The organism is Streptomyces olivochromogenes (genome assembly GCF_021538895.1).
Taxonomy (GTDB): domain Bacteria; phylum Actinomycetota; class Actinomycetes; order Streptomycetales; family Streptomycetaceae; genus Streptomyces; species Streptomyces olivochromogenes_A.
The window spans coordinates 115,344-173,014 of the sequence record NZ_JADDRL010000002.1; the positions used below are offsets into that span (position 1 = coordinate 115,344).

A 57,671-nucleotide genomic window follows, 5' to 3' on the forward strand; every position below is an offset into this window, starting at 1 on the left:
ACGGAACGGGCGGCATCGTGATCACGATGCCGCCCGTTCTGCTGTGTGTGGCCAGAAACACGTGGACCGCCGACGGCTGAGGCCGTCGGCGGTCCCGTTTTCGGGTGTGGATCTTCGGTTGCGTCGAGGGTGGGCTACTGGTGGCTTGTGAGGAAGGTCTCAGGGGTTAGGGCTCGTTGACGTAGCCCTTGGGAGTCCATGTGCCCAGTGGCTTGGTCTCGCGGCGGCGGGTGGGTCGGCGGCGCGGTCGGTCGTCGTGGAGGGCGATCGAGTCGGCCCAGGCCCTGAGCTTGCGGCGGTTGGCGTGTGCGAGCTGGAAGGCCAGCAGGAGGGTCTGGGCGGCGATGCCGCGGATCCGGCGGGTACCGGCGTCTTCGAGGCGCTCGTAGAGGGGGTCCTTGGCGTAGCCGTTGATGCCTTCGACGCTGTTGCGTAGCCGGAAGTACACCCGCTGCCAGGCTTCGGAGCCGTACTGGAGGGGCTGCCAGAGGCCGGCGCCTGCCTCCGGCGGGACGGTGACGGTCCTCTGGCTGCAGCACGGAGGTGAGCCCGCAGGGCTGGGAGCGGGGTCGACGAGGGGCAGGTGGATGCCGCGGCCGAGGGTGTAGGCCTTGAGGGGGCATTGGGTCCGGTTGGCCTCGGCGGGGCACATCACGCGCCGGTGGCCTTCGGCATCGGGGCGCTGCTTGGGCATGAAGACGTAGGCGGCTCGGGCGCGGATGCGGTTGATCCAGGTCTGCTTGTCGATCTTCTCGTTGATCAGGTCCTTGGTGGCTTCCTTGAGCTCCTGGGGCATGGACGGGCAGTACCAGTTGCCCTCGACGAGTTCGGCGCCGGCGAAGCCAGCCTGGAGGCCGAGCTGGTCCTTCGCGTAGTCGTAGACAGGCTCGTAGCCCATGGCGCGGATGGGGAGCTGGAAGTTCTCCGGCTTCTGGTCGTTGTAGGCGCGGTCGCCCGCCAGGTAGCCGCGCGGGAGGCTGTCGTCGATCTGCTGGAGAGCCTCGACGGCGACGTGGCCGGGGCGGTGGCTGGGCTTGTCGACGGAGAAGGCGATGACCAGGGCCGGGACGACGTCGGGGTCGGCGGAGCCGTCAGGCAGGGGGACGCCGTTGTGGCTGGGGTCGCGGGCGATGACGAGGGAGGCGTCGTAGCCGAACAGGCTCTTCTTGATGCGTTCCGCCTTCCTCTGGAGCCTGGCGCCCTTCTTGTCCTGCCGGTCGGGCGCGAGGTTGTCGAGGGCGAGGGGGTCCTTGTGCTTGGTGGTGCGCACGTACCAGGCGGCGTCGGGGTCGGTGGCGGTGACAGGGCTGTTCGGAGCGAGCCCCTTGGCGTAGGTGCCGATGACGGTGGCGTCGACGCAGACCGAGCCGTTCCAGCGGTCTTCCAGGAGCGGCATCGCCTCCCGCAGGGACATGGCCAGGATCAGGTTGGCCAGCTTGACCATGAGAGTGCGTTTCCGGGCGAGTTCGTCAGAGTTGGCTTTGGCCAGGAGTTTCTCGGCATGACGGCGGGCCAGGCGGTGGTTTTTGGGGAGGGGGGACGGATCGATCGCTCCGAGGATGCTGTGCAGGCGGCGGCGGACGGTGGCGTAGGCGGCTTCGAAGCCGCGGTCGTGGTCGGGGTAGCGGCGTAGGCCGAGCTGCTCGCGCATTGGCTCGGAGAGGGAGAAGAACAGCAGGTCGGTGACCGCAGTGAAGGTGACGACGCCGCCGTTGCGGGCGGAGGCCAGGCTCATGCCGACCAGCAGGGCCTCGACAGGGAGCTTGCAGGGGCAGCCGGTGCGGCGTGCAACGAGCGGCTCGATCTCCTCGATCAGGCCGGAGCCGGTCACTTCGTCGCGGATCTCGGCAGCTTCGAGGTCGGGAACGAGTGCGCGCTGGGAGCGCAGGCGAGCGATACGGGTGTGGCGTGCGAGGCGGCTGGTCATGGTCAGAACTCCTTGAGCGCGGCGGCGGCCTGGTCGGGCGAGAGGTTGCGGACGTGCGGCAGGACCCGGTCGATGGAGCGCAGGGTGGCCAGGCCTGCGGCGGCCATCAGGGTGGGCAGGTGCATGCGGGCCTCGATGGCGTCGACGAGCCAGGTGGCCCGGGCCCGGCCTATGACCAGGGGCGGCATTCCGGGCGGCTTCTTGGTGCGGGCGAGGAAGTTGGTGACGGTGTTGGTGCCGCGGGTGTGACTGCTCGGACGGAAGAGGTAGCGGGCCTGGCCGGGCCGGGAGGCCCAGGCGGTGGCCTCGGTGAGGACCGGGGCCCAGGCGGTACGGCACAGCACCACGCGGGCGCGCGGTCCGCGGACGGCGACGGCCACCGCTCCGTTGGGTGCCTCACGTACGTCGTGGGTGCGTAGCGGGATGATCTCGGGTGAGTCCAGGGCGCAGCCGAAGCCGAGGGCAAGCAATGTCAGCAGGCCGTACCGCAGCTCGTCGGTGGGCTGGGCGCGGGCTGAGGCGTACAACTGGGCCTGTTCCGGCTTCGGGTACGGGCGGGAGGCGTCCGAGCCGGAGTATGCGGCCGGGTTGCCGGTGATCAGGTCAGGGCCGAGCAGGGCGCGGCGGAGTTTGTTGAGGCGGCAGCGGCGGTTGGAGCGGGAGGATTCCTCCAGGTGCAGGCAGCCGGTGGCTAGGTACCACTCGATCGCCTCCGCGGTGAGCAGGTGCTCTGCCTTCGTGGGACGCCCGGAGGCGTCCGCGTGCGCGGCGGCGTGCGCGAGGGCACCGAGCCAGTCGCGGGCCTCCTTCGGCGTGGCCGGCTTGGCCTTGGCCACCGCGCGGCGGCAGTCGGGGCCGACGCGGTCCCAGATGGGGCCGGAAAACTGAGGCCGGTAGCGCTCGATCGCGTCCATCGTGACTCTCCACCAGGAAAAGACCCCGGGAGGGGTGCTATTCCAATAGCATGACGTGGAGGTGGCGGACACTGTCATGCCTGGAGGGCCGGATGGGCGACACTCTTCGACGTGCCCCAGGGAGACAAGCGACGACTCAAGCCCCTCACGTACGTGGTCGAGGGCATCTGGCCGCACGCTGTGCTCGGTGGCCACCATGGGGCCTGGGTGGCGCAGGAGGTGGCAGCCCGGCTGCGCCGGGTGATCGACGCCAACGGCTGGTCGGTCGCCGAGGTGTCCCGGCGCACCGGGGTGTCCCGGATGACGATCGTGCAGGTGCTCGACGGCGCGGTGTGGTGCGACCTTCTGACGATCGCGAACCTGGAGAAGGCGCTGGAGGTGGACCTCTGGCCCGGCCGCGAGCCGGGCAATCCTCCGCAGTGAATTCGCATGAGCATTCGGCTCCTCGGGAAAGAGGCAGGGGAATATGGCCGAATGCCGGACACCCCCAGGCGGAGCCGGGTAGTGTCGGAAACGGCCGTAGCTGGTCACGACCGTCGCCGCGGATCCAGGAGGCAACCTGGATCGCTTTATGCGGCGGCGGTCAATTCTGCAGTAGTGCTGCGTGGATGGCTTGTCGCGGGCGGAATGGCTTGAGCTATTCAAACTTCCAGTTCATACGCGGGCGGTAGTAGACGTGCCGATCGTCCTCGCGCGTGATGCGCTCCACGGCGCCGACCAGGGTCAGGGCCCGCAGGAAGTTGCGCAGGCGCTTGCGCCCTCGAGGGTCCTCTTTGGGGATGCCCAGGATTTTCGCGATGTCCTCACTGCCCCAGGCGATGTCGAGGCGGGAGGCGATGATGTTCAGGATTTCCTGCTGTTTCTTGCTGCGGATGATGATCTCGGCTGATGGCGGTCCCGCGTCCGCTGGCGTTGGAGCGGGTTCGGTAGGCGCGGGCGGCTTCCTGTCCGATACGGATGGTTCCCGGAGCTGCGGGTTCGGGACGATGCGCAGCGTCACTGAAGGGGCGGCCTGGGCGGTGCAGATACCGTGCTCTCTGGCGCGTTCGTGCATGGCCCACAAGCGCAACTGCATCCCCACCAGGCCTTGTGCCTCATCGCGGTGAGCGATCAGCGCCTCGCACTTCTCGGTTTCCTCGCGCAGCGCCGCGTTCAGCGTTTCGATGGCCGCTTGGGATTTCTCGATCAGGGCGTCGTACTGACGGACCGCACGCTCCGCTTCGTCCCCGAGGTCAGCCGGGGGACTTGGGAAAGTCTCCTGGTACGTCATGCGGACCACGGTAGAGGCAAAGCCACTTGGCTGTCTGGCCTTTAGGGGACCAGTTGGCTTTTTGGTGGCTGCAAGCCTTATAGAGCGCTTCTTTATCGTCTGCATGTTCATGATTCGCTTTTGTGTATGGATATTTGAGTCTCGGAGTAGGCTTTACTCGCGCCTGGGAAGGGGCAGCTCGCAAAGCAACGAAATTGTCAGCTGTTCGGTGCCTTCGTGAATGGCACGGACGGCTCCGGCGCGCAAGAGGAGAGCCAGTTGGCCCACGTTGCCGCCGGTGCGCTGGTGGAGAAGGCTCGCCTGGGCGGTCAGGGTGCCAGGCTCGTGTGCATGCAGACGCAGAGCGTGCTCGGCCCGGCTGATGACGTCCTGCCAGATCTCGCCTTCGGGGACGAGGTCCAGGCGTACCGACAGAAGCCGGCGGTGCGGCGTGTACGTCACCGTTGTGGCGAGAGATGTGGGGCTGCCGATCCCGGCGAAGACGAACGTCGCCGGGATGCGGTCGCACAGGTAGTCCAGAGTCTCGGCCACGGCCGTGTCCGACCAGCCTGGACTGCGAAGTTGCTGGATCTCGTCGATGAGGACAAGGCTTGTGTGCGCGGCTGCCATCGCCTCGCTCACCCGGACCGCCAGGTCGGCGGTCGTGGGTGAGCCGCGCAGCGGGATGCCGAGACTCCGCGCCAGTTCGGCCAGAAGCAGCCGCGGCGAGGTAGCAGGCGGCAGCCGGACATAGATCACCGGCATGCTGGAGTCGCCTGGTTCCTCCGAGGGGCTCCCAGGCAGTTGGGCGGTGTAGCGGCGGGCTGCTTCCAGCAGGGCCGTAGTCTTGCCGGTACCGGACACCCCGTGCAGCAGCACTCCGTGACGGGCGCCTGCCCCGTACCGGTTGAGGTCCAGCAACTCCTCGATCCGCTGAGCGGCGGACACGACGCCCGGCACGCGCAGCGGGAGCCTGGCGTGATAGGCCACGCGAACATGGTCCGGTACTGCGCGTGAGCAGGTCTCCAGGTCCGAAAATGGGGAGACCGCCCAGTCACGACAGGACGGCATAGCCCACGAGACGGGGCCGGGCGCGCTCTCGTCGGCGGCCGTGTCCGGCTGCCGCCGGGCGGTGGCGGCGTAGACCTCCGTGTGTTCGAGCGGCGCGTGATGCAGGATGGTCTGGATGGCGGGCCGGGCAGCAGGAGAGATGGCGGTAACCGTGATCCACTCGTCGTCCGCGGACCGCAGCCACACGCGGCGGAGGTCGTACGGGTCCCAGCGCACCTCGAAGGACCTGCGGCCTCCGCTGGGCGACACCGAGGAACGCAGTGGGTCCAGGGCCGGGGCGTTGTAGGTGTGCCCGCCGAGCCGCAACCCCTGGGGCCCGACCACTCTCCAGGACACGTTAAGAAGTGCCGGGAAAACCTGCGGGGGAAACGGCGTCGGTGTCCATCCCGCTGAAGCGGTCAGCGTCTCGTGACGGGTCCGTGGCGTGTGCGTTCCGCCTGCGGGTGAGGTGGGCACGGGGGCGTCCGGCCAAATACGGGTCACCCACGCGTCGAGCAGGTCTTGCACCATCTCGAGCGGCCATCCGGCCTCGTGCGCGGCCCGCCCGGAGGTGGACAGCAGATGGTCGGTGAACAAGGACGCGAAGTGGTCCAGTGTGCGCTCCACAGCTTGGCGGTCCGTCGGCCGCACACGCTGCGCGTACCGCACGTGGATGCCCAGTTGGGCGCAGGCTTCGCGCAGTGTCCGCAGGCCGGGAGCGTTGGACTCGTCGGCGACGAGGCTGGCCGGGCGGACGATCAGAGAGGACGTGTGTCGCCGCTCCGTGCCGTGGAGCCGTCCGGACAGGACGGCGCCCCAGTCGTCGTACACGTCCGGGGGCGAGCACATCCGGGCAAGCAGCGTCGTGTGCAGCGGCGGCCGGTGCCCGTTGTGGACGACGGCCGCCAGTACGAGCCTGGTCGCCTCGTCCAGAGCGACCAGCAGACGGAGACGTTCCTTTGGGTCTGCCCCGCCGGATGGCAGGGGCAGCTCGACCGTGTCCAGATGAACGCGCTCGCCCACGGCCACATCGTTCCCCCGGCGGAGCCGCGTCTTCCCTTCGCTGACAAGCATCTCGACGGCGAGCCGCCGGACGGCGGCCCGGGAAGGCCTGGGCAGCTCGCCCGCCGCGATGGGCCCGGCCAGCCGGGCCAGCACCTGATCGTGTAGATGCCTGGCCGTCGGGGGGTCTCCTGGCCGTTGCGTGGCGAGCACCTCCCAGACCGTCGTCCGTACCCGGGGATCCAGCTGGGCTTCGTCGGTCACGTACCGCCCGGCCCGGCCATCGGCGAGGCCTGCCAGTCCCTGCTGCTGATAACGCTGCCGCTTGCGCTGCACCGTCCGCGAGGAAGCCCCGCGCACGCCCAGGTCGGCCAACTCCCTTGCTTTGGCTTCTTCCCGCTCGGCCAGCGTGTGGCGTGACGGGTCGTAGGCCGGGAGCGGCTTGGTGCCGGGCGGGGCGTCGTGCGGCACACCGGTCATCACCTCGGTGACGTGCTGCCGCCACCAGTGGACCCGTTCCAGCGCCGCCTCCGGCAGGGGCGGCGCCGACTGCTCCGGAGGTCCTGTGCCCTGCCCCAGGAACGCGAAGTCCTCCGAGGCCAGCAGTGAGACAACGTCGACGTGCTCGGTGGCGCCGAGGTTGTCCAGCAGCGCGACGCGCCCGCCGCACACGCCGGTCACCGTGCACACCTGCCCGTCGAACCGGACCTGGTCTCCCAGGCTCAGCCGGTCGGGCCACAGCGCATCCATCCGCTCCTCGACATCCGCACAGGGCCGAGCCGAGCGGTCTCGGGCTGGCCCTGTGCGTTCACACCGCGCATGGGCCTGTCCGGCACCGCTCGGTCCGACCGGTCTCTATATCCAGTGAACTGGATGCGGAGGCGCTCCCGCACGCACATCGCATCTAATCCACTGGATGGCACAGGGCGGATCTTGCCCGCTGCACCCGAATGGAACACTTCAGGGTGCTATTCCAATGGCATGAATGCAGGGTGACATACGTGCCCCGTTCCATTCCTGCTCCTGCCGCAGTCGTCCGTCCCGTCGTCATCGACCGGGCGGAACACCGCTTCCTGCTGTCGCCCGCTCAACTCCACTGCGGGGACGCCTGGTCGGTGCCAGCCGTGCCCGTGCGTGCGGGCGAGCCCTACCGCCGGACCGCGGTGCGCTACCTGCGGTGGGAGACCGGCCTGCCCTGTCTGCGGATCGCACCGGTGGTCGGGGTCCTTCCGGCCGTCGGCGGGCGGCAACGCGTCGAGTACGTCGTACTGGCCGGACCTGCCTCCGAGGCCTGGTTGGAGGACGTGCGTGTCCTCTTCGGCGCGGATGCGCGCTGGTGGAGCACGGCCCAACTGCGGGACGCAGGAGTGCGGGTGGAGCCGGACACGCTGCCGCTGCTCATGGACGGCTATTGGGAGGGCTGGCTGCCCGACGGTGAGGTCTCGCTCGAATGAGACCCGTTGTCGTATCGAAGTGGATCTTCTCCACAGTAGGAGAGTGCTCAAGTGACCATGTATGCCGTTGAGATCACCCTGACCCGTGCGGTCGGGACCGTCGAGCTGAGAACCGCGCGGCAGGAGGGCCGTCTGCCCTTGGCGGCCTCCGGAGACCGCAAACGCCTCGCCGTGCTTGTGTCAGCGCAGAACGAACCCCGGGCCATGAAGAAGATCTGGCGGCGGCTACAGCACGCACTGCCTATCGATGTGCTGTGCAGCATGTTCCCTGGGCCCGACGGCAAATACCTCATGAGCATCCCCATGGCCGACGAGGTGTGGGAACGGGTCTGTGGACAGGCCGTCGTGGCCGGCAAGACTCCGGAGGACTTCCTGAGTGCGGCCGTCGCACAGGCCCTTGCCCGGGACTGGTCCGATCGCCGGGCAAGGCTGGACCGCTCGCTGGATGTCCTGCTGCGCGCCTACACCCCAGAGGAGGTCACCGAGGCGGCCGCCCGGCGAATCGACCGCCGATCCTGAGCAGCCCGCAACTTGATATGCCGTCCTCGCGGCCGCGAGCTGGGCACCTGCCGGCGGCGGCCGAACCTTTCAGGCGACGCCGAGAGCACTGAGACTGAACATGCTGACGAGGCGACCGCTGTCCTCCATCGCGGTCGTTTCGACGAGATTCAGGTGCCGTCCCTTCCTCCTCGACTTTCGATGTTCTGACAGGTCTGTGGTCTCACGCGCCGGCGTTGTTGCTGGCGGTGGCCCACGCCTGTTGGAGGGTGCGGCTTCCCGCTCGTGGGCTGACCTGGGCGGGTGGGCAGACACGATCACCTGCCTTGATCACTTTGACAGGTTCCCGCCCTCCCTCGGAGGGTCGAGCCTCCGGCGTGATTGCTCCAGACGGAGTGGTGTCCAGTCGATTTCGCTCACCTCGGACAGCGCAGCCTCGACTTTCGCGGGCAGTCGTCGAGCAGCGATCGGATTCCGCACACGATGCCACCATCGGAAGTCTGCGACCTGGCGGACTGCGGCATCAGCCTGCGCGATGAGCGGGTCGAGGGTTGCGGCCTGCTGGGCGATATCCGCCGCCAGCTTCTCCCGGTACGGCTCGAGCGTGGGATCGTCAACAATGGTCATCCGCCACAGTCGCAGGGCGGAGAACTGGGCCCAGGACCGCGACGAGTCCTCAAGCGCTGCGCGGGCGGCGAGGATCCCTTCAATAGCGCTGGTCAGTCTCCGTTCACGACCTCGTAGAGTTTGATCGCGCGCGACGTCCTCAAGCGTCGTGATTGCATCGCGGAGTTGTTCGATGTCGTGGAGCTGGTGTGTCTGGAGCAGAATCCCGCTCGACTCGATCTGTCGCCAGTTCGTCTCCGAGAGGGTCCCGGCGCTCCTCGCGGTTTGGTAGACCTCCGCGAGTTGGAGTTGCGTGGCGCGAGCTTCCGCATGCCACTCGCGGAGCTGTTTTCGCTGGACGCTTCCCACCTGTTCGGAAATGGTCGTGAGCTGTTTCTCGATCCGATCGAGCTGAGCCTGGAGCGCCATCGCGGAAAGAGCGTTCGTCATCGACGCTGCTGCGGCGAGCCCACCTACCCCCTTGAGGCGCGCAACATGCTGGAACCTGCCCTTGTTGCCTCGAACGAGGGCGAGGACCTCTCCCGCCTTGTCCTTCGCCGCACTGCCCGCGCGAATAGCGGCCGCCATCTCCGGGTCGACCAGCATGAGGCGTCCGACCATCTGCTGGTACGTCTGTACGCCGTCCACGGCAGCCTTGATCTGAGTGGCCCATGATCCGAGCTGCATTGGCGTCTGGACTACCGTTGTGCCGAACAAGTCCAGATTCTCGGGCGCGCCGAACACGTACACCTCATCGTCGCTGGTTCCTGGCACGACCAAAACCTGGGAGTCAACGACAGGTACGGGCGATGGTGGCGACATCATGCCGGTCATGCCCGAGGGCGCCTTTGATTGAAGGTTCTCGTTCGCGGGTGCCGTGACGATGTTGAGCCGACGCCGACGGAGGATCAGTAGTGTTGCCAACACGGCACAACCCGCAGTTGCTAGAGCAACCAGGGTGATTGCGACAGCGTCCCGCATGTGTCATTCCTAATCGTCATCCGATGCTTCTCTGCTGCCCAGCTCCGCGCGGCCAGGCCCCCTTCACCCATACGACGATCAACGAAAACGTGGAAAGTCGAGGCCCCCTCCGGGTGGGAAATTTTCCTTCTCCCGGGATGTGCTACGGCTGACCCGAGCCCAGGGCGATATCCGCGTTCAGGCCGCCCCAACTGTCGGGGGTGCGCCAGAGGACATGGACGCCGAAGACGCCATGCAAGGTGTCGGCCGACCAATCCTCGGCGGGCGGCTCGGACAGCACCAGGTGGAGGCGGTCGGCAGGAGCGGGCAGGGTGTGATTGATCTCCAGGAGGCGGGTGGCTCCCAAGCGGAGGTCGGCGTAGGTGGAGCGACCGGCTCCGAGAACCTCGTAGAGGAAGTGGCCGTCCTCAGCGATGCGGCTGACATCGATGACCGGAGACTCGGTTGGTTGCAGGTCCACCCAGAGCAAGGCCGACATCAGCGCGTGGCGCACCGCTTCGTGCTTCTTGCAGGTGCGGTCGGCGGCCGCAGCAGTCTCCAGGGTGTGCAGAAGACTCTGTGCGGGCGTTGACGGCGTGGCGGGAATGTCTGTGACGGGCGTCATGGGATCGGCTTTCTTCTGCTCGGGCTGCTGGACGGTGGAAGCGGGTGCAGTCTCGGTTTCCGGTTCGTCCGAGGAAGCCAGGCGGAGATGGAGCGCCTCCCGGGCCTCGGCCAGAGACTGGATCCAGCCCGCGCGTGCCAATTCCTCCCGGAGTCGGTTTACGTCCAGGTTGTTGTCCTTGAGCGCGCGGTTGGTGTTCGCCGCGAGGTCACGTAGGAGGCTCAGGCGGTGCTTGTCCGGGGATCCGAGCACACGCCGCACGTCCACCCAGTCCGCCTGGTCGCGGCGAAGGACGCGGTTGGCCATGCCCTTGAGCTCAGAGAGACGTTCGCGGGCGTTCTCCGGAACAGTACTGTCTCCGTTGGTCAGCTCGTCGAGAACGTCGAGCGCCGCCACGTAGCGTTCGGCCATTGTGGGCGAGATGGGCTGGCGCCCGCGCTGATCTGCGGTGAGCAGACAGTGGTTCTTCTCGTGGGCGAACACCCAGCAGTCCAGTTCCGCGCCGGGATGAGGGGGAACGGAGCCGTGGCGGACGGTCAGAATCAAAGAAATGTCAACCGCGGGAGCCAGGGCTTTGACCCTGTAGCGACCGCCGGGCGTCCGGCCGAGCACTCGGACACGGATGGTGGTACCGATTTCGGGGACGTCATCGTCTGTCATGCCCGGTCTGACTTCGGTGGGTGCTGGCTCGGTGGTGCCGTCGGTGTTCGTGAGAGCCTCCGGGAGCGGTGAGGTGTGGAAGACCGTCAGGCTCTGGGTGCTACGAGTGAGGGCCACATAGAGCTGGCGCAGGCCGGCAGGGCCGCGGGTGGCGATGGTGGTGGGTTCGATGACGAGGACGTGGTCGTATTCCATGCCCTTGGCCTGGGCGGCGGCCAGGACGGACACGGCCCCACGCCGTTGGTTGGTGATGCCGATGGCCTGATCCAGGTGGCGGCTGATTTCGTCGAGCCAGCCGGAGTCGTCGGGGACGATGACGGCGACGGAGCGCAGCGTGTGCCCGTCGCTGGTGCCGAGGAGACGGGTGGCTTCGGCGACAGTGTCGTCGAGTAGCTTCCACGGCTCGGTGGCCAACGTCCGGACAGCGTCCTCGCCGGATTCGCGCACGGCCTGCGGGTAGGGCAGTGCGGGGGCAACCGCGCGGGCCAGTGGCGCGACGAAGTCCATGATTTCTGCGGGTACGCGGTAGCTGGTGTTCAGTTCTGCGACGCGCCAGTCGCCGTGGTCGGAAAGGAGGGTGCCGAGGCGGTCCCAGTCGGTGTAGGTGTGGGGACCTGTGGCCTGGGCGAGGTCGCCGAGAACGGTCATGGAGCCGTTCACCCCGGAGCGTCGGCGCAGGGAGCGGGCCTGCATGGGTGTCAGGTCCTGGGCTTCGTCGACGACGATGTGCCCGTACCGTTGCGGGGTCTCCCCGGTGATGAGGTACCGCAGTTCTTCGAGGCAGACGTGGTCGTCGAGGGTCCAGGAGTCGGCGTCGGCCTTGTCGGCCCTGGGGCGGTGCAGGGCTGCCTCCTCCTCGGCGTCGAGGATGCCGTCGGCGCAGGTGCGCAAGAGGTCATGGGAGTCGTAGAGGGTCCGCAGAGTCTCCCTGGCACCCGGCGACTGCCAGACGCGTTCGATCAGGCGCTCCACTTGGCGGTTGCGTTCCAGGTCGCGGCGGATCGTGTCGCCGCGGCTGCGGCGTGGGGCGACTGCAATGAGTTCCTGTAGCAGGCGGTCGACGAGCAGGCTACGGAAGCGGTCGCGTCGCTCACGAAAGGAGCCGTCGCCGTCGCGTACTTCCTCCAAGAGGGCGAGGACCTCCGAGCGCGGGATGCGCAGGGTGGTGCTGCCAGCAGTGACGGTGAGCTCTGGTTTGGCGTCCTTGTAAGTGGGGGTGGTGGTGAACTCGTCGATTGCCTCGGGGCGGCACTCGTGCTCAACGCGCCGACGCAGGACGGCAGCCATGCGTTCGTCGGACTTGACGACCCGCCCCTGGGGTGTGTCAGTACCGAGGATCTCGCCGTCCCACAGGCGGGTCACCTGCACGGCGTTGACGTTTCGGGTGCCGAGGGTGGGCAGGACCTGCCCGACATAGTCGAGGAAACGCTGGTGAGGGCCGATGACGAGGATGTCCTGGGCCTTGAAGTGCTCGTTGTTGACCAGCCAGGTCACGCGGTGCAGACCGACCGCGGACTTGCCGGTGCCCGGGCCACCCTGCACGACGAGGATGTCGGAGGGCGAGCCGGTGACCAGATCCATCTGGTCGCGGCGGATGGTCTCGACGATGTCCCGCATGTTGCCGCTGCGCGAGCGCTGGAGCTCGCGCAGCAGGAACTCGTCGGGCTGCAGTGGCTTCTGGCGCTGGATGCGTGCGACGTCGGCGGGGGTGAGGACGGGGCTGGAAATGGGCGGGCGTGGTACTCCCCCCTTCTGGATGCCGGTGGCGGGGACCGCAGGCATCGTTTCCGGTTCTGCGTCGTCCGCCGCCGGCCGCGGTTGCGGAACGGTGGCTGCGGGGGCGATCTCGTCGAAGTAGTCCTCGACGACACGCTGGGCGCAGCGCAACTGCCTCCGCAGGAGAACCTCGCCCGGGGCGTCAGGCCGGACTTCGAACCACTTCTTGGCCATCGGGCTCGTCCACAGCAGGACCACACGGTCGCCAGTCGCGGGATCGCTGACGCCACGTCGTCCCACGTACCAGGGGTCGGGCTCGTCCTGTACGTCGACACGGCTGATGACCAGGGATTCGTTGCCGAGACTGCCGTACGACGCCGCCCGCTCTTCAGCTTCGATCCGGTTGGCGACGCTGTCCTTGCCGCTGGCGGAGGCCGAGGCGACCGAACCCCCGGTAAGTTCAGCCAGTCGCGCGGCATAGCAGTCATACGCGTGGTCCACCGCCTTCTGCTCGACGGCGATGATCTCGTCACGTGTGTTGGTGCTCATACGCATCCCTCCCTCGCGACGCCCCGAACGAAGGGCGCCGCTACGGGCCTGCGCCCGTACCCCGGCGAAAGAACTATCAGAGATCGGTTGATGACACCCAGTCAGGGACCCAATTCTCGGACCAGCTCGCCGACCTCCGTCCGCCAGGCGAGGACCTGGTCCTGCGTGGGGCCGATCTCGTACTGGTGGTAGTGGCACCCCAGACACAGGTGAGACCAGACGGCCTTGGCCCGGCGGGCGGTCTCCGCCGCGGTGTAGCAGCGCAGGCAGAGCATCCGGGCCCGCCCCGTTGTCCTGGACAGCCCCGGCACCGCAGCGTCCAGTATCTGGCCGACCGCGATCTCCAGGGCGGTCCGCAGTGCCAGAGCCGCTCCGCGGTGACGGCCGGAGGCCGTGGCGCCGAGGTTGCCGGCGAGGAGCCGGTCGGCCGTCAGCAGGAGGTCTTCGACGGAGGTGGCAGGACCGGTCATCACGCGGTCACCTCCGGCTTGCGCACCTTCTGCGCCAGGACCTCGATGTCCTTCACAAATCGGCGCGCGTCAGCGATCTGTGCGCCTCCGGAATGGGCACCCATCTGGCACTGCTTGATGAGGTACGCCGCCTGCGCTCCGTAGCGGGTGCGCAGCTCCTGGTCGACGTCGGCGGTCCGCACGATGTCGCCGAACAGGGCCAGCGCCGCGATCTTCCTGAACTTGTCGGCGTCGCTGACGGCAGCCTGCAGTGCGTGCTCGGAACCGCCGGAGCGGTGGTGCCGGATCCAGGCAGCGTCGAGAAGGGCGTTTTCCAGGGCGATACGGCACAGGCTGGGCAGCACGTGGGTCAGCGCCGCCGACGGAAGGCCTGGGGTGCTGACGATGGCCATGGCGTCGGCGAGCGCCTGCGCGACCGGATCGGTCACGGGCTTGACCGTCACCCTCGACGACGTACCCCGGTCGACCTCGAACACGGTCACCGGCAGTTCCTGGCTGGCGAAAGCCCGCTGGAGCCGGGTGTCGTGGGTGAACACGACGACTTGTCGGTGCTTGCCGAGTTCGGACAGGACCTGGGCGAGTCCGTGAACCTTGGCCGGGTCCATGGACTGCACGGGGTCGTCGATGATGACGAAGCCGAACGGGCTGTCGGCGGTGGCGGCCCGGGGCAGGAACAGGGACAGCGCGAGGGAGTGCTGCTCGCCCTGGCTCATGACGCTGAGCGCCGAGGCCTCCTGACCGTCGACGGAGACGTCCATGACGAGCTTGCGGACGGTGGCCTTCTCGCTGCCCTTCAGGCTCACGGCCTTGAGGTCGATGTTGCTCTCCTGGCGGAGCTTTTCCCAGATCCGCTGCGACTGGTCGGCGAAGCCCTCCATGCGCTGCTCCCGCAGCTCGGCGGCCAGGGCCTTGATCCAAGTGCTCGCCTTCTTGAGGTCACGCAGCCGACCCCTGTTCGCCTCTACGGTCCGAGCCTTTTCCGCCCAGCCCGCCAGGCGGGTGACGAGCCTGCGCCAGCGTTCGTCCCGCTTCTCCAGCTCCCTGCCAGCCCTCTCCTTGACCGCGGCGCAGGCATCGGCCAGGGGCGCGGCGGATTCGTGCGCACGCCGGGCGAGTTCGGCGGGATCGCTGATGTTGCGGCAGGCGGTCCAAGCGCCCCAGGGATCGGTCAAGGCGACGGGGATCCGCCCAGGCGTGTGGACGAGGTCCTGTACAGCCCGAGCGGCGGACCGGAGTTCGCTGCGCGCGTCCGAGGCGGCCGTCGCCTCCTGCCGCAGTGCGGCGATCTGGGCGGTGGCGTCCGTGGCCCACGTAGCGTCCAGCATCCCGTCGGTCCGGCACACCGGACATGAAGCCTCGTCGGGGTGGCGGTCGTTGTGTGCCACCGCCCGCTCGAGGAGTTCCGCACGCTGCAGAGCGTCTTCGGCGCCAGTACCGCGCAGGTCCTCGACGTCGGCGAGGGCCTTGCGCAGCCGGTCCACAGCCGCGCCGACCCGTGCCATGTCGGGTCCCTTTACGTCGGCCTCGGCGCGCAGCTCGGCGAGCAGGCCCTCGTCGGCGTTGGGCAGACCACTGACCAGTGCTTCAAGGGTCGCGAAGTCGGGAGCTCCCTTTGAGTCGATGGCCACGAGTGCCTCTACCGCGCGCTCGTCGTCCTGGAGCTCGTACAAGCCCTCCTTGAGGCTCGGCAGCTCCGCCTTCGCCACCTTCGCCGCGTCCTCGAGCGCCTTGGCCTCCTCGCGGAGCCGACTGTCGGCAGTGTTGAGCTGCCCCAGGCCGAGGATGGTGGCGATGGCGTCGTACATCTCGGACGGCTTGCCACTGATCATGCGGTCCAGGTCGACGTACGACAGGAAGGGCCGGTAGTCCGTCAGGGCCTGCCTCCAGTCCGCCTGGTCGAGGGCCACACGACCGTGCCCGGGCCGCTTGAGTTCAGCCTCGGAGTCATTGAAGTCCTCGCCGTTCCACGTCCGGGTGAGTGTGCTGCGACCGGTGTCACCCTCGATTGCGAGCTTCACCTCGATCTCCGGCTTGCTGGTGTCGTGGAGGTTGCGCCAGTTGCGGCTGCGCGTCGCGTCCTTTCCGTGCCACCGCAGGTTGGTGCCGGTGAAGGCCGTTTCGATGCTCTCAGCGATGCTGGACTTGCCGGAGCCGTTACGGCCGACGACGAGGTTCACGCCGGGCCGGGGGCTGAGCTTCAGCCAGGCACGGGGGCCGATGCCGCGGAACCGAGTGACGGCGACGGACTCGAGGTAGATCCGGCCGGCCTGGGCGGCCTGCGGGGTCTCGCCGTCGCCCAGAGCCTCCTTGAGGATCACCTTCACGGCCTCGGTGAGGTCTGCCCCTGCCAGGCGGGTCTGCACCAGCTCGGCCACGGGGACGGGCTGCTCGACCTGGGCCGGCTGGGTGGGGCGGGTGAGGTGGAGCGCGTTCTGTTCGGGCTGTTCCGTCACGGTCATGGGGTGTCTCCCGGGGTCCGGTGCTGATGCGGAGGAAGGGCGGGACACCGGCTGCGACCGTGGAGGGTGTGACTCCTGCGTCGCATCCGACACCGGGAACGATAGGGAGAACCAGGTGTTGTGCATCATGTAGAAGTTGATAACTAGGGTTATCAACTTCTGCTGCGAAAAGGGGAGTTGTTAATCCGCGCGCTCGCGCTCGATCCCGCAGGCCTGGTCGTTCCGGCGGCGGCTCCGTGCCCAGAGACGGTCTGGGTACAGAGGCCGGAACAGGCGGCGCTTGGACGCGTGCCTATCGCGCTGTTCCTGCCGCCCCTTTGTCAGTCGCCGAGCGTGAATTCGAGTCCGCCGGCGCGCAGTTCGGCCTCGGTCTGAGTGAGACCGCCGCGATGGGACACCTCGACGGTGTAGAACTTCGAGCCCGGGGTGATCTCATCGACCGTGAACGCAAAGGCGCAGCCCTCCTCAGTCTTCTCCCCGAGACCGAGGGAGCTGGTGGCGACCAGGGTTCCCGCCGCATCGGTGACGTTGACCTGGGTGCCGAGGTCGATGTCGGAGTAGCCGCCGGTGCCGGAGCAAGGCTCCCCGTCGTCGAGGCCCGCGCCGACATCGGTGAGCGTGATCGTGCCATCGGTATCGAACAGTTCCGGTGGCTTCGTTTCCTCGGCCGTGGCGGTTTTCGAAGGACTGCCACCCTTCGCCCCTACCGTGTCTCCGCCGATGAGAGACACGGTCAGCCAACACGCCGCCATCGCTGCGGCTCCTGCGCCGACGCCGAGGGCCAGGACGGTGCCCCGGTGCAGTCGCGCCCAGCGGGAAGGGCTCAAGGCTCCGGCAGGGGAACGGTCTTCCTCCGGCGTGAACGTGGGCACGGACGGGACCGGGGCTGGCGCCGGGGCGGTGTTCGGTACGACGGGTTCGGGACCCGGGGCCGGGGCGGGGCCGTGAGCAGGCGGTTCAGATTCGGACATCGCTGTGCTTCCTTTCAGGACTCGGAACAGGGCGGGGGCAGGCCGCCGTGAGCGCGACAGCCCTGCCCGCCCTGGTGAGGGGAGAACCGCAAGGGGTGGCGTCAGCCGACCCTCTCCCACTTCAGACAGCCCTTGGCCTCGAAGTACTCGCCCTTATTTACCGTTACGCGCGACTGGCCGGTGATGTTGTCGTTGGCGATGATCGCCCCCATTTCGCCGGAGGCGTTCTTGGTCCGGGCCCAGTAGCAGCCGAGGCCGAAATTGTCGTTTTCGGGTCCGGCCGTCTTGTAGGTGCCGGCCTGGATGTCTTCGCCGACCAAGTACTGGCCGTCGCCCTCGATGGTGTCGGGCGGTCCGGGCTTCTTGGTCGGCTTCGGCTTGGCGGTGACTGTCTCCTTGGCCGCCTTGGTGACAGTCACGGCTGGCTTTGGCGCAGCGGCACCGGCGGTCTTGGTGACGGCGGGTGCGGGCCGCGCGGAGTCCGTTGCACTGCTCGACTCTCCGTTCCCGCCGATTGCGGCACCGAAGATCAGCGCGACGAAGGCCGTCACACCGTGAGTGAGCCAGGCCTTTCGGCGGGACAACCTCTGGACCGGCGGTTGCGGCGGCACCGGGGGCGACATGGCGGCCCAGCTGGTGGCCGGGTCGGCCCCGTCGGGCTGGGCGGCGGGCGGAATCGAGGGAGTGCCAGTCATCTCAGGGACCTCCGGGTTGTTGCGTGGGCAGCCCAACGCGGGTCGTGTGTCAACGGAGGCCAAGGTGACGTTCGTGGATGCCAGGGTGAGTGAATGAAGGTGATAACCCTGGTTATCAAGCATCTTGGTCGCAGCACGGTCCGTCCGCAGTAAGGTTCTGCCACCTGCTTCGGCTCAGGGATCTCCTTCCGGAGACGACAGGACAAGGCCCGTACGGGAAGGGTGGTGGAGACGATGAGCGCTGCGCTCGAAGCGGGATCCCACATCCTGCCCGAGATGCCGGCATGGCGGATCACATACGCCGAAATCGCCGCCCTCGCGCACGTGCAGCGGCCCGTCCCCACTACCTGGAGCCGCAGGCACGCGGACTTCCCAGCGCCCGTCTCCCGCGAAGACGGACGCCAGCTGTTCGACGCCCGCGAAGTTGTCGATTGGCTGACGAAGACGGGCCGCGGCAACGCCGACCCTCGTCACCTGCGGGCCGAACTGGCGCTGCACACCCTGGTCGCCTGGCGCACCCCCGCCCTGCCCGCCCCCGTCCTCGTGGGGGCACTGACCGCTCTGATCTGCCTGCGTCGGCAGCTCGACGCTCCCCTCTTGGGCCGGAGCTGGGACGAGGTTCTCGCCCAAGCCGCCGACCTCGACCCCGAGGACACGTTTCTGTCGGCCGAACTGCGTGCCGTGCCGGACCCGGAGCACACCGGCCAGGCCCTGGCCGATCTCGTCGACGAGCTGACCGAGGCCGCCTACACCCCCGCCGAGGCTTTCGACTGGGTCCTGGAGGCCCGCCGCCGCCTCGGCTCCCACGACCTGGCCGCCGACGAGCCCACCCCAGCCGTGGTACGCGCCCTCGCGGCCCTGTCCGGCGTCGACACCCTCGACGAAGGCTCCGTCGTCGCCACCCTGCACGCACGCTCCGGCGACCTGCTCGCTGCCCTGCACGCCCGGGCCGCCGAGGACTCCGGCCACACCTACCTCGCCGCCGACCCCGACCCGGTGCAGGCCCGCCTGGTCCGCCGCCGGATGCTCGTCCGAGGAGTGAACGAGTTCGACCTCGGCGTCACCGAGGGGGAGGACCTGCCCGCCGACGACTGGGGATACCCCCATTTGCTGGTCTCTGTCCTCCCCTACGAACCGGGGGAGAATCGCAGCCCACAGGTCGTCCTGGGACAGGTACAGGCACTCACCGACTACCTCGACGAAGGCTCAACAGCCGTCGTCCTGGGCCCCGCCGACGTGCTCGTCCGCGCGTTCCCCCGGCACAGCGAGGCCGACCGCCTGCGCCGGTCCTTCCTCCGGAACGGTCTACTTAAGGCCGCAGTGAGCCTCCCCGACGGCGCGTTGCCCTACCGCCCCGGCTACCGCACCGCCCTCTGGGTACTGGCCCGCACCTCGGCGGAACACCGTACGGGCCTGGTCCTGCTCGCCGACTACTCCGCGCAGCCGCTCACCGACACGGTCCTTGACGTGCTCGCCGAGGACATCGCCATCTGGCGTGCCGCCCCCTGGCGCGGCGACCGCCGCCACGATCCCCGCCACGCGGTGATCGTCCCCGCGAAGGACCTCGACGACCGGCCAGGCGCCGCCTTCACCACCCAGCACCGCACGCCCATGGCCCGCCACACCCGGGGCGTCATCGAGCGTCCAGTCCGCATCAGCGCCCTGGAGCAGCGCCTGACGGAGCTGCACGAGCAGGCCCGGCAGCGCGCCGACCTGCGCTCGGCACTGAGTACTCAAGCCGTGCTGCGCCCCGACGACCAGCTGGTGCGGCGCACCACCGTCCGCCGGCTCCTCGACGATCGGCGCCTGCGCCGACGCCCCGGGCACCGTTTCGCCGACGAGCACTTTACGACAGACGGTCATTACACGGTGCTCACGCCCGACGAGGTCCTCGGCATCACACGCCCAGGCGGCCGCCGCATCGACCGCGGAGTGCTCCTCACCGGCTACGAACACGCCCTGTTCACCGAGCCGGGCGACATCGTCGTCACCACGAGCCCCCGCTTCGGCGCCTACGTCGACGAAGCGGGCCTGTCTCTGGTGTCAGCCCCGGCACGCATCCTCCGCGTCCACCCCGACGCCGACCCGCCGGTGCTGCCACGGGTGCTCGCGGCACTGCTGCGGGCGGCCGCAGCCGAGTACGCGCGCACCAGCGGCGCGGTGCGGGCCTCGCGAGGCATCGAGGACCTCCTCATCCCCGACCTGAGCAGGCGCGAGGCCGAGCGCTTCGACGCCGTGCTCGCGGAGATCGAGGCCCGCGCGCACCTGCTGCGGGAGCAGTCCGCCGCTCTCGACGACCTGGCCCGCCTCACCGCCGCCGGCATCGCCGACGGCACGCTCACGCTCCAGAACCTCCCCGGAACCGACGACTGAAGGAGACGGTCTGCCTCATGGCTACCGCTGCGAAGAAACCCACCGATCAGGCGGAGTTGTTCAGCGCCTCCACCGCCAAGGAGATCCAGGCGATCCTGTGGAAGGCCGCTGACAAGCTGCGCGGCTCCATCGACGCCGCGCAGTACAAGGAGTTCGTCCTTGGCCTGATCTTCCTGAAGTACGTCTCCGACGCCTTCGACGAGCGCCGCTCCGAGCTGGCCGCGGAACTTGCCGATGACGGCATCACCGAGGACCGGATGGACGACTTCCTGGAGGACCGGGACGAATACACCGGTGCCCACGTCTTCTGGGTGCCAGAGACCGCCCGTTGGACTTGGATTGCCACCCACGCCAAGAGCCAGGGCGTCGGCAAACTTCTGGACGACGCGATGGACGCGGTCATGCGCGAGAACGCCTCGCTCACGGGTGTTCTGCCGAAGATCTTCAACCGTGACAACGTCGATCAGAAGCGTCTCGGTGAACTCGTCGACCTCATCAGCGACGCCCGCTTCGGCGGCAGCGCCGACAAGCCCGCACAGGACGTGTTGGGCGAGGTGTACGAGTACTTCCTCGGCAACTTCGCGCGGGCCGAGGGCAAGCGGGGCGGTGAGTTCTACACCCCGCAGTCCGTCGTCCGGCTGATCGTGGAGATCCTGGAGCCGTACGAAGGACGGGTCTACGACCCAGCGTGCGGCTCGGGCGGCATGTTCGTCCAGGCGGCCAAGTTCATCGAGGCCCATGCCGGGCGTGCCCACAAGGCCGACATCTCGGTCTTTGGCCAGGAACTCAACGAGCGCACCTGGCGCCTGGGCAAGATGAACCTCGCCATCCACGGCATCGACGGCAACCTCGCCCCCCGCTGGGGCGACACCTTCGCCGACGACAAGCACCCTGACCTTAAGGCCGACTTCGTCATGGCCAACCCCCCGTTCAACATCAAGGACTGGGCGAGGGACGAAGGCGACCCGAGGTGGAGGTACGGGGTACCGCCGAAGGGCAACGCCAACTACGCGTGGCTCCAGCACATGATCTCCAAGCTGGGCGAACGGGGCACCGCCGGCATCGTCCTGGCCAACGGCTCCATGGGCTCCCAGCAGAGCGGTGAGGGCGAGATCCGCCAAGCGCTGGTCGAGGCCGACCTGGTGGCCTGCATGGTCGCCATGCCCTCCCAGCTGTTCCGCACGACGCAGATCCCGGCCTGCCTGTGGTTCCTGGCCAAGGACAAGTCCCCGCAGGGCGCGAAGCGCCTGGACGACCGGCGCGGCGAGATCCTGTTCATCGACGCCCGGAACATGGGCGAGATGGTGGACCGGACCGAGCGTGTGCTGACGGAGGTCGACCTCGCGAAGATTGCTGGCGTCTACCACGCGTGGCGGGGAACGGCGTCGGCCCGTGAGGCAGGGCTTACATACGCGGATGAGGCTGGGTTCTGCTTCTCGGCCGACCTCGCGATGGTCCGGGAGCATGGGTACGTGCTGACGCCTGGGCGGTACGTGGGTGCTGTTGAGGCGGAGGAAGAGGGGGCGGAGGCGGTGGCGGAGCGGATCGCTGCGCTGACGGAGGAGTTGTACGGGCTGTTCGACAGGTCGGCGGAGCTGGAGAAGACGGTCCGGGTGCAGTTGGGGAGGGTCGATGTCTGAGTGGAACAGGGTCCCGCTCGAATCCTTGTTGAAGAGTGGGGTCTCGTACGGAATTGTGCAGCCGGGATCGGCTGAGGCGACCGGCGTGCCGATCGTACGTGTCAAGGATGTGCGTAATGGAAGAATCGATACAAGTGATCCCCTGCGCGTGTCTCCTAACGTCGAGGTTAAACATTCGAGAACCCGCCTACAAGGCGGTGAGGTCCTTTTGACCCTGGTTGGGTCTACGGGGCAGGTGGCAATCGCTTCAGATCGGCTTGCCGGGTGGAACGTAGCTAGGGCAATCGGAGTACTGCGGCCAGTCTCGGACATTTCTCCTAGGTGGCTGCAGTATTTTATCGAATCCGAGGATGCTCAGAAGTACATCAGGGAACACCTGAACACGACAGTGCAGGCCACGCTCAACCTCAAAGATGTACGTGTACTCCCGGTACCTCTTCCATCGAGTCAAGAACGTGAAGGGATTATCTCCGTAATTGGGTCACTGGATGACAAGATTGCCGTCAATGAGCGCATCACGGCCATGGCGGACACGCTAGCAAACGCCCTCTTCCGTCGCGCCACGTTGGAATACCCTGCTGGATTCACAGAGCGCCCCCTATCGGGCACTGCCGAATTCGTCAACGGTCGTGCGTTCACCAAGGGTGCCACCGGTACTGGCCGCATGGTGGTGCGGATTGCAGAGATTAATGGGGGTCCAGGCGCTTCTACCGTGTACAACGACATCGATGTGCCTGAGCAGCACGTGGCCAAGCCGGGCGATGTGCTGTTTGCTTGGTCGGGTTCGCTGACCGTGGCACGCTGGTTCCGTCCCGAGGCAGTCATTAACCAGCACATCTTCAAATGCGTCCCCAAGCACGGGTATCCGCAGTGGCTGATCAATCACCTAGTCCATAGGAAGATTGATGAGTTCCGGGCTATTGCTGCCGACAAGGCGACGACCATGGGCCATATCCAGCGCAAGCACTTGGATGAAGCGGTACCTGTTCCGGACCGCGATGTTCTGCAGATGCTGCACGCTGAGATTGGCCCTCTCTGGGACCGCGCCCTGCTCGCGGAGCAGGAAAACCTGACCCTAGCCAACCTCCGTGCCACCCTTCTCCCCCAGCTCATGTCCGGCCGCCTTCGCGTCAAAGACGCCGAGAAGATTGTCGAGGATCACACATGACGCACGATGGCGAGAGCGGAAGCAGAAGAAACCAGAACCACCGCCCCCTGGAAGCCGACTGGGAAATCCTTGCCCTCGATGAACTCGCCGAGCTGGCCTGGGTGCCGGCCTCCGGGAACGAGTTCGCGCCCGGCTCCGGGCACCGTAAGTCCTGGGACGACCTGATCCTTTATCCCGACCTCCGGGAGGCGATCGAGCGGCTCAACCCTGAGCTGCCCCCGGACGCCGTGCGCGACGCCGTCACCGCCGCAGCGACCCCGGAGTCGCAGGACACGTACGAGGAGAACCGCACCGCCCACGGTTACCTGACGACCGGCATCCGCTCCGTCGTCTACATGGACGCCTTCGGTGCCGAGCACAGCCCGACCGTCCGCCTCGTAGACCTGACGGACCCGGACGGGAACACGTACCGCGCGCTGAACCAGGTCACCGTCGTCGACGGCGAGAAGCGGCGCCGCTTTGACATCGTTCTGTACGTCAACGGACTCCCGCTCGCCGTGCTGGAGTTGAAGCGCGCCGGAGACGAGAGCGCCAGGCTCCAGGACGCACACTCCCAGGTCTCCCGGTACGTGAAGGAGTTCCCGACCGCCTTCCGCTACAACGCGGTGGTGCTGCTCTCCGACGGCATCACGGCGAAGTACGGCACGCCCTTCACCCCGTACGAGCACTTCGCGCCGTGGAATACGGACGAGTTCGGGGCTCGCGTCGACCCGTTCACCGCGGACGGGGACGGGGTGGCCGACTCGGGTCAGAACCTGGCGCTGCACGGGCTGTTCACCCAGCTCCGTTTCCTCTCCCTGTGCCGGTCCTTCATCAACTTCGTCCCGTCCAAGCGGATGAAGCGCATCGCGAAGCCGCATCAGTACTTCGCGGTGACCCGGGCCGGGGAGAAGGTGCGCGAAGCGGCAGCCGGTGATGGGAAGGCCGGTGTCGTCTGGCACACGCAGGGCTCGGGCAAGTCCGAGGAGATGGTGCTCACCACGGCGATGGTGATGAGCGACCCGGCCCTGCTGAACCCGACCGTCGTAGTCATCACCGACCGCAACGACCTCGACGACCAGCTGTACTCCACCTTCCTGGAGAGTGAGATCCTCCCGGGTACGCCCCTCCAGGTCGCGACCCGGGCCAAGCTGCGGGAGGAGCTCGCGGCCAAGCGGACCGGCGGCATCCTCTTCACCACCCTGCAGAAGTTCGGTAAGACCAAGGAAGAGAAGGAGTCGGGGGCCGACCACCCGCTGCTCTCCGACCGGCGCAACATCGTGGTCGTCGTCGACGAGGCCCACCGCAGCCACTACGACAACCTCGACGGCTACGCCCGCCACCTCCGCGACGCCCTCCCGCACGCCACGCTCCTCGCCTTCACCGGTACGCCGATCTCTGAGGCCGACCGCAACACCCGCCAGGTCTTCGGCGGTTACATCGACATCTACGACCTCAAGAGGGCCGCCGACGACGGCGCGACAGTCAAGGTCTTCCACGAGGGCCGGGTCATCAAGCTCGTCCTCGGCAAAGACGTCGACCCGACGAAGATCGACGAGGAGGCCGACCGCATCACCGACGGCCTCGACGACACCGAACGCCGTCGGGTCGAGACTGCCGTCGCCACGATGAATGCCATGTACGGCTTGCCAGCGCGTGTCAGAGATCTCACCGAGGACCTGGTGGCGCACTGGGAGGAGCGGCGCGAGCGCATGCGGCCGTTCGTCGGCGTCTCCGAAAAGGGCGGGGCAGCCAGCAAGGCGATGGTCGTCTGCGCGACCCGTGAGATCTGCGTCAAGGTTTACGACGCCCTGCGCGAGCTGCGGCCGGACTGGCACAGCGACGAGCCCGCCAAGGGCGCGATGAAGATCGTCTTCTCCTCGAACTCCCGCAAGGACGAGGACCACCTGCTCGTCCACGCGCTGTCCGACGGCCAGCGCAAGGCGGTCATTAACCGGGCCAAGGACCCCGACGACGAGCTGGAGCTGCTCATCGTCAACAACATGCTGCTGACCGGCTTCGACGCCCCGCCGGTCCACACCATGTACCTGGACCGCCCGCTCAAGGGCGCCAACCTGATGCAGGCCCTCGCCCGGGTCAACCGCCGCTTCCGCGGCAAGGAGGACGGTCTGCTCGTCGGCTACGCGCCGCTGACGGAGAACCTGCAGAAGGCGATCGCCGAGTACACGGACGCCGACCAGGAGGACCGCACTCTCGGCCAGGACCTGGACCGCGCGCTGGACGAGCTGCGCAACGAGTACGACATCCTCAGCGACATCCTGCGTGGTTTCAACTGGCGTGCGCGCCTTGAACAGCCGACTGCGAAGGCGTTCGTCAACGCCGCCGGCGGGGCCGCCGAGTACCTCCGGAACCCGCGTACTCCCGGCAACGACCCGGAGAAGCTCGACGACCCCCGCCAGACCGTCGGCCGGCGCTTCCGCGAGCACTCCCACCGCCTGGAGCGCTTCTACGCGCTGTCCGCCAGTGCCACGAACATCGGCGAGCGTTTCCCGGACCACCCGGCCTGGCGCCGGGACATCCAATTTTTCGTCGAAGTCCGCGCCTACATGGCCAAGCTCGACGCGGCGGAGCGCGAGGCGCGCGGCCTACCCGTCGCCCGCGATGTCGAGCTGTACCTCGCCCAGCTGACCTCGTCCGTGGTCGAGACCGGCGGGATATCGGACCTGTTCGCCGAGGCGGGCCTGGAGATGGCCGACCTGACGCACCTCAACGACGCGCTCGTCGCCAAGCTCCAGGGCAGCGACACCCCTCACCTCGCGGCGGAGGCGCTGCGTCGGCTCATCGAGCAGAAGATGCGCGAGGTCACGCGTCACAACATCGTCCGCCGCACGGCCTTCTCTGACCGTCTGCAGGACCTGATGATCCGGTACACGCGGCAGCAGTACACGAGTGCCGAACTCATCGCCAAGCTGGTTGAGATGGCCAAGGAGGTGGTCGAAGACGCTCGGCGCGGCGAGAAGTTCGATCCGCCGCTGAACTGGCGCGAGCTCGCCTTCTACGACGCCGTGGCCGAGCACGGCACGGCTCAGGAACTCATGGGCGATGAAATCCTGGCAGGCATCGCCCGCGATCTCGTCGCGGAGGTCCAGAAGAAGCTCAAGCCCGACTGGATCGCCCGTGAACCGGTCCGCGCCGGTCTCCGCAGCGCCATCAAGCGCCTGCTGGCCCGCCACGGCTACCCGCCGGACAGGCGTGCGGCGGCTGTCGAGCTGGTCCTGAAGCAGATGGAGCACTTCGCCGACGAATGGTCCACAACCGGCGTCCCGGAGAGCTGACGTCAACTCGGAGGCTTCGTGGTCACGCTTCACGGACCTCTACCTGGAGTGGCTCACACGTTGACGAGGGATACAAGAATTACAACCTTCCCATTCCGGTAAATGACACGTTATTGGACGATGGCAGCCCCTTCGAGTGGTCGAAGGGGCTGCCATCCGCACGACTGGCAGTCGTCCTCTGACAGACCGGAGGTCCGATGGCGCATAGGTGACCTTGACCAAGCACATTGAGGCTGGTCCGCTTGGTCAGTTGGATTTCTTTCTGGGGGTTGCCTACGTGCTCAGGTCCGCTCTGCCTGCGCTGCCCCGGTCCGATGGCCGGGGAGTGGGGCTTATTGGGTATGGCGCAGCCGACCTGGTGACGCGCTCGTGAGAGCACGGCGCGGCGCGATGGTCGCCGTCATCGCCGGCGGAGGCGCGATCACCACCATGCTCGTGGGTTTGGTGACGAACGCCGTTTCTGCACAGTCGCATTGGCCTTCATGGCTGGGCTGGTTACAGACGCATCCCTGGCTGTCGTTCGTCATCCTTGGGGTGGTCACGGCCGGGCTGACAGCGTTACTTACTGCGCTGGACGATCACCGGGCGCCGGGGCACAGCCCCGAGCCGACAGCGCGCCCGGATGACGGCTCAGGTCCGCCCGGGGCTGCCCTGGTGCTGCGGTCGCTGCCGCGAGACACCACGGCGTTTACCGATCGGTCGGCCGAGCTGGAGTCGCTGGTGCGCTCCGTGCGTGCTGCGCAGGAGACCGGTGAAGCCCTACTGGTTCACGTCATCGACGGGATGCCCGGAGTGGGGAAGACGACGTTCGCGGTGCACGCCGGACATGTGCTCTCCGAGCGGTTCCCCGACGGGCAGCTCTTCGTCAACCTGAACGGATACACGACAGGGCGTAGCCCGGTGCAGGCGACCGAGGCTCTCGCGTCACTTCTGGCGGCCACCGGTGTGCCGGCGCAGCAGATACCTGTTGGCGAGGACGTCGGTGCGATCACGCAGGCGCGGGCCGCCATGTGGCGGAGCAGGCTCGCGGGCAAGAAGGCACTGCTCATCCTCGACAACGCCGCAAGCTACCCGCAGCTGGAGCCGTTGCTTCCCGGCGGGAGTGACTGTCTCGTGCTGGTGACCAGCCGGAAGCGGCTGGCTGTTCATGAGGAAGTGGTGCTGCCAGTCGAAGCTCTGCCGCCGGATCACGCGTTGGACCTGTTCATACGGCTCAGCGGGCGGGCAGCGGACTCACTCGACCGGGACGTACTTGATGACCTGGTGCGGCTGTGCGGCTATCTCCCGTTAGGGGTGTCACTGCTCGCCGCCCGACTGCGACACCATCCATCATGGAGCGTCGAGGATCTGCACGAGCGGTTGGTGGCGGCCCAGGACAGGCTTGGAGAACTTCGCGCCGGGGAGCGCGCGGTCGCGGCGACGTTCGATCTGTCCTATCGGGACCTTTCACCAGAAGGCCAGCACTTCTTTCAGTGCCTGGGTTTCTACCCGGGTACGGAACTGGATGCCTACGTCGGGGCTGCCCTCGGCTCGGTTTCGGTGGCGGTAGCCCGTCAGCTGCTCGATGGGCTCTACGACGCCCACCTGATCGACGAACACCAGGGGAGCCGTCACAGGCTTCACGATCTCCTACGCGACTATGCGCGCGGTCTCGCTGACGAAGGAGACAGCATGGACCACGTACAGGCTGTTCAACGTGTGGGCACCTACCACCTGGCAGCTCTGGCCGTCGCGAACGAGCACATCGTCCGCGGCGGCGCCATCGTGCCGCCTCCGCCGGATGGCGCGGAGGACGTTGAGACTCCGGGTATGGAGTCGCGTACAGCGGCCCTGGCCTGGCTGGAAAATGAGCGTCCCAATATCCTGGCCTGCATCCGGCAGGCCAACGAGCTCTCCCTGTACGACCTCGTGATCCGTCTGGCCGCGGCCATGGCGCCTTTCCTGCGGCAGGCGGGACCCTGGGACCAGGCCGTCGGACTCCACCGAACCGCCGCCGAGGCCGCCCGGCACACCGGCGACCAGCAGGCGCTGGCCGGCGCGCTTGCCGAACTCGGTGTCGTACGGCGCTTCATGGCCTCCTACCCCGAAGCGACCGAGGCCCTGAACGAGGCGGTGACGCAGTACGACGCGGTCGGGGACCGGCGCGGCAAGGCGGATGCCCTGAACCAGGTGGGCATCGTCTGGTACCTGACCGCGGACAACGACGCCTCGGCCCGCGCCCAGACTGAGGCGCTCGCTCTCTACCGCGACCTCGGGTACCGGCTCGGTCAGGCGAATGCGCTGGCTGACCTTGGCATGGTGCGGCGCCAGACCAGCAGGTTCGATGGGGCCGTCGAGGTCCAGTCCGAAGCATTGTCGATCTACCGTGAGCTCGGCGACCGGCAGGGGGAGGCCAACTCCCTGCGAGACCTGGGCATCGTCCACTGCCTCATGGGCGAGTACGGCCTGGCCATCCAGCGGCAGCGCGAGGCGTTCGACATCTACAAGGCGCTGGACGACCGAGTCCACCAGGCTTACGCCCTCAACGAGTTGGGTGTGGTGCAGCGGATCACCGGTAGTCTCGACGATGCTCGCGATGCCCACACCCAAGCGCTGGAGCACTACACCGAGCTCGGTGATCGCTTCGGCCGGGCGAACAGCATCCGACACCTCGGGGTGCTGGACCGTTTGTCGGGTGACATTCCGACTGCGATCCGTGTGCTCGAGGAGGTTCTGGGCACGTATCGCGATCTCGGCGGCCGTGGCGGCGAAGCCGCCTCGCTGAGCGAGCTGGGGGTCGCCCGCGGGATCGCCGGTCAGCAGGCCGGTGCCGTTGAGGCGTTCCGGCAGAGCCTGGAGATCCTGCGCGATCTCGGCGACCGCTGTGGCGAGGCGGAGGTGCTCAACCACTCGGGAGCACTGCTGCGGACGTCCGGTGACCCGACTGCCGGGCGCGCGCGTTTCGAACGGGCACTGGTTCTGGCTCAGGAGATCCGCTGTCCGCTGGAAGAGGCACGGGCGTTGGAAGGGATCGGCCGCTGCCGTTGGACGATCGACGGCCCGGCCCGAGCCGAGGAGATGCTGCGCGAAGCGCTCACCGTGTATAGACGGCTGGGCGTGCACGCTTCTGCCGACGACGTCGAGCAACTCTTGGTGTCGCAGACGGGATGAGCTGGAGCGAAATACGTGACCAGTTTCCGTATGCCGAGGTGAGTGGCGACGCTGCTACGTTGCGAGCCGATCTATAACCTCAACAGCTTCAGCTGCCCGTTGCTTCAACCGCCATCGCAGAGCGCCGGTCTCCCGGCACACCTATCACGAGGAGCGTTGAATGCCGCCCAGCACGACTGTTCCCTCCCTTTCGGCCTCCGGTCCGGATACCTCGGAGTCCACACCCCGTCACGAAGTTCTGGACCGTGTTGCCGCCCGCGTGCAGCGCCGCCTGGCGGCCGAGCGGGCCGCCTCGAACAGCATCGGGGACGGCGCCCACGCCGCTTCGCTGATCTGGCCGTGGCCGCTGTAGCCGCTGCTACTTGATGACACCGACGCCTCCTCATACGCCGTTCCATACCTTCATCCTCAAGGTCGCAAATCGATGCAACATTGATTGTGACTATTGCTATGTCTTCAACTCCAAAGACCGGGCGTGGCGGAGCCTGCCGGCGCGGATGAGCGTGGAGGTGGCTCGGGCGGCGGTTCGGAGGATCACCGACCATGTGACGACGTACGGGCTGCGGACCGTCCACGTCGTGCTGCATGGTGGCGAGCCGCTACTCGCCGGGCCCCGGCACCTGGGGGAGCTTCTCGACGTGCTCAAGGACGGCGTCCCGTCCGACGTCGAGGTCCGCTTGGAGTTGCAGACCAACGGGACGCTCGTGTCGGAGACGTGGCTCGACCTCTTCGAGCAGTACGGGGTGACGGTGGGCGTCAGCCTCGACGGACCGCCCGCCGCCAACGACCGGCACCGCCTCACGCACGCCTCCCGATCGAGCGCGGCCTCGGCGGTACGGGGCATCCAGATGCTGAGGTCCCGGCCTGGGCTGTTCGCGGGGCTGCTCGCTGTTGTGGACCTGGCGAACGATCCCGTGGAGGTGCACGACTACCTCGCGTCGTTCGAGCCTCCGGTGATCGATTTCGGGCTGCCCCACGGAACCCACGATGCGCCGCCGGATCGGAATGATCCCGCTGTCCCGGAGTACGGGGTGTGGATGAGCCGCGTCTACGATGCCTGGCTTGCCCGGCCCGAGTACCGGCACAGCGTGCGCATGCTGGAGGACATCGTGGCGCTAAGCTCCGGCGCGCGCGGTGCGGTGGAGACCCTCGGGCTCGCGCCGCCAGCCAGCGTCGTGATCGAGTCCGACGGTTCCGTCGAGGGCGTGGACACCCTGCGCTCGGTGGAGGAGGGCGAGTCCTGGCTCGGGCTCGACGTCTTCAGTGACTCCTTCGACGCGGCCGTCCACCACCCCAAGCTGATGCATCGCCAGGAGAGCGGGACGGCCGCCCTCTCCGAGGAGTGCCAACGCTGTCCGCTGGTGGCCGTATGCGGCGGCGGCTACCTGCCGCACCGCTTCAGCGCGGCACGTGGATACAAGAATCCGTCCGTCTACTGCGCGGACCTGGCGTATCTCATACGGCATGTCCAGGGTTCTCTACAACGGCACGGCTGGGCGCTCGGGGCTTCTGCCGCCGGGTCCTCGTAGCCACTATGCACGACAGCGCAAACGACAGGAGTTGCACGCCGATGACCGTGACGATCCGGCCCGCCGAGAAGAGCGACGTCCGAGGACTGGCCGAACTGATCGAGGAGATTGAGCGGTTCTACAGCACGGCCGACGCCGATATCCAGCCTTTCGACGAGCGCCAGGACCAGGTCGAGGAGGCCCTGTTCGGTTCACCGCCCCTCGCTTCCGCCCTGTTGGTCGAGGACGAGGCAGGGGACATCGTCGGACTCGCCGCGTATTCGTTTCTGTGGCCGTCGGCGGGGTCGACCCACTCCCTCTTCCTCAAGGAGCTGTACGTCCGTGATGTGCTCCGTCGGCAGAGAGTCGGCGAACGCCTCATGAACGAGTTGCGTGCCATCGCTGCGGCCCGCTCCGGGTGCAGCCGCGTCGAGTGGATGACCGACCGCGACAACCCGGGCGCCCGAGCCTTCTACAAGTCGCTCGGGTTCGCGGAGTTCGACGGGAAGATTGTCTACAGGGTCGAAGTCGACGAGGCATGAGAAGGCATGGGAACGAGCGGGGTTGTGAAGGAAGAACGCTGCGAACGGTGTGAGTGCATCATTGGTCTGGGGTGCGGCTGCCCACCTGACGGGTCCGTGCCGAAGTCGCGTTCCGCGTCCCAGCCACGACAGGAATAGTTTCCCTGCGGACACGACCCCCGCTACGTCCTGTCGGCACACCCAGACAAGAAGAACGGCCCTATCGCCCCGTGAGGACCGCCCGGTCTGATCGGTCAGGTGGGATTCCAGTGACCGCATCCTTCGGAGCAGAAGCGCTCGCGGCGCCGTTCATCGACGGCCGCCAGTACCACGATCAGCAGCCGAAACGCCTTGTGGCGCTCGTCGCGAGGCTGGCGATCATCCCCAGCTGCTGGTCGATCCGGCCGCGTGTGATCAGCGCCGCAGGCGTGATCACGCTGTGCATCCAGGGCAACAGGCGTGCCTCTTGCCGGCTGCAATTCACGGACTTGGGAAAGCGAAAGGTGTTGGCGTATGACTGTAGCCCTCAAGGGTCACGAGGTCTTATGAGGCCTAGGTGTGTCTGCACATCCCGGTTCTCCCACAGCCATCGGGCGCAGACGGCGTTGAACCCACCTACGCTGTTGTCCCGGGCTGTTGCCAGCAGCCTGTTCGCCTGTTTGATCAGCGGCCGCGCTTCGTGGAGCCAAGGGAAGGGGAACGGATTCGGACGGTGGAGGTATTTCGCCGCGAGTGTGATGGCGCGACCGCGTTCGAATTTCGTCACGATGGATTCGTTGCCGTGGGCGTCTTGCAGAACGCGGCAGGCGTCGAAGCAGTCGTAGGCATGTCGGGCGTGGTCTGCCGCTTCCACAGCAATGCTGGAACTGGGATCTGGGTCGGATCCCCACAGCGCCTGATGTTTGCTGATCAGCTCGTTGGCCCTGTCCAGATAGAGCTTTCCGAGGCCGTCCAGCAGCGGCACGCTGGTGAAGTCCGTCAGTAGTAGCTCTCCGAGAAGTTCAGAATTTCCCTGATCGAGGTCTTCGTCTTCCTCATCGTGCACATAGGCATCCGCTGTCACGAGGGCGCCCTCAGAGACTGCATAGTCGGCTGCGGATTTGTCGAACAGGTCGCGGAGTCGCTGTTGTTCCGGTGATTCGGCGGGGCCCTGGTATGTGATGTGTACCTGGTCGCTGACTCGGTGCGGGCCGGATTCCTGCCCGTGTCGCCGACGGTCCAGGAAGCACCCGACGGCCCCGGCGTAGTCGTCGCCAACGATGGTTTCAAAGGCGGAGTTGATGGGATCCCAGTTCACGGGTTGGCCGAGCCGGATGGCGGTCCGTTCGCGGAGGACGACAGCCAGGCCGACACGGCCGTCATGCCGGAGGATGGCGTTGAGGTGCGTCTGCGCCCGGATGAGTTGTGGATACCAGTTCTGCCGCTTATCGGGTGAGGTGTGTTCCACGTCGGCCAGTAGCGCCTCCGCGGCAGACAGCCGGGCGAAGCGCCGGATCTCGCCGTTGGGCGCGGTGTGAACCAGGTACTCGTAGAGGGTGATGGCCTCATCACAATTCCAGATGTAGCGGTGGAACGCTGCCTCGGCGGCGATCAGCCGCGCTTCGCCGGGCCACAGATCAGTGGCTTGGCTGAAGATCGTGAAGATCGGGGTGTTGTCGACCTGTGGTGCCCTAGTTGGGGGGCCCGAGCCGATCCCGTTCCTCTGGTCCTGTCTGGCCTGCTTGAAGTCGATAATTCCTGTCCAGCGCCGGTATTCGCGCTCCAGCCGCGTCTCCAGGGCGCACAGTTCGATTGAAGGGCCGTAGCGGTACCGGTGCGCATTGATCTTCGGCTGGCGTTCGCGGTAGAGCGGTTCGATACGTCGCCGTTGTTCGCCTGCCGACAGCCGCAGGAAGTCTTCGCCGGGCTGCTGGGCGGCGCCGCGCAAGCTACCTTGCTCACCCCAGTCGGATTCGAGGCAGTTGAGGTCGAGTAGGGCGTGGGCGTGAGACCGGGAGTCGCCCTTTGACAGCCAGCTACGGACCTCCTTGATGCAGGCGTGCCGTCGGGTTTCCGCCTCCGTGCTCGCCGTTCCGGTGCGTGGTGCGAACCGCCGTATGTCCAGGACCTGGCGGAGCCAGACTTGGTATGAGAAGGCGGAGGGGGCGAGCGCCACCGCAGCACGGGCGTATTCTTCTGCCTTCTCCAGGCGGGCGCGGGCCGGACCGATGCGCTGGTTCTCGCGGAGGGCGTGAGCGAGGAACCCGTACGCCTGGGCCAAAGAGCTCAGGACCTTGGCGGCGTTCTGGTCATCCGGGGAGAGGGCACTCTCCGGCGTGGAGGTGGGCTGGGGAGTCGCTTCCGGGAGATGCTCCAGCAGCTCTATGGCTTCTTTGGCGCCCGTCTGCTTCAGGGCCGGGTCGTCGCACCGGGCGTGGAGCTTCCGTAGGAAGCGTGCCGCAGAGACGCAGATGTTCAACGGCCAGGAGTGTCTGTTGCCCCAACAGTGTTCCAGTGTTCCCAGGACGAGGGAGCGGGTCTCCACCAGCTCCTCATCGGTGGAACTCTGTTGGAGAAGCAGAAGGGCCGACTCGAACAGTCGCATGGACCAGAGAGACAGTGGTACGCCCCGTTCGTGCGCGAACTTCAGGCCGGCGACGGCGTTGCCCACCACGTTGACCAGCTCCTGGCGGCTCTCCGTCGAGTCGAGCAGGGTACGGCTTCGTACACGTGCGATACGGCTGTGGAGTTGGAGCCGGGTGTGGACGCTGCGCGCCATGTTGTCCCGCGGGAGGGCGCCGGCCACCAACTCATCCGCCTTCTGGACGAGATCTCGGGCATCGTCGAGCCGGTCGGCGTCGATCAGAGTGTCGGCCGTGTTGAGCAGCCAGGACACGGCGAGCGTGATGCGGCTGGCTTGGCCGGGACCCGGTCGGCGTGCGCCGGCGAGAACTATGTCGAGCGCAGCGCGACGGACGTCGAGCAGTCGCACCCGCAGCCCGAGCCGCTTGCCGGTGAGCGCCAGCGAGGCATCGACGGAGCGCAGCAAGCTGTGAGGAACGTGATCAGGATCGCAGTCGCCGAGTGCTGCGGAGAACTCCTCTGCGGCAGCGACGAACCCTGCGCCGGTCTCCGCAGCCGCGCCTCCGGCGCGCGCAGCCAGGGTGACGGACGCCACGGTGTGGTAGAGGCGGTCAAGCGCGGCGAGTGGGTTGACGTCTTCCTCGCCGGCCGAGGCGTCGGCCAGGGGGCCGGTAGCGAAGGGGGCAATGGGAGGCTGCTCAAGAGCGTCCCGCGACGTTGGCAGGTAGGGAGCATCGCCAGCTGGCCCGAGTACGAGGGGGCGAAGGGTCTCGTGCAGTTTGGGGAGCCTGTTGCCGCCTTCGTCCTCGATCCAGCCGAGGGCCGAGCGGAGCTTGGCCTGGAATGCTGGGTCTGCGTTCTCGTCGTCTTCGAGTGCGCTCCCGGCTGTGAGCAGCAGCGGACGTGCTGCTTTGCAGAGGCGTCGGTCCAGTTCTAGGAGGTCCAGCTCAGCAGGGAAGAGACGGTCGAGGTACTCGGGGTTGAGAACGGGCGGAGTGTCATCGTTCATGCCCTCATCGCGGGTCAGCGCCGCAATGAGGAGGGAGCGCAGCGCCTGCTCGCTGGCCTGCCCCAGGACGACGTGTCCCGGTTCGGTGCGGGAAAGGACGCGTGCGTGTTCCAGGCGCGACAGGAGGAGGTGGGAAAAGCCGACGGAGGAGGACTCCAGGACGTGCTGGGGCAGGGGCATCTGGTCGGCAAGAGCCCAGACGGCGAGGGTGGCGAGCGGTTCGGGAGTGCCGCTGGTGCTGTCGGGCGCAAACGTGAGGCGGCAGTCTATTTCGTGCAGGGTCCTGGCCATGCTGGGTGCGGCTCCCTCCAGCAGAGCAGCGGCCAAGGACGCCGGGTCGGGTAGGGCGCCGTCGATGTCGTTGCGCCTGAGGTAGCTCGTGGTGCTTTGGCTGAGGACGCCTGGGAGCCGTAGGCGCCGGTCTTGAATACGGCTCATGACGTTGTCGCCGTCTACTGTCACGCCCTCTTGGGCCATGAGGGCAGTCAGGAGATCGGAAGCCTCTTCGTGCTGGAGTTCGTCGAGTTGAACGTCAACCTGCAGGTCGAGTTGGTCGTCGCCGCGGACGTCGCCGAGTTTCACGCGGGAGATGATGATGTCGGCCGTGTTCCGGAAGTAGGGGTGGGCGAGCAACTGATCCAGCTCACTGTGGATCTGGCTGGGGTCGTAGCCCAGCCGCGCGCAGTTGATGACCATGAGCAGAGTGCGTCCCTGGGCGTGCTCGCGTAGACGGTCAATGATCATTCCGGGGCGAGGGTCGCCATCGTCGACCTCGGTGTTCGGATTCACGTCTTGGAGGCGGACGTCGAGCGCGCAGGCCAAAGCTTCCAGGACGGGGGACTCGGCGCTGGCGTTGGTGACGGTGATCTCCAGCAGTAGCCAGGGTTTGCCTTCCGGCGCGGAGTCCTTCACCTGGCGTGTCGCCAACAGCTCGCGGACGAACGCCTGTTTTCCGGCGTAACGCGGTCCGTGCACCGGGAGGACGGCGCGATGACGGAAGCGGCGAAGGGCCGACTTCAGTTTGTCGGCGCGGCCGGTGAAGAGGGCGTCGGCGGAGGGCCAGTCACCGAAACCGTTGGGCAGGGCCTCGGAGGTAGCCGTAGCTGGAGACGTGGCGACTGGTCTGCCCAACGCCTCCGCCAGCTGCGGCTCCTGACCCACATCACGGAATGCCTCGGAGAAGCCCTCCGTGTCTGTGATGTCGGTGATGGCCGTGGCCAGCAACCGCCGCCGCTCTCGACCCTTGTGCGCGTCCGTGATCACCGCTACAAGGCGGCCGCTCTCGTCGCGGACCAAGGCACCGGACATGCCCTGCCACAACTCAGGCCTTTCGGGGCTGGTGGAATCGACATCGAATCTGACACTCCCGCCCCGCGCGCCGCCCGCGGACATCAACCGCCCGCTGGCATGCTCGGTCTCCCGATCACCTTCCGGGCGCACTTCCGATTCCGGAAACCCCACAACATCGCACGCCAGAGGGTGGTCACCGATATCCGCGAGTTCGCACGGGCATTCCGGCGCATGCCACCGTGGGTCAACCACTTCCAGCAGAGCGACATCGTGCCAGGGATCCGACCATCGCACCGTGCAGTCGCGCCAATCCTCGGTTCCCTGGGCGGTCCCCAGCCGTGTTTGGAGTGCCCCGCCCAGTTCTCCAAGTTCTCGGAGTTTTTCGTACACTTGTACGACGTGCCAGGCTGTGAGCACGCCCCGATCGCCTACCACCCATCCGGAGCCCGAGGAGCCGACGCTTGCGGCTTCAGGTGAGGCCCACACCTCCACTAGTCGCTCGGGGACCCGAACCATCCCGCTCACCTCTCCGGCAACTGCTGCACGCGACCCGCTATGGCCTGCTGTCAGGCCGCCTGGTCCCACCAGCGCCCAACTTCAACTTCTCGTCATCCAGGCCGGTCGGCTGTGCGTCGCTCTGACGCGCATCTGGCCGGCCTTCCACCTCGGCTGAAACCTTCAGGGGCTGCCCGTCTTGTCCGACCGGCTGCAATGAGACCTTCACGCGGTTTGTCTCCGTTCGCTGATGCTCCGCCTTCCCTCCAAGCGAAACGACATGGAATCGCACCCCCGCATCGCCACCAGCCACTCTCCGCGCTTCTACCAGGAACTCCAGCTCCACCCCTGCCATGCCGAAGCGCACCGCCTGGCCCTCACCTTCCGCCAGTGCCTCCGCTAGCTCCCTTCGCACCTGGGCGATCGCCGCCGCCAGCGTTGGGCCATCGAAGTCGTCGGCCACGAAAACCACCACCCGATGAGGTCAATCCCCCTAATAAAACCGTACAAACTGTGAGCAACTCGTGCACTTCTTGACCGGCCAGGGGTTCCGGGGACGGCCAGGTAGTTGAGGAATCACCTGCCTGATCAGGTCGTGGGGACGCGCATCGGTATGGTGCCGTTGGCGAGAACTCCGTCCGTGCAGGTCTCGCCATTGGCTTCGCCGGGAGGGCTATGACCCGTCTGTTCAGCCTGGACGCGCTCGTGGCGGGGGATCGTCTTCGCCGGAGGGACCCGTAACTCCCTGGCACTCGCCGCGGTTGGCGCAGACCTGATCGAGATCCTCGGAATGGTCTCCTACGTCCGGCTGGTGCCCCGCTTGACGCCCGCCGACCAACGCGGCAGGGACGTTCCCGTCACCCCCTTACAGCAGCCCATGCCGAGAAGAGGGCGAGGAGTCGGCACGGTTCACTCGGTCGCCGCCTTTCTCACCGCCGACGCCCGGGGCCCGCCCGAAAGGAGCGCCACCCCAACGTCTCGAAGTCGTCGTCCCGTACCAGACCGACGTCGGTGAAACTGCGGGCGGCGGCCAGCATCGCCGCGCCCGGTCCTCCGGGGGCGCTGTCGGCGGCGCTCAGGACGGCACGGGTCTGGGCGCCGACGTCACTGGCGCCACCGCTTAGCCAGCCCTGAAAATTGGCGGCGATCGCGTCAAGGGCCCCGGCGTGCGCAGATCCGCTCCGCTGGCCGCGACCTTGGCGATGCAGACCTGCATCTGGGTGTCGTCGGAGTACTCGCCAGGCTCGTATGGTCCCAGGCCACCACCGATCATGCGCGGCTGCTGGTCGTCGCGGAGCGTCGCCTTGAACTCGTAGGGCACGCCCAACGCGTCGCCCGCAGCCGCGCCGAGCAGTACACCGGCGGCCCGGTCGGCGGCCAGCGTGTCCAGTGCGGGGCTGCCGGGAATGAGCCATGGGAACTCCTCAGGGTGCGGCGGCGTGCGGTAAGGCCGGGGCGGGCGGTGGCGTAGAGACAGAAGTCCCGGGCGGAATCGACCGGGACGATGCAAGCACAGAGCGCCGAAAGAGGCTTGCCCCTCCGCATGTTGACGCTCGGCCAGCTTGGCACGACATCTCGATTATCGTCAATGAGACGATAGTGGGATGTCGGGATGAGGGTCGAGATCCACACGATTTGGGGCCGATCGAGGTTGGGTGGACGGGTAGTGGCAGCTGCCGGTTGTTCAGTCGTGGCTACGGTGAGAGGCGGTGGTAGGGCGAGTCCACTCGGGTTCTGCCGCCATTGCGGATGAGGGCGTGCGGGAGGGAGCTGAAGCAGGCAGATGGGCCAACTGTCTTCGAACAAGTACGGGGCCGTATGCGCGGCTGATCATTGCTCGGTGTACGTGGAGCCCGGTGTGGGTGTCCGTGTCCGGCGCGAGGATCGATGGCAGGTGTATTGCTCGGCCGACGCCCCGGATCCGGATGGCCGGTATCCGGTCACTCGCAGCGCCGCACCCCGGGCCGCGGACGAGCCTGTCGGTGGCGCGCCTCGGTTTGGGACCAACCGGTTCGCCGGAGCCTGCATGGACTGCTCGGTCGAGGTCGCAGCGGGCGCCGGGGTGCTCGTCACCTGGGATGACGGCAGGCGGAGAGTTCAGTGCCCCGTGTGCCAAGAAGTCGCGTTCCGGCATGAGCGCTGGGATGAAAATGACCAGTTCGGGGTCGGTTCATGGTTTCCGAGCGAGTCTCCGGCGGGCTGTGGCGCGACGATCTCCGTACGCATTCTGACGTTGAACCGGCCCTGCTGGAAATGTGGTGAGGTCAGCACCTGTGTTGTCGGCCTGCGCCCCTTTCGACCCGCCCTCACCGACCCGGGGCCGAGGTCGGTGGATGGAATTTCGCTGGTGTGGGTGAGGGAACTGCTGGAGCAAGCCGGAGTCGACTGGCTGGCGAGTTCGATCAAGCCGCGCTGGAGCGCCACGATGCGTCAGAGATATCTGAGCAATGGCTGCCAGCATTGCGACGCCCTTCAGGGGGACTTTCCGCTGGAAGGGGAGGTGTCCGAGCTTGTTCGGGAGAGCGGCGTGGAAGCTCTGGACACCGTGTTGGTGGCCGACGTCCCTGCACTGGTGTGGCAGCGCACGGTCCACGGTGAGCGTGGCGAGGGCAGCGGGCTCCTTGCGTGAGCTTCCCCATCGCGCTGCTGACCAGGGATGCGGGAAAACCGGGGGTATAGCGTGGGAAACGATCTTCAGGGGCCCCTCATCTCGCCCGATCAGCGAGTTCCGTCGGTGCCCCACCATCCGAATAAGGCGGCACCAGTCATGGTGCCGCCTGATTCGTTTTCCCCTAATTTTCCCCGGTCGTTGCCGCGTTGTGATGCTTGTCTCCGTGGGCGGTTGTGGATCCGGGGGCTGACTCCTCGTCGGAACGGCCCGACTGCTGGGTGTGAGGAACCTCTCACGGAGTGGTGATGGGGGGCGGACCGTGTGAGTCCGGTTCGCACAACCGCGGAGTTGTCCACAGGGTCTGACGCGTTTCGGTCACCGGTTGTACGGTCTGCGCAGTTGATGTTCGTGCGAGTGCGCGGGTGAGTACGGGTTCGGGGGAGGCGGTCGCGGTGACCGATGCTGGTGCGGAAGCGGCTCGGACGGCGGGAGGGGCGCCCAGGCTGCCCCGGGTGACGGGCTTCGCGGCGTGGCCGCCGCAGGGGTCGCCGAAGGAGGAGGGCAAGGCGCTGCGGGCGAGCGTGCCGCGCACCTCGCACAGCCTCCTCGACGTGGACGGCTCCCGCCCCGACGCGGTGAGCGCGGTCGAGGAGTCCAACCAGGGCCGCATCACAGGACTCACGCCGATACGGGTGGGCAGGATGGCCGCGACGCCGTTCGCCTTCCTGCGCGGCTCGGCCGGCCTGATGGCCTACGACCTGGCGCGCACCCCCGTGACCCGGATCGGCACGCAGATCTGCGGCGACGCCCACGCGGCCAACTTCGGCCTGTACGGCGACGCCCGCGGCGGACTGGTCATCGACCTGAACGACTTCGACGAGACCGTGCAGGGCCCCTGGGAGTGGGACCTCAAGCGCCTCGCCGCCTCCCTGGTGCTGGCCGGCCGCGAGGCGGGCGCCGACGAGGACACCTGCCGCGCGGCCGCGCACGACACCGTGGGCGCCTACCGGCGCACCATGCGCCTGCTCGCCAAGCTGCCGGTCCTCGACGCCTGGAACGCCATCGCGGACGAGGAGCTCGTCTCGCACACCGACGCCCATGACCTGCTCGGCACGCTGGAGCGGGTCTCGGAGAAGGCACGGGCCAACACCAGCGGCCGGTTCGCGGCGAAGTCGACCGAGGTGGTCGAGGGCGGCGGACGCCGGTTCGTCGACGCCTCGCCGGTGCTGCGACGGGTCGAGGACGCGGAGGCGGCGGCCGTGGCCGCGTCCCTGGAGTCGTACGTGGCCACTCTCTCCGAGGACCGACTGCCGCTGCTGGCCCGGCACGCCGTGCACGACGTGGCGTTCCGCGTGGTCGGCACGGGCAGCGTCGGCACCCGCTCGTACGTCGTCCTGTTGCTGGACCACCGCGGCGAACCGCTGGTCCTGCAGGTCAAGGAGGCCCGTCCCTCGGCGCTGGTCCCGCATCTGGCGACGGCCGGCTTCGAGGCACCGCCCGTCGACCACGAGGGCCGCCGGGTGGTCCTGGGACAGAAGCGCATGCAGGTGGTCAGCGACATCCTGCTCGGCTGGACGACGGTCGAGGGCCGCCCCTTCCAGGTCCGTCAGTTCCGCAACCGCAAGGGCAGCGTCGACCCCGCCGCCCTCTCCGCCGACCAGGTCGACGACTACGGCCGCATGACCGGCGCTCTGCTGGCCCGCGCCCACTCCCACAGCGCCGACCCGCGCCTGATCGCCGGCTACTGCGGCAAGAACGAGGAACTGGACGAGGCCATAGCGGCGTTCGCGGTCGCCTACGCCGACCGCACGGAGGCGGACCACGAGGAACTGGTGGCCGCGGTGCGGTCGGGGCGGATCCCGGCCGAGATGGGGGTCTGAGTGGACGCGGGGTGCGGCGCCCGGAGCACCGGGCGCCGGGCGGGATGCGCGAAGCGGAGGGGCTCGATCCCGTCGTGGCCTAGGCTGGTCGGGTGACGACTCCGGAAGCTGAGCAGTCCCAGGCGCCCCGGCCCGAGGAGCGGCTGGAGCGGGCCGTGCGGGCCGCCGAGCAGGCGTTGATCGAGTTCGAGATCGCCGTGGAGACCTTCCGCGTCGAGGTCGAGAACTTCTCCCGGCTGCACGATCAGAAGCTCGGCCCGATGTATGCCCGGCTGGACGAGCTGGAAGCGCTGATCGCCGAGGCCAAGGCCACCCGCACCGGCGACGCGGAGGACCTGCGCCTCGCGCAGGAGGCGCGCGCCCGGGTCATGCCGATCCCCGGCGTCGAGGAGCTGCTGAACGGCTGGATGGACGGCCACGGCCTGTTCCCGGAGGCCGCCGCGATGCTCACGGACCAGGCGGTACGGCCCCCCGAGCGGGTGCGCCCCAGCGAGCAGGCCCGCAAGCTCTATCGCGAGCTGGCCCGCAAGGCCCACCCCGACCTGGCGCAGGAGGAGGCCGAACGGGCGCGGCGCGAGGAGTTCATCACCCGCGTCAACGCCGCCTACGCCCGTGGCGACGAGGCCCTGCTCAGGGAGCTGGCCGAGGAGTGGGCCGCGGGCCCGGACCTCGCCGAGCGGCCCCCGAGCCGCGCCGAGGAGCTCTACGCCCGCCTCGAATGGCTGGCGCAGCGCAAGGAACTGCTGACCCTGGTCGCCCGCGAGCTGGAGGACACCGCGATCGCGTCGATGCTCCGCCTGGCTCCCGACGACCCCGACGCCCTGCTGGACGAGATCGCGGAGAAGCTCCGTGCCGACCTGGCGGAGCGCGAGGCGGAGCTGGCGGGGTTGCTGGCGCAGGAGTAGCGCGAGCCGGCTTTCGTTGCACTTCGGGTAGCGTCGGAGGCATGAATTTCGCAGCACGTGTGCCCACGGTCGGAGTCACGGACCTCAACGACGGCGACTTCCTGCTGGACGTCCGCGAGGACGACGAGTGGCAGGCGGGTCACGCCGAGGGGGCGCTGCACATTCCGATCAGCGACTTCGTCGCCCGGTACGGCGAGCTGACCGAGGCCACCCCGCAGGACGGCCGCGTCCATGTCATCTGCCGTTCCGGCGGCCGCTCGGCCCAGGTCACGATGTACCTGGTCCAGCAGGGCATCGACGCCGTGAACGTCGACGGCGGCATGCAGGTCTGGGCAGCGGCGGGCCGCCCCGTCATCACGGACGCGGGCGCACCGGGGCACGTCCTCTAGGCCCTGTCGTCAAACTCGCGTCTGCCCCGCGACGCCATGCACGTACTCTCGCCGCACCGGGCCCCGACCCCAGTACGTCCAGTACGAGGGACGAGGCCCGGCACTCCCTCAGTCTTCGTCCGGGGGGACCCCCAGAGCACGCTCCCCCAAGCTCTCGGCTCCGCTCGAGCAGGGGGACCCCCATGACGCCGCGAGGCCCGCCCTTCGGGCGGACGACGCGAGTTTGACGACAGGACCTAGAACCACCCGGGGGTGCGGCCCGGCCCGGTCCTCCCGCGAGGTCGGCCGCCGCGCGGTCAGCTCAGGGGATGTGCCGCCAGCAGGTCCCCCAGGGCCTCCTCGTGTGCCGCCGCCGGGCCGAGCGACAGCTCCAGGTGTTTGGCCCAGGCGTGATAGCGGTGCAGGGGGTAGTCGGTGTCCGCGCCGAACCCGCCGTGCAGGTGCTGCGCGGTCTGCACAACGCGTCGTACGCCCTCCGAGGCCCAGATCTTCGCCACGGCGACGTCCCCGGAGGCGGGCAGCGGTCCGGGCGCTCCTGAGCCGATCCGCCACGCGGCCTGCCACAGCGTGGCCTCCATGGCGCGCAGGTCGATGTAGCGGTCGGCGGCCTGGACGGCGACGGCCTGGAAGGTCGCGATCGGATGCCCGAACTGCTCGCGTTTGCCGGTGTATTCACTGGTCATCCCGAGCACCCGCTCGCCCAGCCCGAGCGCCAGCGCGCACGTCCCGGTGGCCAGCAGCGCGCGCAGCCACTCCCAGGCGCCGTCGGCCTCGATGACGTCGCCGACGGGGATCCGCGCCGACTCCAGCCGCAGCTCGGCCAGCCGCTCCCCGTTGGTGGAGATCTGCTCGGCGAAGACGGCTCCGTCGTGCCCACGGGGCACGAGCGCGAGGACGGTCCGGTCGGCGTCGGTGTGCGCGGGTACGACGACGAGGTCCGCGCCGTACGCCCACGGCACCCCCGTCTGCACCCCGTCCAGCACCCACACGTCACTGTCGCGCCGCGCGGTCACGGCGCGTTCGGCCGGGTCGTGCCCGGTGCGGCCGTTCGCGGCGACGGTCAGGACGAGCTCACCGCGCCCGGCCCGCGGCAGCAGCCCGGCCGCCAACTCCTTGCCGCCGTAGGCCTGTACGGCCGCCGCGGCCGCGGCGCTCTCCAGCAGCGGAACCCGCGCCAGCACCTTCGCGGACTCCCGCAGCACCAGGCACAGTGCGATGGGGTCCAGGCCCGCCCCGCCGTACTCCTCGTCGAGCAGCAGGCTCAGCAGGTCGGCCTCGGCGAGTCTGGTCCACAGCGTCCGGTCGAAATCGTCGGCCACGGCGCCGGTCGTGAGCGCCGGACTGGGCACCGTGTCCGGCGCCACCCCGGCGAACACCCCCTGGGCCGCCTCGGCCGCCGCCAACTGCTCCTCGGTGAAGGTGAAGTCCACGGTCCTGTCCTCCCGGCGGATCCGCCCATCTGACGGTCCGTCAAGATAGAACAGGTTCTAGGAGAAGGGAACGGTGGGACGGCAGGCTTCTGTCAGCGGTCGAAGTCCAGTTCCACTTTCTCGGTCACCGGATGCGACTGGCAGGCCAGCACATACCCGGCCTCGGTCTCGTCCGCCTCCAGCGCGAAGTTGCGGTCCATGCGCACCTCGCCCGAGACCAGGAAGGCCCGGCAGGTCCCGCACACCCCGCCCTTGCAGGCATAGGGCGCGTCGGGCCGGTTGCGCAGCACCGTCTCCAGCAGGGACTCGCCGTCCTGGACCGGCCAGGTGCCGCCGCGTCCGTCGAGCCGGGCGGTCACGGTGCTGTGCGCGGGCGCCGAGGCGGCCGGCACCGGCGACGGGGCGGAGTCCACATGGAAGATCTCCTCGTGGATCCGGGCCCGGTCCACGCCGAGTTCCCGCAGGGCCCGCTCCGCGCCCTGCACCAGCCCGAAGGGCCCGCACAGGAACCAGCCCGCCACCGCGTCCACCGGCAGCAGCGCGGGCAGCAGCTCCATGAGCCGCTCCCGGTCGAGCCGTCCGGTCGGGAGGCCCGCCTGCTGCTCCTCCCGGGAGAGCGCCGTCACCAGCTGCAGCCGCTCGGGGTAGCGGTCCTTCAGGTCGGCGACCTCCTCCAGGAACATCGTGGAGGCGGCCGTCCGGTCGCTGCGGATCAGGCAGAACCGGGCGCCGGGCTCACGCGCCAGCAGCGTCGAGACGATGGACAGCATCGGGGTGATGCCGCTGCCGCCGACGACCGCGGCGTACAGACCGGGCGCGGGGTCGAGGGTGAAACGGCCGACCGGGGTCATGACCTCCAGCTCGTCGCCGATGTTCACCTCCTTCAGGACGTACGTCGAGAAGGCTCCGCCCTCCACCAGTCGCACCCCGACCCGCAGGGTCCGCGGTCCCTCGTCGCCGGCGGCGGGTGCCGTCGAGCAGATCGAGTACGTCCGGCGGATCTCGTCGCCGTCGACCTGGCGGCGCAGGGCGAGGTGCTGACCGGGCGCGTGCCGGTACTCCTCGCGCAGCTCCGGCGGGACGGCGAAGGTGAGGGCCACGGAGTCGTCGGTGAGCCGGTCGACCGCGGCCACCGTGAGCGGGTGGAAGCGGGCCATCACAACTCCTTGAAGTGGTCGAACGGTTCACTGCACAGCAGGCAGCGCCGCAGGGCCTTGCACGCGGTGGACGAGAACCGGCTCAGCAGCTCGGTCTCGGCGGAGCCGCAGTGCGGGCAGCGGACGGGGTCGGGATCCGCGGTCTGCTCGGCCATGCCTGTGCCGACGTGCGTCGGGCCGAGCCGCAGTGCCACCGGTCCGGTGTCCCGTGTGGTGCGCGGGGGAGCGATGCCGAACTCCCGCAGCTTGCGCCGCCCTTCGTCCGTGATGTCGTCCGTCGACCAGGCGGGCGCCAGCACCCTGCGGACGGTGACCTCGCGCATGCCGTGCTCGCGCAGGACCCGCTCTATGTCCAGGGACATCGCCTCGACGGCCGGGCAGCCGGTGTAGGTCGGGGTCAGGTCGACCTCGACCGCGTCCGCGCCGCGCAGGCGCACCCCGCGGACCACGCCCAGCTCCCGCAGGGTGAGCACGGGCAGTTCCGGATCCGGCACCGCACCGGCCAGCTCCAGGAGTTCCGCCTCCAGCGCGGTCGTCGTCACCATGACGCCCCCGGGTGGCTGCGGTGCAGGTGCTGCATCTCGGCGAGCATCCGCCCGAAGGATTCGGTGTGCAGGCCCTGACGGCCGGCGCCCGCCGACCAGGCCCCGGTCCGCGGCCCCTCGGGGACGGACAGGGTGGCCCGGCCCAGCACAGCGCCGATCGACTCCAGCCAGGCCTGCTCCATGCCGGCCCAGTCGGCGTCCAGGCCCTCCACCGGCTGGAACATCTCCCCGGTGAACCGCCACAGCTCCGCGCACGCCAGCCGCATCCGCTCATGGCTGACGTCGGTGCCGTCCCCGAGCCGCAGAGTCCACTGCTCGGCGTGGTCGCGGTGGTAGGCGACCTCCTTGACGGCCTTGGCGGCGAGCGGCGCGAACGGGCCGTCCCCGGCGGCGAGGTCGGCGTACAGCAGGTGCTGGTAGGTGGAGAAGTACAGCTGACGGGCGATCGTGTGCGCGAAGTCGCCGCCCGGCTGCTCGACCAGCTGGAGGTTGCGGAAGGCCCGCTCCTCGCGGAGGTACGCCAGCTCGTCCTCGTCGCCGGCCATCGACAGCAGCACCCTGGCCTGGCCGAGCAGGTCCAGCGCGATGTTGGCGAGGGCGACCTCCTCCTCCAGGACGGGGGCATGGCCCGCCCACTCCCCCAGGCGGTGGGAGAGCACCAGGGCGTCGTCGCCCAGGGCGAGCGCCGCGCTCGCCGAAACCGTGGCGGTCACAGGTGCTTCACCCCTTCCGGGATCTCGTAGAAGGTCGGGTGCCGGTAGGGCTTGTCGGCGGACGGCTCGAAGAAGGGGTCCTTCTCGTCGGGCGAGGAGGCGGTGATCGCGGCGGCCGGGACGACCCAGATCGAGACGCCCTCGCCGCGCCGGGTGTACAGGTCACGGGCGTTGCGCAGGGCGAACTCCGCGTCCGGCGCGTGCAGGCTGCCGGCGTGGGTGTGGGAGAGGCCGCGCCGGGAGCGCACGAAGACCTCCCACAGCGGCCAGTCGGTGTTCGTCATGCCTGCGCTCCTTCTGTCCCGCCGGGACCTGTCGCTGTCCCACCGGGACCTGTCGCACCGCTGCGCTTGGCCGCGTACGCCGCGGCCGCCTCTCGTACCCACGCGCCCTCGTCGTGTGCCCGCCGGCGCTGGGTGATCCGCTGTTCGTTGCACGGGCCGTTGCCCTTGAGGACCTCCCAGAACTCCGTCCAGTCGATCGCTCCGAAGTCGTGGTGCCCCCGCTCCTCGTTCCACCGCAGGTCCGGGTCGGGGAGGGTGAGGCCGAGGGACTCGGCCTGGGGGACGCAGATGTCGACGAAGCGCTGGCGCAGCTCGTCGTTCGAGTGGCGCTTGATCTTCCAGGCCATCGACTGCGCGGAGTGCTGGGACTCGTCGTCGGGCGGGCCGAACATCATCAGGGACGGCCACCACCACCGGTTCACCGCGTCCTGCGCCATCGCGTGCTGCTCGGGGGTGCCCTTGCTCAGGGCGAGCAGCAGCTCGTACCCCTGGCGCTGGTGGAAGGACTCCTCCTTGCAGACGCGGACCATCGCGCGTGCGTACGGCCCGTAGGAGCAGCGGCACAGGGGGACCTGGTTGGTGATCGCGGCGCCGTCCACGAGCCAGCCGATCGCGCCGACGTCCGCCCAGGTCAGGGTGGGGTAGTTGAAGATCGAGGAGTACTTCTGGCGGCCGCTGTGCAGCTTGTCGAGGAGCTCGTCGCGGCCGGTGCCGAGGGTCTCGGCGGCGCTGTAGAGATACAGGCCGTGGCCCGCCTCGTCCTGGACCTTGGCCATGAGGATGGCCTTGCGGCGCAGCGAGGGCGCGCGCGTGATCCAGTTGGCCTCCGGCTGCATGCCGATGATCTCGGAGTGGGCGTGCTGGGCGATCTGCCGGACCAGCGTCGCGCGGTACGCGTCGGGCATCCAGTCACGAGGCTCGATGCGCTCGTCCGCGGCCACGGCGGCGTCGAAGGCGCGCTCGTACGCCGCCGTGTCGGCGGTGTCCTGGGCGCCGTACGCCGATGTGGCTGCCGTACGGTGCGCGGCTGCTGTGGCCATGCGGTCCCCCTGACCTCGGGCTTCTCGGAGCACTGTCCCGACCGATCGTTCGGTTCGTGCGATTCCATCGTGGGCGAGCCGTCGTGAGGTGTCAACCGCTGTGGACAACCGTCCCGACAGGCTGTGGACAACCCCCCGACGGCACCGGACCGCCGTGGCAGCGGGGTGCGGGAGTGGTGATGGCCACGTGCGCGGGCGGCTCCACGGGGCTGCGCCGGACGGGTGAGGCTGAGTACCGTTCCGTGCGAGCGCCGGGGACCGGTGTTCGCGGACCTGACGGCGCTCCACGGCGGGGCGACCGGACGACGGAGCGGGATCGGGGAACGGGGCGGAATGGACGCGTACGACGGAGATCCCCATGCCCCGCACGCCCCGCAAGGGCCTGACGGGGCGCGTCCCGCCGAGGACGCCGTGCCGACCTTGCCTCCGCCCTCTCCTCCGCCCCCGTACCCGGATCCGGACCCGGAGATCGCACCCACCGCGGCCTCCGAGGCGGCCGAAGCACCGGCGGCTCCCCGCACCGGCCTGGCCGCGCTCTCGCCCCGCTACCAGATCGGGGCGGCCCTGGCCGTCGCCGTCGTGGCGGTGGCCGCCTGTGCGCACCTCGGGATGGTGTTCCTGAGCGTCGCGCCGGCGAACACGATGACCAAGCAGCACGGCAAGGCGATCGAGGAGTGGATCTACCCCGAGTTCGAGCAGAACTGGAAGCTGTTCGCGCCGAACCCGCTGCAGCAGGACATCGCGGTCCAGGTCCGTGCCCAGGTCCGCATGCGCGACGGCACGACGGCGACCACCGCCTGGAACGACCTGTCCGCGCGCGACGGCGAGGCCATCGACGGCAGCCTCCTGCCCAGCCACACCCGGCAGAACGAACTGCGCCGGGCCTGGGACTTCTTCTCCGCCACGCACGACGCCGAGAACCGCCCGGTGGGCCTGCGCGGCGGGCTCTCCGAGCAGTACCTGCGCCGGATCGCGGTGATGCGCCTGTACCGGGAGGACGCGATGAGCCGGGACGGCGTCATACAGAGCGTGCAGGTCCGCTCCCGGACGACGAACGTGCCGCCGCCCGAGTGGAGCGACGAGCAGGTCTCCGACAAGCCGGTGTTCCGCGTGCTGCCCTGGTGGACGGTGACGGCGGACGAGGCCGCGGGAGGTGTGCGGTGAACCGTCTCGCCCTGTCGGTCTCGCGCGGCATCACCCGCGTCACCGAATCCGCCCTCGGCCCCTACCAGTCCGCCGTGATCCGCATCGGCTTCGCCGGGACCTGGCTGCTGTTCCTGCTGCGCGAGTTCCCCCACCGCCAGGAGCTGTACGGCCCCGACGGCCCGTGGAGTAGGGACCTCGCCCAGCAGCTGACGACGGACAACGGCGCGTTCACGGGCCTGCTGTGGTTCGACGGGCAGGGCTGGTTCGAGACCTTCTACCTGCTGGCCGTCGTCGCGAGCGTCCTGCTGATGCTGGGCTGGCGCACCCGCACCATGTCCGTGCTGTTCATGGTCGGCGTGCTGTCCCTGCAGAACCGCAGCGTCTTCGTGGGCGACGGCGGCGACAACGTGCTGCACCTGATGTCCTTCTATCTGGTGTTCGCGCGCTGCGGGCAGGTGTGGTCAATGGACGCCCGCCGCGCGGCGCGCGAGGAGGCCGCACGCGCGCGTGGAGAGCGGGAGGCCACCGACCGGGTCGGTCCGGTCCTGTGGGCGGTGCTCGGGTCGATACTCGCCGCGGTGACCCTGGCGGGCCGCCTCGGCACCGACTGGATGGTGCCCGCGCTGCTGTGGACGGTGTGGGCGGTGCTCGGCCTGTGGTGGCTGGTCGGCCGTCTCGCGCCGGCGGGCGAGCCCCGGACCCTGCTCGACGTGGTCGCCAACGTCCTGCACAACGGCGCCCTGCTCGTGATCATGGCCGAGGCCTGTCTGATCTACGCCACGGCCGGCTGGTACAAGATCCAGGGTTCGCGCTGGCAGGACGGCACGGCGGTGTACTACCCGCTGCACCTGGACTCCTTCTCGCCCTGGCCCTCCCTCGCCGACCTTTTGTCCTCCAACGGCACGATGGTCATGCTCGTGACCTACGGGACGGTGATCGTGCAGGTCGCCTTCCCGTTCACGCTGTTCAACCGGCGGGTCAAGAACGTCCTGCTGGCCGCGATGATGACCGAGCACGCCGTGATCGCCGTCGTCCTCGGGCTGCCGTTCTTCTCGCTGGCGATGATCGCCACGGACGCGGTCTTCCTGCCGACGTCGTTCCTGCACCGGCTCGGCGGCTGGGCGGCACGCGCGCGTGGGCGGCTGCTTCGGCGCGCGGACCGCACGCTGCCCTCGCCCCGCGCCCCGGAGGAGAGCGAGCCCGCGCGCGTAGGCTTCACGGCATGACCGACCCCGTGACCCTCTGGCGCCGCGGCGCCGACGCCGCCGTGCTGCTCGACGGCTTCCACGCCCTCAAGCACGCGCTGCGTTTCGGGGCCGAGGTCCCGGTGGCGGTCACGACGGACCGGCGGGCGGCGCTCGCCCTCGCCGACGAACTGGCCCCGGACGTACGGGACACCCTGGACGCGCTCCTGACCGAGGTGCCGGAGCGGACGTACGCCTCGCTCGTCGCGCGGCCGCATCCCACCGCCGTCGCCGCCCTGGCCGTACGCCCGCCCCGCGAGGCCAATCTGCGTGCGCTCGCCCAGGTGCCCCGCAGTGCGCCCGTCGTGGTCCTCGACCAGCCGCGCAACCTCGGCAACACGGGCGCGGTGATCCGGCTGGCCGCCGGGTTCGGGGCGACCGGCGTGGTCACCACCGGCACGCTCGACCCCTGGCATCCCACGGTCGTGCGCGGCGGGGCGGGCCTGCACTTCGCGACCGCCGTGGAGCGGCTGGCCGTCGACGAGCTGCCGTCCGGCCCGCTGTTCGCCCTCGACCCGGAGGGCGAGGACATCCGCGGCACGAAGCTGCCGGACGACGCCGTGCTCGCCTTCGGCTCCGAGCGCAGCGGTCTGTCCGCCGAGGTACGGGCGCGTGCCGACCACTTGCTGGCGCTGCCGATGCGCCCCCAGGTCTCCAGCTACAACCTCGCCACCAGTGTGGCCATGACGCTGTACCACTGGAGCGCCACCGGGGGCGCACCGTCCATGCCCGACAGGGCCTAGCCGCCCGGCCGTCCTACGCCTCCCGGCGCACCTCCACCACGCGGAAGCGGTTGGCCACGAACGCGCCGTCGCACAGGGCCGCGTTGGCCGCAGGGTTGCCGCCCGAGCCGTGGAAGTCGGAGAAGGCGGCGGTCTGGTTCACGTACACCCCGCCGGTGAGGTTGAGCGAGAGCTGGGCGGCCTCCTCCAGGCAGACTTCCTGGATCGCCTCATCGACCTGCTCGTCCGTCGTGTACGCGCCGACGGTCATCGCGCCCTTCTCGCGGATGCTGCGGCGCAGCAGCTCCACCGCGTCGGCCGCGGAGTCCATGGCGACGGCGAAGGAGACGGGGCCGAAGCACTCGCTCATGTAGGCGGCCTCGTCGTCCGGCTTGGCGCCGTCCAGCTTGACGATGACGGGCGTGCGGACGACGGCCTGCGGGAACTCCGGGTTGCTGATCTCGCGCGAGGCGAGGGCGACCTCGCCGAGGCCGGCCGCGGCCTCCAGACGGGCCTTGACGTCCGGGTTGACGATCGCGCCGAGCAGGGCGTTCGCGCGCGCGTCGTCCCCGAGGAGACCGTCGACCGCGCGGGCGAGGTCGGCGACGACCTCGTCGTAGGTCTTGGGGCCCTCGTCGGTGCGGATGCCGTCCCGGGGGATCAGCAGGTTCTGCGGGGTGGTGCACATCTGGCCGCTGTACAGGGACAGCGAGAACGCCAGGTTGGACAGCATGCCCTTGTAGTTGCCGGTCGACTCCACGATCACCGTGTTGACGCCGGCCTTCTCCGTGTAGACCTGCGCCTGGCGGGCGTTGGCCTCCAGCCAGTCGCCGAACGCCGTCGAACCGGTGTAGTCGATGATCTTGATCTCGGGGCGGACCGCCAGGGTCTTGGCGATGCCCTCGCCGGGACGCTCGGCGGCCAGGGTGACCAGGTTCGGGTCGAAGCCCGCCGCGGCCAGCACCTCGCGGGCGACGCCCACCGTGAGAGCGAGCGGCAGCACCGCGCGCGGGTGGGGCTTGACCAGGACCGCGTTGCCGGTGGCGAGGGAGGCGAACAGGCCCGGGTAGCCGTTCCACGTCGGGAAGGTGTTGCAGCCGATGACCAGTGCGATGCCGCGCGGGACCGGCGTGAAGCGCTTGGTCAGCGCCAGCGGGTCGCGCTTGCCCTGGGGCTTGGTCCACTCGGCGGTGTCGGGGGTGCGGACCTGCTCCACGTACGCGTACGCCACCGCTTCCAGGCCGCGGTCCTGGGCGTGCGGGCCGCCCGCCTGGAACGCCATCATGAACGCCTGGCCGCTGGTGTGCATGACCGCGTGCGCGAACTCGTGCGTCCGGTCGCTGATGCGCTTGAGGATCTCCAGGCAGACCACGGCCCGGGTCTCGGCGCCCGCGTCCTGCCAAGCCCGCTGGCCGGCCTTCATGGCGGGCAGCAGCGTCTCGATGTCGGCGTGCGGGTAGGTCACGCCCAGCTCGGTCCCGTACGGCGAGACCTCGCCGCCGACCCAGTCGTCCGTGCCGGGCTGGCCCAGGTCGAGGCGGGTGCCCAGGAGGGCGTCGAAGGCGGCCTTGCCGGCCGCCGCGTCCAGACTGCCGTGTTCGCCGTAGGCCTTGGGGTGTTCGGGGTGGGGCGACCAGTACGCCCGGGTCCGGATCGCCTCCAGCGCCTGGTCGAGCGTGGGCCGGTGCTTGGCGATCAGCTCGTGTGCGGTCAGTTCGGCGGCCATGCGGGACCAACTCCTTGCTTCAAGAGCTCTCCGTCGAGCTCATGACCTGGGCAGAACATGGGCAGGAACAGCCAGTCAGGGTTAGAGTAACCGAACGATCGGTCGGTACAAGGGGGCCTGCCGCATCTGTGGAAAACCCCGTGCGGGAGGATCGCGCACATGACAGCACTCGACCTCAGCAGCCCCGTGGCCGTGGTCGGCACCGGCACCATGGGCCAGGGCATCGCCCAGGTCGCGTTGGTCGCGGGCCATCCCGTTCGGCTGTACGACGCCGTCGCCGGACGGGCCCGGGAAGCCGCCGAAGCGATCGGCGCCCGGCTCGACCGGCTCGTCCAGAAGGACCGGCTCACCGGCGCCGACCGGGACGCGGCCCGGGCCCGGCTGCGGGCCGCGGAGAGCCTCTCCGAACTCGCGGACTGCGCCCTGGTCGTCGAGGCGGCGCTGGAGCGGCTCGACGTGAAGCAGCAGCTCTTCCGGGACCTGGAGGACGTCGTCACCGACGACTGTCTGCTCGCCACGAACACCTCGTCCCTGTCGGTGACGGCCATCGGCGGCGCCCTGCGCAACCCCGGCCGCTTCGTGGGCCTGCACTTCTTCAACCCGGCCCCGCTGCTGCCGCTGGTCGAGGTCGTCTCCGGGTTCGCCACCGACGTCACCTCGGCCACGCGCGCGTACGAGACCGCGCGCGCCTGGGGCAAGACGCCGGTCGCCTGCGCCGACACCCCCGGTTTCATCGTCAACCGCATCGCCCGGCCCTTCTACGCCGAGGCCTTCGCCGTCTACGAGGCCCAGGCCGCCGATCCGGCCACCATCGACGCGGTGCTGCGCGAGTCGGGCGGCTTCCGGATGGGCGCCTTCGAGCTGACCGACCTCATCGGGCAGGACGTCAACGAGTCGGTCACGCACTCCGTGTGGGAGTCCTTCTTCAAGGATGTGCGCTTCACGCCCTCGCTGTCCCAGCGGCGGCTGGTCGAATCCGGCCGGCTCGGCCGCAAGACCGGGCACGGCTGGTACGACTACGGCGCCGAGCCCGCCGAGCCGCACACCGCCGAGAAGGAGCGGCCGCCCGCCTACGTCGTCGCCGAGGGCGGCATGGGTCCGGCGGCCGAGCTGCTCCCCCTGATCCGCGAGGCGGGCATCCAGCTGCGCACGGAGGACGAGGACCACGGCACCCGGCTGGTGCTGCCCAGTGGCGGCCAGCTGGTGCTCGCCGACGGCCAGACCTCCGTCGAGTTCCGCGACGTCGTCTACTTCGACCTCGCCCTCGACTACCGCAGGGCCACCCGTATCGCCCTGTCCGCCTCCCAGGACACCTCGCCGCAGACCCTCTCCGAGGCCATCGGCCTCTTCCAGGCGCTCGGCAAGGACGTCAGCGTCATCGGCGACGTCCCCGGCATGATCGTCGCCCGTACGGTCGCCCGGATCGTCGACCTGGCGCACGACGCCGTCGCCAAGGGCGTCGCCACGGAGGAGGACATCGACACCGCGATGTGCCTGGGCGTCAACTACCCCCTGGGTCCCTTCGAGTGGAGCCGCAGGCTGGGCCGCGACTTCGCCTACGACCTCCTGGACGATCTGCATCTGCGCGACCCGTCCGGACGGTACGCACCGTCCCTGGCGCTCTACCGCCTCGCGTACGCCACCGAGAAGCGGGAGGGCACCCCATGACCACGGCCAAGCGCGACACGTACACCCCGGAGACGCTGCTCTCCGTCGCCGTCCGCGTCTTCAACGAGCGCGGCTACGACGGCACCTCCATGGAGCACCTCTCCAGGGCGGCCGGCATCTCCAAGTCGTCGATCTACCACCATGTCGCCGGCAAGGAGGAGCTGCTGCGCCGCGCCGTCAGCCGGGCGCTGGACGGCCTCTTCGGGATCCTCGACGAGGAGCACGCGCGCGTGGGGCGCGCCGTCGACCGTCTGGAGTACGTCGTACGGCGCATGGTCGAGGTGCTCATAACCGAGCTGCCCCATGTGACGCTGCTGCTGCGTGTGCGCGGCAACACCCACACCGAACGATGGGCGCTGGAGCGGCGCCGCGACTTCGACCACCAGGTGGCCGAGCTGCTGAAGGCCGCGGCCGCCGACGGGGACGTACGCGGCGACGTCGAGGTGCGCCTCGCGACCCGGCTGGTCTTCGGGATGATCAACTCGATTGTCGAGTGGTACCGCCCCGACGGGCGCGGCGCGAGCGAGCGCGAGGTGGCCGACGCGGTGGTCCGGCTGGTGTTCTCCGGGCTCCGCGAGAACTGACCTCCGCGGGGGTGAGCCGCAGCCCTGCGGCTCACAGCCCCCGGCTCTCGGTTCCCGGTCTCAGCCCCGGCTCTCAGCCCTCCGGCTCCAGGTCCTCCTCCTCGAACACCAGCAGCGTGCGGGTGCTGAGCACCTCCGGAATCGCCTGGAGCCGCGTGAGCACCAGCTCGCGCAGCGCCCTGTTGTCCGGCGTGTGCACCAGGAGCAGCACGTCGAAGTCGCCGCCCACCAGGGCGATGTGTGAGGCGCCGGGCAGTTGCCTGAGCTGCTCGCGCACCGTGCGCCAGGTGTTCTGCACGATCTTCAGCGTGATGTATGCCGACGTGCCCTGACCTGCCCGTTCGTGGTCCACGCGGGCGCCGAACCCCCGGATGACGCCGTCCTCGACGAGACGGTTGATGCGCGCGTAGGCATTGGCGCGCGAGACATGCACGCGCTCGGCGACCGACCGTACGGACGCGCGGCCGTCCGCCTGGAGTATCTGCAGGATGTCCTGATCAATGGCGTCCAGCGGGCGAGCGGGCGGCGACACGACACCGGTGTCCGGGCCGTCGGCCATTTGTTCAGCTGCCATGTCCCCCCACCTTCCTGCCATGGACGTACTGCGTTCATTCCAGGTTGTGGAGAACCGTTTGTCCACAGCCTGAAGCCGCCTGTAGCCAAAATGTGCCGACGACCGAACAATCGGTAGGTGAGGCGGGTCACAGGCGACACGTCTCCCGTAGCCGCTCCCACGAGGAGGTGCCGTCATGACGGTCATGGAGCAGCGAGGGGCCTACCGGCCTTCGCCGCCGCCCGCCTGGCAGCCCCGTATGGACCCCGCGCCGCTGCTGCCCGACGCCGAGCCGTACCGCGTCCTCGGCACCGAGGCCGCCGCCAAGGCCGACCCGGATCTGCTGCGCCGGCTTTACACCCAGCTGATCCGAGGCCGCCGCTACAACACTCAGGCGACCGCCCTCACCAAGCAGGGCCGCCTCGCCGTCTACCCCTCCAGCACCGGCCAGGAGGCCTGTGAGGTGGCCGCCGCGCTCGCCCTTGAGGAGCGCGACTGGCTCTTCCCGAGCTACCGGGACACGCTCGCCGCCGTCGCCCGCGGCGTCGACCCCGTCGAGGCGCTCACCCTGCTGCGCGGCGACTGGCACACCGGCTACGACCCGTACGCGCACCGCGTGGCCCCCTTGTGCACCCCTCTCGCCACCCAGCTCCCGCACGCGGTCGGGCTCGCCCACGCCGCCCGTCTCAAGGGCGACGACGTGGTCGCGCTCGCGATGGTCGGCGACGGCGGCACCAGCGAGGGCGACTTCCACGAGGCCCTGAACTTCGCCGCCGTCTGGCAGGCGCCGGTCGTCTTCCTCGTCCAGAACAACGGCTTCGCCATCTCCGTCCCGCTCGCCAAGCAGACCGCCGCCCCGTCCCTGGCCCACAAGGCCGTCGGATACGGCATGCCGGGCCGCCTGGTCGACGGCAACGACGCCGCCGCCGTGCACGAGGTGCTCAGCGACGCCGTACGGCACGCGCGCGCGGGTGGCGGCCCCACCCTCATCGAGGCGGTGACGTACCGCATCGACGCCCACACCAACGCCGACGACGCCACCCGCTACCGCGGCGACGCCGAGGTCGAGGCCTGGCGCGCACACGACCCGATCCAGCTGCTGGAGCAGGAGCTGACGACGCGCGGGCTGCTCGACGACGCCGGCATCGAGGCCGCCCGGCAGGACGCCGAGGAGATGGCAGCGGACCTGCGCGCACGCATGAACAAGGACCCCGAGCTCAACCCCATGGACCTCTTCGACCACGTCTACGCCGAGAGCACCGCGCAGCTGCGCGAGCAGCGCGACCTGCTGCGCGCCGAGCTGGAGGCGGAACAGGACGACCAGGAAGGCGACCTTCGATGACCACCGTCGCCGTCAAGCCCGCCACCATGGCGCAGGCGCTGACCCGCGCGCTGCGCGACGCGATGGCCGCCGACCCCGCCGTGCACGTGATGGGCGAGGACGTCGGCACACTCGGCGGCGTCTTCCGGGTCACCGACGGACTCGCCAAGGAGTTCGGCGAGGACCGCTGCACGGACACCCCGCTCGCCGAGGCCGGCATCCTCGGCACCGCCGTCGGCATGGCGATGTACGGACTGCGCCCGGTCGTGGAGATGCAGTTCGACGCCTTCGCCTACCCGGCGTTCGAGCAGCTCATCAGCCACGTCGCGCGGATGCGCAACCGCACGCGGGGCAGGATGCCCCTGCCGATCACCATCCGGGTCCCCTACGGCGGCGGCATCGGCGGCGTCGAGCACCACAGCGACTCGTCCGAGGCGTACTACATGGCGACCCCCGGGCTCCATGTCGTCACGCCCGCCACCGTCGCCGACGCCTACGGCCTGCTGCGCGCCGCCATCGCCTCCGACGACCCGGTCGTCTTCCTGGAGCCCAAGCGGCTGTACTGGTCGAAGGACTCCTGGAACCCCGAGGAGCCGGCGACGGTCGAGCCGATCGGCCGCGCGGTGGTGCGCCGCCAGGGCCGCGGCGCCACGCTCATCACCTACGGGCCGTCCGTGCCGGTCTGCATGGAGGCCGCCGACGCGGCCCAGGCGGAGGGCTGGGACCTCGAAGTCGTCGACCTACGCTCTCTGGTGCCGTTCGACGACGAGACGGTCTGCGCGTCGGTGCGCCGCACCGGGCGCGCGGTCGTCGTGCACGAGGCGAGCGCGTTCGGCGGACCGGGCGGCGAGATCGCGGCCCGGATCACGGAGCGCTGCTTCCACCACCTGGAGGCGCCGGTGCTGCGCGTGGCCGGGTTCGACCTCCCCTATCCGCCGCCGATGCTGGAGAAGCACC

Annotated in this window: 44 protein-coding genes (1 of these 44 only partly in view); 22 read left to right on the forward strand and 22 right to left on the reverse strand. The window is 68.8% G+C overall.

Translation table 11 applies throughout. The annotated features are described in order from the left end of the window. Window positions 1-166 precede the first annotated feature (166 nt). Both IPZ69_RS01615 and IPZ69_RS01620 read right to left on the reverse strand, forming a co-directional pair. Window positions 167-1,927: a hypothetical protein gene (locus IPZ69_RS01615; protein ID WP_235451792.1), complete on the reverse strand. Its 1,761-nt coding sequence runs from the start codon at window positions 1,925-1,927 to the stop codon at window positions 167-169. 2 nt (window positions 1,928-1,929) lie between these two features. Beyond that, complete coding sequence (locus IPZ69_RS01620) at window positions 1,930-2,841, reverse strand: hypothetical protein (RefSeq protein ID WP_235451793.1); 912 nt, start codon at window positions 2,839-2,841, stop codon at window positions 1,930-1,932. Window positions 2,842-2,952: 111 nt separating this feature from the next. On the opposite strand from IPZ69_RS01620, the gene IPZ69_RS01625 reads away from it, so the two are divergent. Further along, entirely contained in the window at window positions 2,953-3,264 is a 312-nt protein-coding gene (locus IPZ69_RS01625; protein ID WP_235451794.1) for a helix-turn-helix domain-containing protein, read from the forward strand. A 214-nt stretch (window positions 3,265-3,478) separates the two neighbouring features. Here IPZ69_RS01625 and IPZ69_RS01630 read toward each other — a convergent pair whose 3' ends face one another. Both IPZ69_RS01630 and IPZ69_RS01635 read right to left on the reverse strand, forming a co-directional pair. After that, window positions 3,479-4,111 (reverse strand): hypothetical protein, encoded by a 633-nt coding sequence (locus tag IPZ69_RS01630; protein ID WP_235451795.1) that lies wholly within the window; start codon window positions 4,109-4,111, stop codon window positions 3,479-3,481. 153 nt (window positions 4,112-4,264) lie between these two features. Continuing rightward, a complete protein-coding gene (locus IPZ69_RS01635) occupies window positions 4,265-6,892 on the reverse strand; it encodes an AAA family ATPase (RefSeq protein ID WP_235451796.1) in 2,628 nt (875 codons plus the stop codon). Window positions 6,893-7,143: 251 nt separating this feature from the next. Here IPZ69_RS01635 and IPZ69_RS01640 point away from each other — a divergent pair, with 251 nt between their 5' ends. After that, window positions 7,144-7,596, forward strand: a complete 453-nt coding sequence (locus tag IPZ69_RS01640) for an NUDIX domain-containing protein (protein ID WP_235451797.1) — start codon at window positions 7,144-7,146, stop codon at window positions 7,594-7,596. A 57-nt stretch (window positions 7,597-7,653) separates the two neighbouring features. Beyond that, window positions 7,654-8,115 (forward strand): hypothetical protein, encoded by a 462-nt coding sequence (locus tag IPZ69_RS01645; RefSeq protein ID WP_235451864.1) that lies wholly within the window; start codon window positions 7,654-7,656, stop codon window positions 8,113-8,115. 309 nt (window positions 8,116-8,424) lie between these two features. Here the strand turns inward: IPZ69_RS01645 and IPZ69_RS01650 are convergent, their stop codons facing one another. From IPZ69_RS01650 to IPZ69_RS01675, 6 genes are all read right to left on the reverse strand, one after another. Continuing rightward, window positions 8,425-9,681: a hypothetical protein gene (locus tag IPZ69_RS01650; protein ID WP_235451798.1), complete on the reverse strand. Its 1,257-nt coding sequence runs from the start codon at window positions 9,679-9,681 to the stop codon at window positions 8,425-8,427. A 142-nt stretch (window positions 9,682-9,823) separates the two neighbouring features. Further along, window positions 9,824-13,210, reverse strand: a complete 3,387-nt coding sequence (locus IPZ69_RS01655) for a HelD family protein (protein ID WP_235451799.1) — start codon at window positions 13,208-13,210, stop codon at window positions 9,824-9,826. A gap of 101 nt (window positions 13,211-13,311) precedes the next feature. After that, complete coding sequence (locus tag IPZ69_RS01660) at window positions 13,312-13,680, reverse strand: hypothetical protein (RefSeq protein ID WP_235451800.1); 369 nt, start codon at window positions 13,678-13,680, stop codon at window positions 13,312-13,314. Then, window positions 13,680-16,139, reverse strand: a complete 2,460-nt coding sequence (locus tag IPZ69_RS01665) for an AAA family ATPase (protein ID WP_235451801.1) — start codon at window positions 16,137-16,139, stop codon at window positions 13,680-13,682. Before IPZ69_RS01665 ends, IPZ69_RS01660 begins: the two co-directional genes overlap by 1 nt. A gap of 320 nt (window positions 16,140-16,459) precedes the next feature. After that, window positions 16,460-17,011: a hypothetical protein gene (locus IPZ69_RS01670; RefSeq protein WP_235451802.1), complete on the reverse strand. Its 552-nt coding sequence runs from the start codon at window positions 17,009-17,011 to the stop codon at window positions 16,460-16,462. 200 nt (window positions 17,012-17,211) lie between these two features. Continuing rightward, the gene (locus tag IPZ69_RS01675; protein WP_235451803.1) at window positions 17,212-17,661 is read right to left on the reverse strand and encodes a hypothetical protein; all 450 of its coding nucleotides are present in this window, start codon (window positions 17,659-17,661) and stop codon (window positions 17,212-17,214) included. Window positions 17,662-18,039: 378 nt separating this feature from the next. On the opposite strand from IPZ69_RS01675, the gene IPZ69_RS01680 reads away from it, so the two are divergent. From IPZ69_RS01680 to haaN, 8 genes are all read left to right on the forward strand, one after another. Continuing rightward, the gene (locus tag IPZ69_RS01680) at window positions 18,040-20,178 is read left to right on the forward strand and encodes a hypothetical protein (protein ID WP_235451804.1); all 2,139 of its coding nucleotides are present in this window, start codon (window positions 18,040-18,042) and stop codon (window positions 20,176-20,178) included. Window positions 20,179-20,195: 17 nt separating this feature from the next. Next, window positions 20,196-21,818: a class I SAM-dependent DNA methyltransferase gene (locus IPZ69_RS01685; RefSeq protein WP_235451805.1), complete on the forward strand. Its 1,623-nt coding sequence runs from the start codon at window positions 20,196-20,198 to the stop codon at window positions 21,816-21,818. Further along, window positions 21,811-22,986, forward strand: a complete 1,176-nt coding sequence (locus tag IPZ69_RS01690; protein ID WP_235451806.1) for a restriction endonuclease subunit S — start codon at window positions 21,811-21,813, stop codon at window positions 22,984-22,986. Before IPZ69_RS01685 ends, IPZ69_RS01690 begins: the two co-directional genes overlap by 8 nt. Further along, complete coding sequence (locus tag IPZ69_RS01695; RefSeq protein WP_235451807.1) at window positions 22,983-26,261, forward strand: type I restriction endonuclease subunit R; 3,279 nt, start codon at window positions 22,983-22,985, stop codon at window positions 26,259-26,261. Before IPZ69_RS01690 ends, IPZ69_RS01695 begins: the two co-directional genes overlap by 4 nt. 390 nt (window positions 26,262-26,651) lie before the next feature. Further along, window positions 26,652-29,411: a cyclophane-containing RiPP biosynthesis TPR protein HaaT gene (gene haaT / locus IPZ69_RS01700; protein WP_235451808.1), complete on the forward strand. Its 2,760-nt coding sequence runs from the start codon at window positions 26,652-26,654 to the stop codon at window positions 29,409-29,411. Window positions 29,412-29,571: 160 nt separating this feature from the next. Next, entirely contained in the window at window positions 29,572-29,763 is a 192-nt protein-coding gene (gene haaA / locus IPZ69_RS47325) for a HaaA family cyclophane-containing RiPP peptide (RefSeq protein ID WP_308407417.1), read from the forward strand. A 13-nt stretch (window positions 29,764-29,776) separates the two neighbouring features. After that, window positions 29,777-30,940 (forward strand): FxsB family cyclophane-forming radical SAM/SPASM peptide maturase, encoded by a 1,164-nt coding sequence (locus IPZ69_RS01705; protein WP_235451865.1) that lies wholly within the window; start codon window positions 29,777-29,779, stop codon window positions 30,938-30,940. A 41-nt stretch (window positions 30,941-30,981) separates the two neighbouring features. After that, a complete protein-coding gene (gene haaN, locus IPZ69_RS01710; RefSeq protein ID WP_235451809.1) occupies window positions 30,982-31,461 on the forward strand; it encodes a cyclophane-containing RiPP N-acetyltransferase HaaN in 480 nt (159 codons plus the stop codon). 233 nt (window positions 31,462-31,694) lie between these two features. On the opposite strand, the gene IPZ69_RS47675 is transcribed toward haaN, so the two are convergent. The 4 genes from IPZ69_RS47675 to IPZ69_RS01725 all read right to left on the reverse strand — a co-directional run bounded on the left by IPZ69_RS47675 (window position 31,695) and on the right by IPZ69_RS01725 (window position 38,117). Beyond that, window positions 31,695-31,772, reverse strand: a complete 78-nt coding sequence (locus IPZ69_RS47675) for a hypothetical protein (protein WP_374292597.1) — start codon at window positions 31,770-31,772, stop codon at window positions 31,695-31,697. A gap of 194 nt (window positions 31,773-31,966) precedes the next feature. Then, on the reverse strand, window positions 31,967-36,817 hold the full coding sequence (locus IPZ69_RS01715; protein WP_268834097.1) for a S1 family peptidase: 4,851 nt from the start codon (window positions 36,815-36,817) through the stop codon (window positions 31,967-31,969). 37 nt (window positions 36,818-36,854) lie between these two features. After that, on the reverse strand, window positions 36,855-37,259 hold the full coding sequence (locus tag IPZ69_RS01720; RefSeq protein WP_235451811.1) for a trypco2 family protein: 405 nt from the start codon (window positions 37,257-37,259) through the stop codon (window positions 36,855-36,857). 657 nt (window positions 37,260-37,916) lie between these two features. After that, window positions 37,917-38,117, reverse strand: coding sequence for an ADP-ribosylglycohydrolase family protein (locus tag IPZ69_RS01725; RefSeq protein ID WP_235451812.1), 201 nt, complete (start codon window positions 38,115-38,117; stop codon window positions 37,917-37,919). Between the two features lie 519 nt (window positions 38,118-38,636). On the opposite strand from IPZ69_RS01725, the gene IPZ69_RS01730 reads away from it, so the two are divergent. From IPZ69_RS01730 to IPZ69_RS01745, 4 genes are all read left to right on the forward strand, one after another. Beyond that, window positions 38,637-39,425, forward strand: a complete 789-nt coding sequence (locus IPZ69_RS01730) for a hypothetical protein (RefSeq protein ID WP_235451813.1) — start codon at window positions 38,637-38,639, stop codon at window positions 39,423-39,425. A 434-nt stretch (window positions 39,426-39,859) separates the two neighbouring features. Further along, a complete protein-coding gene (locus tag IPZ69_RS01735; RefSeq protein WP_235451814.1) occupies window positions 39,860-41,287 on the forward strand; it encodes a DUF2252 domain-containing protein in 1,428 nt (475 codons plus the stop codon). 92 nt (window positions 41,288-41,379) lie between these two features. Then, window positions 41,380-42,192: a hypothetical protein gene (locus tag IPZ69_RS01740; RefSeq protein WP_235451815.1), complete on the forward strand. Its 813-nt coding sequence runs from the start codon at window positions 41,380-41,382 to the stop codon at window positions 42,190-42,192. A gap of 59 nt (window positions 42,193-42,251) precedes the next feature. After that, window positions 42,252-42,581 (forward strand): rhodanese-like domain-containing protein, encoded by a 330-nt coding sequence (locus tag IPZ69_RS01745; RefSeq protein WP_235451866.1) that lies wholly within the window; start codon window positions 42,252-42,254, stop codon window positions 42,579-42,581. Window positions 42,582-42,877: 296 nt separating this feature from the next. On the opposite strand, the gene IPZ69_RS01750 is transcribed toward IPZ69_RS01745, so the two are convergent. From IPZ69_RS01750 to paaA, 6 genes are all read right to left on the reverse strand, one after another. Further along, entirely contained in the window at window positions 42,878-44,011 is a 1,134-nt protein-coding gene (locus IPZ69_RS01750; RefSeq protein ID WP_235451816.1) for an acyl-CoA dehydrogenase family protein, read from the reverse strand. A gap of 92 nt (window positions 44,012-44,103) precedes the next feature. After that, entirely contained in the window at window positions 44,104-45,168 is a 1,065-nt protein-coding gene (locus IPZ69_RS01755) for a 2Fe-2S iron-sulfur cluster-binding protein (RefSeq protein ID WP_235451817.1), read from the reverse strand. Beyond that, a complete protein-coding gene (gene paaD, locus IPZ69_RS01760; RefSeq protein ID WP_235451818.1) occupies window positions 45,168-45,713 on the reverse strand; it encodes a 1,2-phenylacetyl-CoA epoxidase subunit PaaD in 546 nt (181 codons plus the stop codon). Before paaD ends, IPZ69_RS01755 begins: the two co-directional genes overlap by 1 nt. Next, entirely contained in the window at window positions 45,707-46,426 is a 720-nt protein-coding gene (gene paaC / locus IPZ69_RS01765; RefSeq protein ID WP_235451819.1) for a 1,2-phenylacetyl-CoA epoxidase subunit PaaC, read from the reverse strand. The genes paaD and paaC overlap by 7 nt, the downstream gene beginning before the upstream one ends. After that, window positions 46,423-46,710: a 1,2-phenylacetyl-CoA epoxidase subunit PaaB gene (paaB, locus tag IPZ69_RS01770; RefSeq protein WP_235451820.1), complete on the reverse strand. Its 288-nt coding sequence runs from the start codon at window positions 46,708-46,710 to the stop codon at window positions 46,423-46,425. The genes paaC and paaB overlap by 4 nt, the downstream gene beginning before the upstream one ends. Beyond that, window positions 46,707-47,750 carry a 1,2-phenylacetyl-CoA epoxidase subunit PaaA gene (gene paaA, locus IPZ69_RS01775; protein WP_235451821.1) on the reverse strand — a complete coding sequence of 348 codons (1,044 nt, stop codon included), beginning with the start codon at window positions 47,748-47,750 and terminating at the stop codon, window positions 46,707-46,709. Before paaA ends, paaB begins: the two co-directional genes overlap by 4 nt. A 333-nt stretch (window positions 47,751-48,083) precedes the next feature. Between paaA and IPZ69_RS01780 the strand changes: the two genes are divergently transcribed. The 3 genes from IPZ69_RS01780 to IPZ69_RS01790 are packed head-to-tail and all read left to right on the forward strand — an operon-like array spanning window position 48,084 to window position 50,883. Further along, window positions 48,084-48,914 carry a DUF5819 family protein gene (locus IPZ69_RS01780; RefSeq protein ID WP_235451822.1) on the forward strand — a complete coding sequence of 277 codons (831 nt, stop codon included), beginning with the start codon at window positions 48,084-48,086 and terminating at the stop codon, window positions 48,912-48,914. Next, entirely contained in the window at window positions 48,911-50,122 is a 1,212-nt protein-coding gene (locus tag IPZ69_RS01785; RefSeq protein WP_235451823.1) for an HTTM domain-containing protein, read from the forward strand. Before IPZ69_RS01780 ends, IPZ69_RS01785 begins: the two co-directional genes overlap by 4 nt. Continuing rightward, window positions 50,119-50,883 (forward strand): TrmH family RNA methyltransferase, encoded by a 765-nt coding sequence (locus tag IPZ69_RS01790; protein ID WP_235451824.1) that lies wholly within the window; start codon window positions 50,119-50,121, stop codon window positions 50,881-50,883. The genes IPZ69_RS01785 and IPZ69_RS01790 overlap by 4 nt, the downstream gene beginning before the upstream one ends. 13 nt (window positions 50,884-50,896) lie before the next feature. Here the strand turns inward: IPZ69_RS01790 and paaN are convergent, their stop codons facing one another. Further along, entirely contained in the window at window positions 50,897-52,588 is a 1,692-nt protein-coding gene (paaN, locus tag IPZ69_RS01795; protein ID WP_235451825.1) for a phenylacetic acid degradation protein PaaN, read from the reverse strand. Window positions 52,589-52,747: 159 nt separating this feature from the next. On the opposite strand from paaN, the gene IPZ69_RS01800 reads away from it, so the two are divergent. Continuing rightward, window positions 52,748-54,256 carry a 3-hydroxyacyl-CoA dehydrogenase gene (locus tag IPZ69_RS01800; protein WP_235451826.1) on the forward strand — a complete coding sequence of 503 codons (1,509 nt, stop codon included), beginning with the start codon at window positions 52,748-52,750 and terminating at the stop codon, window positions 54,254-54,256. Further along, window positions 54,253-54,840 carry a TetR/AcrR family transcriptional regulator gene (locus IPZ69_RS01805; protein ID WP_235451827.1) on the forward strand — a complete coding sequence of 196 codons (588 nt, stop codon included), beginning with the start codon at window positions 54,253-54,255 and terminating at the stop codon, window positions 54,838-54,840. The genes IPZ69_RS01800 and IPZ69_RS01805 overlap by 4 nt, the downstream gene beginning before the upstream one ends. A gap of 73 nt (window positions 54,841-54,913) precedes the next feature. Here the strand turns inward: IPZ69_RS01805 and IPZ69_RS01810 are convergent, their stop codons facing one another. Then, a complete protein-coding gene (locus IPZ69_RS01810) occupies window positions 54,914-55,399 on the reverse strand; it encodes an Lrp/AsnC family transcriptional regulator (protein ID WP_235451867.1) in 486 nt (161 codons plus the stop codon). A gap of 190 nt (window positions 55,400-55,589) precedes the next feature. Here IPZ69_RS01810 and pdhA point away from each other — a divergent pair, with 190 nt between their 5' ends. Together pdhA and IPZ69_RS01820 are read left to right on the forward strand one after the other, a co-directional pair. After that, window positions 55,590-56,735: a pyruvate dehydrogenase (acetyl-transferring) E1 component subunit alpha gene (pdhA, locus tag IPZ69_RS01815; RefSeq protein WP_235451828.1), complete on the forward strand. Its 1,146-nt coding sequence runs from the start codon at window positions 55,590-55,592 to the stop codon at window positions 56,733-56,735. Next, window positions 56,732-57,671, forward strand: the 5' portion of a protein-coding gene (locus IPZ69_RS01820) for an alpha-ketoacid dehydrogenase subunit beta (protein ID WP_235451829.1). Its footprint extends 65 nt past the window's final position; only the first 940 of its 1,005 coding nucleotides appear in the window; it begins with the start codon at window positions 56,732-56,734; its stop codon lies off the right edge, out of view. The genes pdhA and IPZ69_RS01820 overlap by 4 nt, the downstream gene beginning before the upstream one ends.

Excerpts from the sequence above, each read along its gene's own strand:
- haaT (WP_235451808.1), top strand. The coding sequence starts at position 26,652 with ATGGTCGCCGTCATCGCCGGCGGAGGCGCGATCACCACCATGCTCGTG.
- paaD (WP_235451818.1), bottom strand. The coding sequence starts at position 45,713 with ATGGTGACGACGACCGCGCTGGAGGCGGAACTCCTGGAGCTGGCCGGT.
- IPZ69_RS01695 (WP_235451807.1), top strand. The coding sequence starts at position 22,983 with ATGACGCACGATGGCGAGAGCGGAAGCAGAAGAAACCAGAACCACCGC.
- IPZ69_RS01680 (WP_235451804.1), top strand. The coding sequence starts at position 18,040 with ATGAGCGCTGCGCTCGAAGCGGGATCCCACATCCTGCCCGAGATGCCG.
- paaN (WP_235451825.1), bottom strand. The coding sequence starts at position 52,588 with ATGGCCGCCGAACTGACCGCACACGAGCTGATCGCCAAGCACCGGCCC.
- IPZ69_RS01805 (WP_235451827.1), top strand. The coding sequence starts at position 54,253 with ATGACCACGGCCAAGCGCGACACGTACACCCCGGAGACGCTGCTCTCC.
- haaN (WP_235451809.1), top strand. The coding sequence starts at position 30,982 with ATGACCGTGACGATCCGGCCCGCCGAGAAGAGCGACGTCCGAGGACTG.
- IPZ69_RS01660 (WP_235451800.1), bottom strand. The coding sequence starts at position 13,680 with ATGACCGGTCCTGCCACCTCCGTCGAAGACCTCCTGCTGACGGCCGAC.
- IPZ69_RS01685 (WP_235451805.1), top strand. The coding sequence starts at position 20,196 with ATGGCTACCGCTGCGAAGAAACCCACCGATCAGGCGGAGTTGTTCAGC.
- IPZ69_RS01690 (WP_235451806.1), top strand. The coding sequence starts at position 21,811 with ATGTCTGAGTGGAACAGGGTCCCGCTCGAATCCTTGTTGAAGAGTGGG.
- IPZ69_RS01800 (WP_235451826.1), top strand. The coding sequence starts at position 52,748 with ATGACAGCACTCGACCTCAGCAGCCCCGTGGCCGTGGTCGGCACCGGC.
- IPZ69_RS01650 (WP_235451798.1), bottom strand. The coding sequence starts at position 9,681 with ATGCGGGACGCTGTCGCAATCACCCTGGTTGCTCTAGCAACTGCGGGT.
- IPZ69_RS01780 (WP_235451822.1), top strand. The coding sequence starts at position 48,084 with ATGGACGCGTACGACGGAGATCCCCATGCCCCGCACGCCCCGCAAGGG.
- IPZ69_RS01630 (WP_235451795.1), bottom strand. The coding sequence starts at position 4,111 with ATGACGTACCAGGAGACTTTCCCAAGTCCCCCGGCTGACCTCGGGGAC.
- paaB (WP_235451820.1), bottom strand. The coding sequence starts at position 46,710 with ATGACGAACACCGACTGGCCGCTGTGGGAGGTCTTCGTGCGCTCCCGG.
- IPZ69_RS01665 (WP_235451801.1), bottom strand. The coding sequence starts at position 16,139 with ATGACCGTGACGGAACAGCCCGAACAGAACGCGCTCCACCTCACCCGC.
- IPZ69_RS01715 (WP_268834097.1), bottom strand. The coding sequence starts at position 36,817 with ATGGTTCGGGTCCCCGAGCGACTAGTGGAGGTGTGGGCCTCACCTGAA.
- IPZ69_RS01790 (WP_235451824.1), top strand. The coding sequence starts at position 50,119 with ATGACCGACCCCGTGACCCTCTGGCGCCGCGGCGCCGACGCCGCCGTG.
- IPZ69_RS01620 (WP_235451793.1), bottom strand. The coding sequence starts at position 2,841 with ATGGACGCGATCGAGCGCTACCGGCCTCAGTTTTCCGGCCCCATCTGG.
- IPZ69_RS01705 (WP_235451865.1), top strand. The coding sequence starts at position 29,777 with ATGACACCGACGCCTCCTCATACGCCGTTCCATACCTTCATCCTCAAG.
- IPZ69_RS01655 (WP_235451799.1), bottom strand. The coding sequence starts at position 13,210 with ATGAGCACCAACACACGTGACGAGATCATCGCCGTCGAGCAGAAGGCG.
- pdhA (WP_235451828.1), top strand. The coding sequence starts at position 55,590 with ATGACGGTCATGGAGCAGCGAGGGGCCTACCGGCCTTCGCCGCCGCCC.
- IPZ69_RS01635 (WP_235451796.1), bottom strand. The coding sequence starts at position 6,892 with ATGGATGCGCTGTGGCCCGACCGGCTGAGCCTGGGAGACCAGGTCCGG.
- IPZ69_RS01615 (WP_235451792.1), bottom strand. The coding sequence starts at position 1,927 with ATGACCAGCCGCCTCGCACGCCACACCCGTATCGCTCGCCTGCGCTCC.
- haaA (WP_308407417.1), top strand. The coding sequence starts at position 29,572 with ATGCCGCCCAGCACGACTGTTCCCTCCCTTTCGGCCTCCGGTCCGGAT.
- paaA (WP_235451821.1), bottom strand. The coding sequence starts at position 47,750 with ATGGCCACAGCAGCCGCGCACCGTACGGCAGCCACATCGGCGTACGGC.
- IPZ69_RS01810 (WP_235451867.1), bottom strand. The coding sequence starts at position 55,399 with ATGGCCGACGGCCCGGACACCGGTGTCGTGTCGCCGCCCGCTCGCCCG.
- IPZ69_RS01645 (WP_235451864.1), top strand. The coding sequence starts at position 7,654 with ATGTATGCCGTTGAGATCACCCTGACCCGTGCGGTCGGGACCGTCGAG.
- IPZ69_RS01755 (WP_235451817.1), bottom strand. The coding sequence starts at position 45,168 with ATGGCCCGCTTCCACCCGCTCACGGTGGCCGCGGTCGACCGGCTCACC.